This window comes from Streptomyces typhae, assembly GCF_009755605.1.
Lineage (GTDB): Bacteria > Actinomycetota > Actinomycetes > Streptomycetales > Streptomycetaceae > Streptomyces > Streptomyces typhae.
This window is the reverse complement of the sequence record NZ_WPNZ01000016.1, coordinates 63,703-119,705: the sequence shown is the minus strand read 5'-3', so window position 1 is coordinate 119,705 and position 56,003 is coordinate 63,703. Positions and strand designations below refer to the sequence as shown.

Here is a 56,003-nt window from a genome sequence, read left to right as displayed (position 1 = left end):
ACGTGGAAGCCCGGCCCGCCGTAGCCGAGCTCCGACCTGCCGGGCTCCTCGGGGAAGCCGCGGGCACGCAGCAGGTCGATGGCGGCGATGTGGTCTGCGCTGCTCATGTGTCCAGTAAAGCGGCCCCCACTGACAATTGGCTTCCCGTCAGGCGGGGCCCGGCCCTCTGGCGCCTTCCGCGCGGGCGGGCCTCGGGGCCCTCCGGCGTCCCGCCCGGACAGGCAGGCCTCCGGCCCCTCACGCGTCCCGCCGCCGCACCGCCCACCACCCGGCGGCGACCGCCGCCGCGGCCCACAGCGCCATCACGCCGAGGCCCGTCCAGCCGCCGAGCACTCCGTTCGGGTCCTCGTGCAGGATCTGCTGCCCGGCCCGGTCGGGCAGGAACTGGGCCGCGCCGCCCGCCACGTCCCCGATCACGAACGGGACGATCAGCGTGAACGGGACGAGCACGCTGAGCACGGCGACCCCGCTGCGCAGCAGGGCGGTGAGGCCCGCCGCGAGCAGTGCCATCAGCGCGAGATAGATCCCGGCGCCCACGCACGCGCCCACGGCACCGGTGTGGCCGAGACCGATGCCGTCCTCGCCCAGGAAGGCCTGGCCGCCGAGGAACGCGGTGAAGCTCGTGAGCAGACCGACCCCGAGCGCCGCCGCGCCCACGACGGCGATCTTCGAGCGGTAGAACAAGGCCCGGCGGGGCACCGCCGACAAGGAGATCCGCAGGGCGCCGTTCACGTACTCGGAGCTGACGGCGGTGGCACCGAAGGCGATGGCGGCGAGCTGGCCGAAGTTGAGCGCGTAGAAGGCACCGAAGAGAGGTTCGGCGTCGGCGTTGTCGGACTCCGCGCGGCCGACGGTGGCGAAGACGAGGACCGTGATGGCGACGGTGGTCAGGAACACGGCGGTGAGCGAGCCGACGGTACCCCGCAGCGACTTGATCTTGATCCACTCGGAGTGGAGCACGGCGGTGGGGGACATGGTCAGGCCTCCTGGCGGGGTGTGCGGGGTGTGCGGGATGTGCGGGATGTGCGGGATGTACGGGGCGCGGGTGTCTCCGGGGTGGCGGGGTTCTTCGTGGGAGTGGTCGGGGGCTGCGGGACCGTCGGGGCCGCCTCAGCTGCCCCTGCCGCCTCAGCTGACCCAGCTGACCCAGCTGACCCAGCTGACCCAGCTGACCCAGCCTCAGGATTCGCAGGGGCCGCAGGAGCCGCAGGAGCCGTAGAAACCGCAGGAACCGCAGGAACCGCAGGAACCGCCGAATACTCGGCACTGGCAGCCGTGAGGGCCAGATACGCGTCCTCCAGCGAGGCCTCCTCGTCGGCGAGTTCAAGGATCGGCACGCCCTCGCGCGCTGCGAGACCGCCGATCTCCTCGGCCCTGGCGCCGTCGACCGCCCACCGGCCTTCGTCGCCGTCGACCGCCGTCAGCTCGTACCCGGCGCGGGCGAGCACGGCGCGCAGCCGGGCCGGGTCCGTGGTGCGGGCGCGGACGCGCGGCTCGCTGTGGGACGCGATGAACTCCCGCATCGGGGTGTCCGCGAGCAGCCTGCCGCGGCCGAGGACCACCAGGTGGTCGGCGAACGTCGCGGTCTCGTTCATGAGGTGGCTCGACACCAGGACGGTGCGCCCCTCGCGGGCGAGGCGGCGCAGCAACTCGCGGATCCAGATGATGCCTTCGGGGTCGAGCCCGTTGGACGGCTCGTCCAGGATCACCACGGCAGGGTCGCCGAGCAGCGCCGCCGCGATGCCGAGGCGCTGCCGCATGCCCAGCGAGTACGTCTTGACGCGCCGCCCGGCGACCGCCGCGAGGCCAGTCTCCTCCAAAACCTCGTCCACGCGCGCGGGGCTGATGCGATTGCTGACGGCGAGCGCGAGCAGGTGGTTGCGGGCGGTGCGCGAGCCGTGGGCGGCCTGCGCGTCGAGGAGGGCGCCGACCTGCCGCAGCGGCTCCTCGTACGCGGCGTAGGGCCGCCCGCCGACGGTGGCGGTGCCGGAGGTGGGCCGGTCCAGGCCGAGGACGAGGCGCAGGGTGGTGGACTTCCCGGCACCGTTGGGTCCGAGGAAGCCGGTGACCTGGCCGGGGCGGACACCGAAGGTGAGGTCGTGCACCGCGCGGGTGGTGCCGTACTCCTTGGTGAGCTGCTGGACGTCGATGCTGGTCATGGCTTCAGCGTCCCGGCCGGGCCGGTGTGCGCGCCTCCCCCGCCCGGGGAGGTCCTCTCCCCCGTGCGGGGGAGCCGTGCGGCGCGGGCTCCCTGGCACGATGAGGGCATGTCCCTGCCCTTCTCCCGGTGGCGCGAGCGGTGGTGCGGCCCGCTCACGCGGGCCGTCACCTACACCCGCTGGCTGCACCTGGTCGTGAGCGGTGTGCTCGGGCTGACGTTCGCGTCCATCTTGGGCATCGACGACGCGTCGGTCGCCAACTGGTCTCTGATGTTCTTCGTCTTCCCGGTGCCGCTGGTGGTCGCTGCGGCTCTGGTTCCGGCGATGCGCCGGGCGGAGGGGCTCCAGGCACGCGTGATGCTGTTTCCGGGTGCTCACGCGCGCGTGCACGACGGTCAGCACGAGGACGATGCCGGAAGCGGTGTCTCCGTGTCGCCGTCGGCGTCCTGGGACGACCGTGTGCGCACGGCGCTGTGGCTGGTGCTGCGCCTGGAGGTGGGCGGCGCGATCGCTTTCGCGACCGTCCACCTCATCGGCCAGACGCTGGCCCTGATCGGCACGGCGGCGGGGGCCCCGGACGCGGACAGCCCGGTCTTCGCCCTGAACGGCCCGCGGTGGCTCGCGGCGCTGCTCGTCCCCGTGACGCTTCTCGCGCTGTACGCCACCGTGGTCCTTGCCGGACTGCTGATGGCCGCGGCCGCACGCCGCTTCCTCGGGCCCTCCCCCGCGCAGCGTCTCAGCGCCCTGGAGGAGCGCACCGAACAGCTCCTGGAGCGCAATCGCATCGCTCGCGAGCTGCACGACTCCATCGGGCACGCGCTGACCGTCGCGGTCGTACAGGCGGGCGCCGCGCGGGCCACCACCGACCCGGCGTTCACCGCACGCGCCCTGGAGGCCATCGAGGACACGGGCCGGCACGCCCTGGAGGACCTGGAACGGGTGCTGCGGGTGCTCCGCGAGGACGGCACGCCCGCCCGGGAGCGGCCCACGCTCGCTGAAGCCGCCCGGCTGCTGGCCTCCGCCCGCACGGCGGGTGCGAAGGTCGACGCCGACCTGAGCGGGCCCGTGGACCGGCTGCCGGGCCCGGTGTCGCGGGAGGGCTACCGCATGCTCCAGGAGGCCCTGACGAACGTCCTGCGGCACGCGGGGCCCGTACCGGTGCGCGTCCAAGTCGCCGCGCATGCGGACCTCCTGACGCTCGACGTGCGCAACGCCCTGCCCGCCCCCGCGGCGGTGACGGGCCGCGGCGGCAGCGGGCTGCGCGGGATACGGGAGCGGGCCGTGCTCCTCGGCGGACGCGCCGACACGGGGCCGCACGAGGGCGACTGGCGGGTCCGCGTGGAGCTGCCGCTGGCGTGAGCGCGGCGCGGACCCGAGTCCGCGTACCGGACGTGCGCGTACCGGACGTGCGCGATCCCTGCCCGCGCGCACCGGGCGCGGGCTAGCCCGGGTGGGCGCACCGGGTGCGGGCGAGCCCGGGTAGGCGTACCGGACGCGGGCGAGCCCGGGTGGACGCACCGGACGCGGACGAGCCCTGGCTGTGCCTATCGGGCCTGCGCGCCCCCTGCCCGCGCGCACCGGGCCCGATCGAGCCCTGAGTGCGCGTACCGGGCCCGCGCAAGGCGCCCCCGGGTGCACGCACCGAGCCTGCGCGGGGCGGCCCCTCGCGCCCGAGTGCGTGATCTACGCTGACCCGATGCCGGTCACCGTCCTGCTCGTCGACGACGAGCCCCTCGTCCGCGCGGGCCTGCGCGCCGTACTCGAAGCACAGCCCGACATCGAGGTCGTGGGCGAGGCGGCGGACGGTGCCGCCGTGATCCCGCTGGTGCGGGAGCTGCGCCCCGACGTCGTCGCCATGGACGTCCGGATGCCGCTCCTCGACGGCATCGAGGCCACCCGGGCCGTGCTGCGCATGTTCGACGCCCCGCCCAAGATCGTCGTGATCACGACCTTCGAGAACGACGACTACGTGTACGAGGCGCTGCGCGCGGGCGCCGACGGGTTCCTCCTGAAGCGGGCCAGGCCGGCCGAGATCGTGCACGCGGTACGCCTCGTGGCCGAGGGCGAGTCGCTGCTGTTCCCCGCGGCCGTGCGGGAGCTCGCGAGCGCTCACGGCGCCCGGCGCGGCAATCCGGCCGCGGTGGCGGCGCTCGAGCGGGCGGCGCTGACCGGTCGTGAGGAGGAGGTGCTGCGCCTGATGGCGCGCGGCCTGTCCAACGCGGAGATCGCGGCCCGTCTCGTCGTCGGCACCGAGACCGTGAAGTCGCACGTGAGCTCGCTCCTCGCCAAGCTCGGCGCGCGCGACCGCACTCAGGCCGTGATCACGGCGTACGAGTCCGGTTTCGTCGCACCGGGCTGATCCGGCCGCCCTCGCACGCGCCGCTCCCCCCACGGGCCCGGGGCCACCGGCCCCGTCCATCGGGCCGCGGCGAGCGGCGCACCAGGGCCCGAGCCGGGCTGGTCCGCACCTGCGGGCGGCGCCGTGCCCGCCCGGCTGACGGCGCCGTGCCCGCCCGGCTGATCCGCTTTCGTCTGTTCCGGCCGAGTCCGGACGGCCCCGCGGCCTGATCGGCACTCGCACCGGTCGGCGCGTTCCGAGTACCCTTCGCCCATCATGCGCATGGAACGGAAGGACGGACGTTGGGGCGGCTGACCGGCGGGGATCCTTCTCTGCTACGGCGGATCAACTCCGCGGTGGTGCTGCACGCACTGCGCGCCGCGGACTTCGCGACTCTCACGGAGATCACCCGGGTGACGGGGCTCTCGCGGCCCACCGTCGAGGGCGTGGTCGAAGGGCTGAGCGAGGCCGGGCTCGTCGTGGAGACGGACGCGGACGAGGGCGGCGCGCGGCGCCAGGGACGGCCTGCGCGGAAGTTCCGCTTCCGTGCGGAGGCTGGCCATCTGCTCGGCCTGGAGATCGGCGCGCACCGGGTCGCCGCGGTCCTGTCCGATCTCGACGGCAAGATCCTCGGCACCGCCGCGAAGGACGTGTCGGAGACGGCGCCCGCGGACGAGCGCCTGGAGCGGCTGCGCGGCGCCGTGGCCGATCTGCTGCGCCGCGCCGAGGTGTCCCGCGGCTCGCTGCGCGCGGTCGGCGTGGGCAGTCCCGGGATCGTGGAGGCGGACGGTTCGGTGCGGTTGAGCACGGCGCTGCCCGGCTGGACGGGGCTGCCCCTGGGCGAGCGTCTGCGCCGTTCCTTCAAGTGCCCGGTCCTGGTGGAGAACGACGCCAACGCGGCGGCGGTCGCCGAGCACTGGAAGGGCGCGGCCACCGAGTCCGACGACGTGGTGTTCGTCCTGGCGGGCCTGAGCCCCGGCGCCGGATCGCTGATCGGCGGGCGGCTGCACCGCGGCTACGGCGGGGCTGCGGGCGAGATCGGCGCCCTGCACCTGCTGGGCCGCGAGGTGACGCCGGAGACGCTCCTGTCGACGACGGACGAACCGCTGCACCCGCTGGACGAGCAGGCGGTGGCCAAGGTCTTCGCGCACGCGCGCGAGGGCGACGAGCGGGCCCGCGCGGCGGTCGACCGGTTCATACGGCGCCTGGTGCACGACGTGGGCGCCCTGGTGCTCGCGCTCGATCCGGAACTCGTCGTGGTGGGCGGCTGGGCCGCGGGCCTCGACGACGTCCTGGAGCCGCTGCACCGCGAGCTGACCCGCTACTGCCTCCGCCCGCCGCGAGTGACGCTGTCGCTGCTCGGCGAGGCGGCCGTGGCCACGGGGGCGCTGCGGCTCGCGCTCGACCACGTGGACGAGGAACTGTTCGCCGTCGAGGGCACGGTGACGCAGCGCCACCAGTAGGCCAGGGAGCGACCCGCCCCTGGCCCGGCCGGGCCGCTGTCCGGTGCTCGTGCGTGTGCGTGCGGGCTCCGGTCAGGAAGCGCGCTGCTCCGGCCCGTGGTGGATCTCGACGCCCCCCTGGTCACCGAAGGTGAGGCGGCAGGTGTCCGCGCGGTACGTCGCCACGGAGAGCGCTGCCGTGCCGCCGTCGGCGAGGAAACGGGTGGTGACGAGCAGGACGGGCGCGCCGGGCAGCCGGTCGAGGGCCTTGGCGTCGTCCGCGCGGGCGGAGCCGAGCTCCACGGCACGGTCCTGGCCCTCCAGGACGAGCCGGCCGAGCTCCCGCAGCACCGCACGCGCGCGTGCGGGTCCCGCCGGGGCGTCGATCGCCGAGAGGTCGGGGACCGAAACCGCGGGGACGTACAGCAGTTCGGCGGCGACGGGCTGGCCGTGCGACACACGGGTGCGCCGCACCACGTGCACCGGCTCGTCGGGCTCGATGCCGAGGGCACGGGCCACGTCGGCGGGCGGAGCGGCGAACTCGCTGTCGGCGGGCTGCCAGGCGTCGCCGACCGCGCCGGGCCAGCTCCCCTGGGCGGAGCCGACGGCCACGCCCATGCGGGGCGGCGCCACGGTCGTGCCGACGCCCCGGCGGCGCTGCAGCCGCCCTTCCAGTTCGAGCTGTTCCAGTGCCTGGCGCAGCGTCGCGCGGGCGACGCCGAACCGGGCGGCGAGGTCGCGTTCGTTGGGCAGGATCTCGCCCACGGCGAACTCGGAGTCCAGTGCTTCGCTGAGCACGGTCTTGAGGTGCCAGTACTTCGGCTCCGGCACCGATTCCAGCTGCGTGGTCCCCACCCTGTCCTCCGCAATCGCCGTGCGCAGGCGGCTTTTCAGCGCCTTGTTTATTAAAGGTTCCTGCACTATCTCAGCGACGATAGAGCCGCGCCCACCCTTGGTCAAGACCAATCCTGAGTCCGTTACAGCCCGCAGTGAAGTGATGCCACAGAGCATTCACGCGCTGTTCGCGCCTGGTCGACACCTGTTGGGCCGATGTGACGCAATCCGATACGTCGGACATGGAGCGCGCACGACAGTGGCCCCGCCCGGTTACCGGGCGGGGCCACTGTCGCCGGGGTCGGCGGCCTAGTACGTCACACCGGCGAGCTTGTCCGGATTCCGCATGATGTAGACGCGCTGGATCCGTCCGTCGGCGACGTCGAGCTGGAGGACGCTGTCGGGCTTGCCGTCGGCCACGACGAGGACGGACGCGGCGCCGTTGACCTCCACGGCGCGGAACTCGTACGACTCGACGCCCGCCACCCCCTGCCGCGCGGCGCCGATGAGGAAGCGGCCCACCTTGTCCGCGGACCGCAGGACGCGCAGCGGCGCCTTCGCCTTGCCGCCGCTGTCGCCGACGAGGTGGACGTCCGGGGCGAGCAGGGACATCAGGCCCGTCAGGTCGCCTTCGGTGGCGGCGGCGAGGAAGCGCTCGGTGAGGTCGCGGCGCTGGGCGGGGTCGACCTCGTAGCGCGGCCTGCCGTCCTCCACGTGCTTGCGGGCCCGCCCGGCGAGCTGGCGGACGGCGGCCTCGCTGCGGTCGAGCGTGACCGCGATCTCCGCGTACGGGTAACCGAAGGCCTCCCGCAGCACGAACACCGCGCGTTCCAGCGGCGACAGGGATTCGAGGACGACGAGCACGGCGAGGGACACGGAGTCGGCGAGCACGGCCCGTTCGGCGGTGTCGGGCACGGTCGGCCCGAAGTCGGTGACCACCGGCTCGGGCAGCCAGGGGCCCACGTACGACTCGCGCCGCACCTGGGCCTGGCGCAGCCGGTCGATGGCGAGCCGGGTGGTGACGCGCACCAAGTAGGCACGTGGTTCGCGCACTTGCCCGCGTTCGCCCGCCGACCAGCGCAGCCAGGCGTCCTGGACGACGTCCTCCGCGTCGGCCACCCGTCCGAGCATGCGGTAGGCGACGCCCATCAGGACGGACCGGTGTTCTTCGAAGACGTCGGTCACGGTGTCGGCAGTCACGTCTCCATCCCAGCTCACGGATCCGCCGGTGTCCACCCGCACCGGAGCGGCCGGACAAGGATCACAGTGCGCGGCGCGGCGCGAGCCCCGCCTTCGGGAGCAGCGGTCGCGCGCACCCGCGGCGCCCCGGCCGAACTCGTCCGCGACGCACCCTTGAACTCGCCGCTACCGGGCGGTAATCCTTCCTGACACGATGTCTAAGTCAGGAGCAGTCATGGCCGCACGGGTGGCAGAGGTCGCAGAGGTGTCGTACAGCGTCGAGTCGCCCCACGGCCCGCGCACGGTGACGGTCTCCTACCAGCGCACGGGCTCCGGGGAGCCGCTGCTCCTGCTGCACGGCATAGGCCACCACCGCCAGGCCTGGGACCCGGTCGTCGGCATCCTCGCCGCCGAGCGCGACGTGATCGCCGTGGACCTGCCGGGTTTCGGCGCGTCCCCGGCACTGCCGGACGGACTCGCGTACGACCTGGAGACCGTGGTGCCCGCGCTGCGGGGCCTGTGCGACGCTCTCGGCCTCGAACGGCCGCATGTGGCGGGCAACTCGCTGGGCGGCCTGCTGGCCCTGGAGATGGCCCGTGAGGGCCTCGTACGGTCCGTCACCGCCCTGTCGCCCGCCGGATTCTGGTCCGAGGCGGAGCGGCAGTACGCGTTCACGACGCTGCGCGCGATGCGCGGGATCGCGCGGGCGATGCCCCTGCCGATGGTCGAGCGGCTCGCGCGGAGCGCGGTCGGCAGGACCGCGCTCACCAGCACCATCTACGCCCGGCCCGGCCACCGTGCGCCGGAGGCGGTGGTCGCGGAGACGCTCACCCTGCGCGGCGCCACCGGCTTCGACGAGACGCTGGCCGCCGGGCGGGAGGTGCGGTTCCGCGACGACGTGCCGCAAGTGCCTGTCACCGTCGCCTGGGGCAGCCGCGACCGGCTGCTCCTGCGTCGCCAGGGCATCCGCGCCAGGCACGCGATCCCCGGGGCCCGCCTCGTGCGGCTGCCGGGCTGCGGGCACGTGCCCATGCACGACGACCCGGCGCTCGTGGCGCGCGTCGTCCTGGACACCAGCAGCTGACCCTGCCGCGGCCGTCGCAGTCACCGCGGCCGTCACCGTCGCCGTCGTCGCTCAGGAGTTGGACCACGCGCGCGTGCTGAGCACCAGACGGTAGCCGTCGGGGTCCCGTACGGTGACGCCCCACTCGTTCCAGTACGGGTTGGGCGACTGCACGCGGGTGCCCCCGTGCTCCTCCAGGCGCGCGACGAGGGTGTCGGGGATCTCGCTCGCCACATAGACCACGAGGAGGTCCTCCTCGGTGGGGCGGGGCTCCACGGGGGCTGCCGCCTCGTGGACGAGTTCCAGGTGCCAGGACGCGTCCGGCCAGCCGACCATGAGGAGCGCGTGCTCGCCGGGTACGCCGCTCTCGTCGTGGCGGTACAGGACGTCGAGCCCCAGTCCGCCGACCCAGAACCGCTCGGCGGCTGCGAGGTCCCGGGAGGGACGGGCGATACGGATGTGACTGCGGCCGTCGACGGGCACGGGTTTCTCCTTGTCCGCGGCCGCACCCCCGTGGGCCGCGCCGGTCAGCCTACGGCCGGGCGATCTTGCCGCCATCGGCCCCGGGTCGCGGTTCGCGCGAGCCCCGGCCTGCGTCCCCGGCCCTAGGCCTGCATCCCCGGCCCTAGGGCGGTCGTCGAACGCCCTCCTGCCACATCACGGCAGGCCCTAGGTCTGCCGACCGGGTCCACCGGCCGCGCCCGGCGGGGCTCCGCCCCCTTGCGGCTGGTTTCCGCGTGTCCGGGGTCAGTTGTTCACTTGTGGTTCTTGTGGGCGCCGCGACGCCGCAGTACACGTGGCACTGCACATTCGATCGACTCGCCGTTCCTGGAGGCGTCTTCATGTCAGACCGTTCGCCGAGCCCCTCCCCCCGCCGCCGCAGTCTGCTCCGCGGTTCGCTTGTCGCGCCCGCGGCCCTGGCCGTTCCGGCGCTCTCCGGTGCGGCTCCGGCGCTCGCCCTGCGGGGGCGTCCGAGCGCCGACTGGGGCGTGCAGGCCGGTGACGTGGGCGCGCACTCGGGGCTCGTGTGGGTCAGGGCCGACCGGCCCGCCCGCATGATCGTGGAGACCTCCGCCACGGAGTCGTTCCGCAGAGCGACCCGCCGGCACGGCCCGCTCCTCGGCCCCGGCACCGACTTCACCGGCACGACCCGGCTGCGCGGCCTTCCGAGTGGCGAGCAGATCCACTACCGGGTCCTGCTGGCCGACCCCGACGACCCGCGCCGCACGGGCCGGCCCGTCACGGGCACGTTCCGTACGACGTCAGCGAAGCGCCGTGACGGGGTGCGCTTCCTGTGGTCGGGGGACATCGCGGGCCAGGGCTGGGGCATCAACCCCGAACTCGGCGGCTGGCGGGTGTACGAGGAGATGCGCGGCCGCAACCCCGACTTCTTCCTGTGCAGCGGCGACAACATCTACGCCGACGGCGTCATCCAGCCGAGCGTCACGCTGCCCGACGGCCGGGTGTGGAAGAACCTCACCACTCCGGAGAAGTCGAAGGTCGCCGAGACGCTCGGGGAGTTCCGCGGCAACTTCCGCTACAACCTGCTCGACGAGAACGTACGCCGCTTCAACGCCCAGGTGCCGTCGATCGTGCAGTGGGACGACCACGAGGTGCGCAACAACTGGTACCCGGGGCAGATCCTGGACGACGCGCGCTACACGGAGAAGGACGTCGACGTCCTCGCGGAACGCTCGCTGCGGGCGTTCAGCGAGTACTACCCGATCTCCACGCAGCGTCCCGGCGGCCGGGACGGCCGGGTGTACCGGGTGCTGCGGCAGGGGCCGCTCCTGGACGTCTTCGTGCTCGACATGCGGACCTACCGCAACGCCAACTCGCCCAACCGGCAGCCCGACGACGCCACCGGCATCCTGGGCGCCGAGCAGCTCGCCTGGCTCAAGCGCGAGCTGTCGCGGTCCCGCGCGGTGTGGAAGGTGATCGCCTCCGACATGCCGCTCGGCCTGGTGGTGGCGGACGGCAGCCAGAACTTCGAGGCCGTCGCGCAAGGCGACCCGGGCGCGCCGCTCGGCCGCGAACTGCAGATCGCGGAACTCCTGCGGCACATCAAGCACCACCGGATCACCGGCACGGTCTGGCTGACCGCCGACGTCCACTACACCTCGGCGCAGCACTACGACCCGGCGCGCGCCGCCTTCAAGGACTTCGCGCCCTTCTGGGAGTTCGTGTCCGGGCCGCTGGCGGCCGGCGGTTTCCCGGCCGTGAAACTCGACGGAACCTTCGGCCCGGACCAGACGTTCGTCAAGGCGCCGGACCGCGCCAACACATCGCCGGCGGAGACACCGCCCTACTACGGAGAGGTGGACATCGACGGCGACAGCGGCGAGTTGACGGTACGGCTGCGGCAGCAGGGCGGAGGCGTGCTCTTCGCCAAGGTGCTGCAGCCGGGACGCGTGGGCCAGTGACGGAACGGCTCGTGGGCCAGTGAAGGAACGGCTCGTGGGCCAGTGAAGGAACGGCGCGGGTGCGCGGCGGGTGGATCGGTCGCGAGGCCGTGCCACCGCCCGGGGCTCCCGCACCACCGGACCGCTCGGCACTCGCGTGGACCGATGCGCGCATACGGGGGACAGCGATGGACAACCAGGGTGATCAAAGAGTAATGAAACGGACAGAACCGCTCTTAACCCATCAGTCACAAAGCGTTCGTGATCACGAAACAGCCTTCGGTCAGAGTGGCTGCATGAGTGCAGACATGTCTGATGTGACACGCAGGAGGAAAGACGGCCGGCCTGTGCACCACTGGCGCAGGGACGTCGTCGAACTGGCCGCCCTCTTCACGGCCGTGGCCGTGGCGGACGCGGTGGCCAATCTCGTGGGGCACGGCCCGGAGGGACCCGAGCTGCTCCTGGTGTCGGCGGTGATCCTGCTGGCGACGGCCGGGTTCCACACCTGGTGGGCCAGGCGCCACACGCATGCCCCACCGGGCACGGACGACGCCGATATCGGCACCCGGCCCGCCCCCGCCGAGGGGGGCGCGGCCGGGCCCGGCGCAGCGGCGGACGGGCCCCGCTCCGGAGCGGGGCCCGGGACGTCGTCGGCGCCCGAGCCGACGGCGTCCGGCGACGGCCCGGAGGAGCGGGCCGAGTCCACGACGCTGTGGCGGCTCCGCACGACCGTGCGCGACGCCCCCGGCTCGCTCGCGGCGCTGTGCACGGCACTGGCGCACGACCGGGTGGACATCCTCAGCCTGCAGACGCACCCGCTGGCCGAGGGCACGGTCGACGAGTTCCTGCTGCGGGCGCCCACGGCGCTCGCCGCGTCCGACCTCACCCGCACGGTCGTGCGGGCGGGCGGCTCCGGCACCTGGGTCGAGCGGGCCGACGCCCACGATCTGGTGGACGCGCCCACGCGCATCCTGGGCCTGGCCACGCGCACGGCCCTGGACGCGGCGGAACTGCCGCTCGCCCTGCGCCAGCTCCTCGGCCGCTGCACCATCCGCTCACTGCCCGCCGCCTCGGTGGGCGAGCGCACCGGCGAGGAGCCGGCGCCCGTCGAGGGCGTTCTGGAAGGGACCGTGCTGCGGCTGCGGGCCCCCGAAGGCGGAGTGATCACGGTCGAACGCCCCTATCTCCCGTTCACCCCCACCGAGTTCGCCCGCGCGCGGGCGCTGGTGGAGCTCGACACCCGCCTCGGTCCGCGCGTCCCGCGCGGACAGGACGTGCTCACGCTCCCCGAGGGCCCCGACATCACGGTGAGCCGCGCCGACGCGGGTGACCTCCAGGCGGCCAAGGACATGCACGAACGCTGCTCGAAGCGCACCCTCGGCATGCGGTACCACGGCCCGGTGAACGACGCCGACCGCTATCTGAACCACCTCCTGAGCCCGCGGTTCGGCCGCACCCTCGCGGCCCGCACGGCCTCCGGGCGCATCGTCGGCCTCGGCCATCTGCTGTGGGACGGCGACGAGACGGAGATCGCGCTGCTCGTCGAGGACGAGTGGCAGCGCCGCGGCATCGGCGGCGAGCTGCTCGGCCGCCTCGTCACGATGGCGATCGAGGCGGGCTGCGACAGCGCCTACGCGGTCACACAGTCGTCCAACACCGGCATGGTCGCCGCGATGCGCGGCCTCGGCCTGCCGCTGGACTTCCAGATCGAGGAGGGCACGCTGGTCATCACCGCCCGCCTCGACGCCACACCGGTCAGCTCCCAACTGCCGTACGACAGCCGCCACTGAGGCACCGCCGCGCCGGAGCACCGGGGCACCGGGGCTCCGCCGCGCCCAGGCACCGCGGCACCGAGGCACCGGGGCTCCGCCGCGCGGAGGCCCGGCTGCGCGGAGGCACCGCTGTGACGCCCGTACCCACCGCTCCCTGTGGGCAGTGAGCACGGGCGCCCGCCGCAGGGACCGCTCAAGCGCCGCCCCCGGCACCTCCGCGACCCACGAGGTACGACGCGGCCACGCCCTTGCCGCCGTGCCCCGCCTCGGCCGCCCGGCGGAACCTGCGCAGTCCGACCGCGCCGAGACCGCACGGCGGGCCCGTCCTTGAGGACGGTGGCCACGACGTCGGCGCCGGTGACGGCCTCGGCCGGGGTGGCGTGGCGCACACGTCGACGCCCTCGAACGCGGCGAGCGCGTCGACCCTGGCGCGGGTCCGGTTCCACACGCGGACCGCGAAGTGCGCCCGCAGGTGGCGTGCCACGGGAACGCCGATGACGCCGGTGCCGAGAACCCGAGGACGGCGACCTTCTTCTCCGCCATGTGCGTTCTCCTTGACAAGCCTGTCATTATTGACTGTTCGTTCTGTTATTGAGGCATGGGTACGGAGATCAAGAGGGCGGCGGCGCCGCACGGTCCGGCGGAGCGGTCAGGCGAGCAGCGCCAGCGCCTGGTCCGCCGCGTCACGGACGCGCGTCCCGCCGCCGGAGACCTTCCCGACCACCCGCATGCCCTGAAGCAGGACGAGCAGCATCCGGGCGAGGGCACGCGGATCGCGGTCCCCGGGGATCTCCCCCTGGGCCCGCGCCCGGGTCAGCGCGGCGTGCAGCAGGGTCTCGATCCGCTCCCAGTTCCGCTCGACCGTGCGGTCGGCCGCGGGGTCGTGCGGGGCGAGCTCCGCGGCCGTGTTGGTCACGAAGCAGCCGGCGAGCCGCGAGTCCGGCGCCGTCGACTCGGCGGCGAACCGCACCAGCAGCGCGCGGATTCCGGGCAGGGCGGGCCCCGGCCTGGACAGCTCGTCGACGAGCGGTGGCTCGGTCAGTTCCGTATAGCGGTCCATCGCCTTGAGGTACAGCTCGCGCTTGTTGCCGAAGGTCGCATAGATGCTGGCGCGGCCGATGCCCAGGTGCTCCACGAGGTCCGCCATGGACGTCGCCTCGTACCCACGGCTCCAGAAGAGGTCGAGGGCGGCCACGAGCGCGGCGTCCGGGTCGAATTCCTTGGTCCTGGCCACGACACGGACGCTAGCCCCAAATGGAACGATCAGTCAATTAAGGAGTCGGTGACAGCCGCGGCGCGCCGTGCGGCGGTGACGCGGCAGTGACGCGCGCCCCTGTCTCGTACCAGGATGTCCCGCATGTCAGACACGAAGATCACTCCCACCGCCCCCGGCGGCCCGCTGCCCCGCGAGGTCGCCGACACCTACGTCGACGAGCTCATCGCCCTGGACCCCGTCACCGGCACCTACCTCGGCGTCAAGGAGAGCCACGCCAAGCTGCCCGACCTGTCCCCCGCGGGCCTGGACGCCCTGGCGGACCTCGCGCGGACGACGCTCGCGCGGCTCGACAAGGCGGAGGGGCGGCCGGGCGCCGACGCGGAGGTGGAGCGGCGCTGCGCCCGGCTGCTGCGGGAGCGGCTGCTCGCGGAGCTGGCCGTGCACGAGGCCGACGAGGGGCTGCGTGCCGTCGGCAATCTGCACACGCCGCCGCACGCGGTCCGCGAGATCTTCACGGTGACGCCCGCGGACACGGACGAGGACTGGGCGACGATCGCCGAGCGCCTGCGCGCGGTGCCCGCCGCGTACGACGGCTACCGCGCCTCGCTGGAACTGGGCCTGGAACGCAAGCTGCTCGGCGCGCCGCGGCCGACGGCCACGTTCGTCGAGCAGTTGACGCAGTGGGCGGGCCCCGAGGGCGGGCCCGGCTGGTTCGAGGAGTTCGCGGCGGACGGACCGCGGGCACTGCGGATCGAGCTGGACGCGGCGGCGAAGGCGGCGACCAACGCGGTGGTGGCGCTGCGCGACTGGATGCGGGACGTGTACGCGCCGGCCGTCGAGGGCGCCCCCGAGGTGGTCGGCCGTGAACGCTACGCCCGGCTCTCGCGCCACTTCAACGGCACGGACCTGGATCTGGACGAGGCGTACGCCTACGGCTGGGCCGAGTACCACCGGCTGCTCGGCGAGATGCGGACCGAGGCCGAGAAGATCCTGCCGGGCGCGGCGACGCCGTGGGAGGCGCTCGCCCACCTCGACGGCCACGGCACGCACATCGAGGGCGTCGACGAGGTCAGGCATTGGTTGCAGGACCTCATGGACGAGGCCATCGAGGCGCTCGACGGCACGCACTTCGAGCTGGCCGAGCGGGTGCGCAAGGTGGAGTCGCGGATCGCTCCGCCCGGCGGCGCGGCGGCCCCGTACTACACCGGCCCGTCCGAGGACTTCTCGCGGCCCGGCAGGACCTGGCTGCCGACCATGGGCCAGACCCGCTTTCCCGTCTACGACCTCGTCTCCACCTGGTACCACGAGGGCGTGCCGGGCCACCACCTCCAGCTCGCGCAGTGGGCGCACGTCGCGGAGAACCTGTCGCGCTACCAGGCGACCGTGGGCATCGTCAGCGCCAACGCCGAGGGCTGGGCGCTGTACGCGGAGCGCCTCATGGACGAGCTGGGCTTCCTCACCGACCCGGAGCGGCGGCTCGGCTACCTCGACGCCCAGATGATGCGCGCGCTGCGGGTCATCGTCGACATCGGCATGCACCTCGGTCTCGAGATCCCCGCGGACTCCCCGTTCCACCCGGGCGAGCGCTGGACGCCGGACCTGGCCCAGGAGTTCTACGGGGCGCACTGCAGCCGTCCCGCCGACTTCGTCGAGAGCGAGATGACCCGCTATCTGACGATTCCCGGCCAGGCCATCGGCTACAAGCTCGGCGAGCGCGCCTGGCTCCTCGGCCGCGAGAACGCCCGCCGCCGCCACGGCGACGCGTTCGACGCCAAGGCGTGGCACATGGCGGCACTGTCCCAGGGGTCCCTCGGACTCGACGACCTGGTGGACGAGTTGTCGGCGCTGTGACGTCATGGGAACGATCGTCCGCGCGATGACGTCGTCGGACCGGTCGTCCGCGCCGTGACGCGGGCGGACCGGTCGTCCGCACGGTGACGCGGGCGGTGTGCCGTGCGGCGCCCCGGTGGCACCGCACGGCACACCGCGGCCCCGGCCGCACCCTGTGGCTCACTTCAGCAGCCGCAGTCGGCACCCTCGGCGGGCGCCGTGAGCGGGTCCGCCGCGCGCCGCTCCTCGCCCTCCCAGGTCTCGTACGCGAAGCCCTCGCGGACCCAGTACTCGAACCCCCCGAGCATCTCCTTGACCTGGAAACCCGACCGGGCGAGGGCGAGGGCCGCGCGGGTCGCGCCGTTGCAGCCGGGGCCCCAGCAGTAGGTGACGACCGGGACGGTCCGGTCGAGGAGCCGGTCGGCCTGTTGGGGGATCAGAGCCGTGGGCAGGTGCAGGGCGCCGGGGACGTGGCCCTGGTCCCAGGACTCGGTGGAGCGGGAGTCGAGGACGACGAAGCCGGGGTCGCCGTCGGCGGCGAGGGCGGCGGCGACGTCGGACACGTCGGCGTGAAAGGCGAGGCTCGCGGCGAAGTGGGCTGCGGCAGCGGCGGGGTCGGCCGGCGGGACACGGAGGACGGGATTGGCGGCGTTGGCGCTGACCACAGCGTTGGCACTGTTCGCGTCGTTCGCGACGTTGGCACGGTTCACGTCGTTCGCGATGTTCGTACTGACAGCCGTGCCCATGGTGTTCGCCGTGTTCGTACCGGTCTCGGAAGCCATTTGAGCCATGTGGGTCGTATGGGTCATGTAGGTCATGGCTGAAAATCTATGAGCGCGGCCCGCGGTCCTGAAGGGACGATTCCCGGTCCACCTCTTGATCGGCCGGGGTTTTCCCTGTTTCCTCTCGGGCATGACCGGTTATTCCACGGACGCCACCGACTGGCGCATCCTCGACGTCCTCCAGCGGCAGGGCCGCGCCAGCTACGCCGAGCTCGCACGCGCCGTCTCCATGTCCGCGAGCGCCGTCACGGAGCGGGTTCGGCGTCTGGAAGAGGCCGGTGTCATCCAGGGGTACGCGGCGGTGGTGGACCCGGAACGGCTCGGTCTGCCGGTTCTCGCGTTCGTGCGGCTCCGCTATCCGAACGGCAACTACAAGCCGTTCCACGATCTGGTCGAGGCGACGCCGGAGATCCTGGAGGCGCACCACGTCACCGGGGACGACTGTTTCGTCATCAAGGTCGCCGCGCGGTCCATGCGGCACCTGGAAGAGGTGTCCGGCAAGATAGGCGCGCTCGGCTCGGTGACGACGAGCGTCGTCTACTCCTCTCCTCTCACAGGCCGACCGCTGGGGCGGTGAGCGACGGGCGACGGCCGCGTCGGTGAACGGCCGGGCGACGGCCGCGGCTGTGAGGGGGGCCGGGCGACGGCCGCGGCCGTGAGGGGCCGCGCAGCCGCCAGTACGGCGAGCGCCCCTCAGGCCCCGCCCCGCTGCCGCACCACCGACCCCGCCCTGCCCTTCACGACCTCCAGCCGCGCGTGCACCCGGCGGCGCAGGTCGGCGACGTGGCTGACGATGCCGACGCTGCGGTCCCGCTCGCGCAGCGAGTCCAGGACGTCGAGGACCTCGTCGAGGGTCTGGTCGTCGAGGCTGCCGAAGCCCTCGTCGATGAAGAGGGTGTCGAGGCGCACGCCGCCCGCCTCGTCCGTGACGACGTCCGCGAGGCCGAGCGCGAGCGCCAGCGAGGCGAAGAACGTCTCCCCGCCGGAGAGGGTCGCCGTGTCGCGCTCACGTCCCGTCCAGGCGTCGACCACGTGCAGACCGAGGCCGGACCGGCCGCGTCCCGACCGGTCGTCGGAGTGGACGAGGGTGTAGCGCCCCGACGACATCCGGCGCAGCCGCGTCGTCGCGGCGGCGGCGACCTGTTCCAGGCGGGCCGCGAGGACGTACGACTCCAGGCGCATCCTGCGTTCGTTGTCGGCGGACGTCCCCGCGGCGAGCCCGGCGAGGCGGGCCACGCGGTCGTGGGCGTCGCGCAGCGGGGCGAGCCTGCGGGCGGCGGCGGCCGAGCGGGCCGAGAGCCGGTCGAGTTCGGCGCAGCGCCCCGCGGCGGCGTCGCACGCGGACGCGGCGGCACGCACTCGCCTGCCCGCGGCCTCCGCGGCGTTTTCGGCGGCGGCCAGCGGCGCGGGCGGTCGCCGGTCGGCGGCGGCCGCGTCGGGCTCGGCGAGCAGGGCGTGCACGGCGGCCTGCTCGTTCCGCCAGGTGTCGATGCGGTGCTGGAGTTCGCGGTGGCTCGCGTCGTCGAGGACCGCGGCGGACGCGGCGGCCGGGGTGTCGAAGCCGGCGCGGAAGGCGGCGTCGGCGAGGCGGGCGTCGGCGTCCTTCAGGCGCTGGGCGGCCTCGTCGGCGGCCCGCGCGGCGTCGGCGGCCGCACTGAGGAGCGCGGCCTGCCGCTCCAGTTGCGCGGCGCGGCGGGCGACGCTCTCGGATGTGCCGCGCGCCCGCGTCAACTCCTCTTCCAGGCCCTGCTGTTCGCGTACGAGGGCGTCCCGCAGGGCGGCGCGGGACTCCACGCGGCGGGCGGCTTCCTGCTGGGCGGCGACACGGCGCTGCTGCTCGCGCTCGGCGTGGGCCAGTGCCTCCCGCGCGGCGTGCAGTCCGGCGGCCAGGTCCCGCGCCTCGGCGTGGTCGTGCCGCAACTCCGCCACGGCCGCGGCGAGTTCGTCGGCGGGCGTGTCCGACGCGGCGGCGGTGGCGGCGGCGAGCGACTCCCGTACGGCGGCGAGGTCGTGCTCGGCCGTGGCGCGCGCCTCGTCCGCCTTCCGGTGGTCGGCGAGGGCGGCCTCCTCGGCGGCGCGGTCGACGTGGGTCGCGGACTTGCGGGCCGGGGCGGGGTGTTCGGTGGCGCCGCAGACCGCGCAGGGGGTGCCGTCGTCGAGGTGCGCGGCGAGTTCGGCGGCGATGTCCGCGAGCCGCTGCTCCTTGAGGCCGAGCCAGCGCTCCCGGGCCGCGGTGGCGTGCTCGCGGGCGGCGAGGGCCGCATCCTGGGCGCGCCCGGCCTCCTGGGTGAGACGGTCGCGGCGGCGGGCGGCGTCCAGTCTCTCCTGGGCGGGCAGGAGGCGGCCCGCGAGGTGCTCGGTGCGGGTGGCCGCTTCCTGCGCGGCCTCGATGCCGTCGCGCAGTCGCGTGCGGGTGGCGTCCCAGTCGGCGAGCCAGTCCGTGGCCTCGGCGAGGATCTCGTCGTCGGCGCGGTCCCGCCGGTCCAGGTCGGCGCGCTGGGTGCGCAGTTCGGTCAGGCGCTGTTCGGCGCGCCGGGCCGCCGCGAGGCCGCCCAGTTCCTCGCTGGCCCGGCGTGCGGCGCCCGCGAGCCCGGCGGCGCCCTCGTCGGCGTACGAGGCGGGCAGCTCGGCACGCGCACGCGCCTCCGCGGCGGTGGCGCGGTGGTGCTCCTCCTCGGTGTCGGCGCGCAGCGCGAGCGCCGGGGCGACGGCCTCCGCCTTGCGGGCCTGCTCCATGCGGGCGGCGAGCCGCCGGTGGTCGCCGGCGCGCTCCTCCAGGGCGTCGGCGCGCTGCCGGGCGTCGGCGTAGCGCCGCTGGAGGCGGGCCAGTTCGCGTACGTCGTCCAGCTCGGCGGCGGCTGCCGCGTGGGCGGACTCGGCCTGGTCGAGGGCGCCGCGGGCGACGGTGAGGCGCTCACGGGCGCCCGAGCGGGCCACGGCCGCCCAGGCCAGCACGGACTCGGCGAGGCCCGGGTCGCCGGGGGCCGCGTCGGGCAGCGGCAGCTCGGCGCCCCCGTTCCCGGCGTCCGCCGCCTGCTGCATGCGGTGCGCGTCCGCGAGCAGCTCCGCGTCGCCCTCGCGCACCCGGGCCTCCGCGGTGCGGCGCTGATCGGCGAGGCGCTGCTCGACGGCGGCGAACCGGCCGGTGTCGAAGAGCCTGCCGAGGAGCTTGCCGCGGGCCTCGGCGTCGGCCCGCAGGAAACGCGCGAAGTCGCCCTGCGGCAACAGCACGACCTGGCAGAACTGCTCCTTGCTCATGCCGAGGAGCTGGCTGATCTCCTCACCGATCTCCTGATGGGAGCGGCTGAGGTCCTTCCAGCCGCCCGCTCCGGCACCGGCACTGGCATCGGCACTGGCACCCGCTCCGGCACTGGCACCGGTGGCGTCGGGGCCGGCCCCGGAGGTACGCCCGCCCGTGCCGACCTGCTCGCGCAGCCAGCTCTGCGCCTTGTCCGTCGTCAAGCCCGTGCCGCGCTTCTTCGGGCGCTCCCAGGGCGGCTGCCGCGTGATCTCCAGGCGGCGTCCGGCGACGGTCAGTTCGAGGCGGACCTCCGTGCGCGTGTCCGGCGGGGCGTGGTCGCTGCGCAGTGTCAGGCCCTGGCCGCTGCCCTGGCGCGGCCCCGGCACAGAGCCGTAGAGCGCGTAGCACACGGCGTCCAGGACGGAGGTCTTGCCCGCGCCGGTGGGGCCGTGCAGGAGGAAGAGCCCGGCCGCGGACAGCTCGTCGAAGTCGATGTCCTGGCTGGTGCCGAAGGGGCCGAACGCGGTGATCCGCAGGCGGTGCAGCCTCACCGGGCCACCTCGCGCGCCATGCCCTCGGCGGCGCCGGCGGTGCGTACGGCGTCGAACGCGTCCCGCAGCACCTCCCGTTCGCCGGCGTCCGGGCCCACGCCGCGCACATGGGTCACGAAGTCCTCCGCGATCTGCTGGTCGTCGCGGCCCGCGAGGCGCCGGGCGTACGACACGTCCGGGTCCTCGGGGGCGCGGTCGGGGTCGAAGACGAGGCTGAGGGTGTGCGGGAAGCGCTCGGTGAGGCGGCCCATCGGCTCGTCCGGGCGGAGCGCGTCGGTGAGGGTCGCCTCGATCCACGACTGTTCGTGCCGGGCGAGTTCCGGGGCGTCGAGGAGTTCGTCGAGCGTCCCCCTGACGCGGGCGAGGGGCCGGGGCACCGGGCAGTCGATCCGCTCGGCCGTCGTCAGCTCACCGGCCGGGCCGAGTTCGATCAGCCACATGCTCTTGCGGTGGTCGGCCTCCGAGAACGAGTACGCGAGCGGGGAGCCGCTGTAGCGCACCCGCTCGGAGATGACCTGGCTGCCGTGCAGATGGCCGAGCGCCACATAGTCCACCCCGTCGAAGACGCCCGCGGGCACCGAGGCCACCCCGCCGACCGTGATGTCGCGCTCGCTGTCGCTCACCGCGCCGCCGGTCACGAAGGCGTGCGCGAGGACGACGGAGCGGGTGCCGTCGGGGCGCCCGGCGAGGTCGGCCCTGACCCGGTCCATGGCGGCGCCGAGCACGTCCTCGTGCCCGCCGCGCTCGACCTCGAACTCGTCCCTGACCAGGGCGGGTTCGAGGTAGGGCAGGCCGTAGAAGGCGACGTCGCCGTGCGCGTCGGGGAGCAGTACGGGCGTGGAGCAGCCGGCCGGGTCGGTCCGCAGGTGGATGCCCGCGCGGTCGATGAGGCCCGCGCCGACGCCGAGACGGCGCGCCGAGTCGTGGTTCCCGGAGATCATCACCGTCGGTACGCCGAGGTCCGCGAGACGGTGCAGGGCGTCGTCGAAGAGCTCGACCGCGGCCAGCGGCGGGACCGCCCGGTCGTACACGTCCCCCGACACGACGACGGCGTCCACGGCGCGCTCGCGGACGACGGCCACGAGACGAGCGACGAACGCGGCCTGCGCGTCGAGCATGCTCACGCGGTGCAGCGACCGGCCGAGATGCCAGTCGGATGTGTGCAGCACTCTCAAGGACCCGCTCCGACCTGCACGTCTTCCGCCCCTTACGCCTCAGAGCCCGGCACGGGCCCGCACCGGCCCGTCGTTGGCACGCACCACGCTAACGCGTCGGGGCCCCTGGCCCACCATCGACCACGGCACACGCGCGGGGGGCGTCCGGTCACACCTCCCCGTACGCCTCTCCCCCGAGTGCGAACCGGGCGGTGCCCGCCGTGGCGTCGGCCAGCCAGGACGCGAACTGTTCGACGTCGGCGTCGGGCAGGCCGATCTCGATGGTGACCTCGGTGCCGTAGGACACGTCTCGCACGGTGCGCCCGGCGGACCGCAGATCGTTCTGGATCTTTCCGGCGCGCTGGTGGTCGACGGTGACGGTGGCGATCCTGAAGCGGCGGCGGGTACGGGTGCCGAGGGCGTCGAGGGCCTCGCCGACGGCTCCGCCGTAGGCGCGGATGAGTCCGCCGGCGCCGAGCTTGACGCCTCCGTAGTAGCGGGTCACGACGGCGACGGCGTACCGCATGTCGCGCCGGAGCAGCATCTGGAGCATGGGGACGCCCGCGGTGCCGCCCGGCTCGCCGTCGTCGCTCGCCTTCTGTACGGAGGCGTCGGCCCCGATGACGTACGCGAAGCAGTTGTGCGAAGCCGTCGGGTGCTCCTTGCGGACGCGCGCGACGAAGTCCTGGGCCTCCTGCTCGGTGGCGGCCGGGGCGAGCGCGCACAGGAAGCGCGAGCGGTTGACCTCGGTCTCGTGCACGCCCTCGCGGGCGACAGTGCGGTACTCGTCCTGCATCGGGCCACCCTATGCTCCGGCCGCCCGCGGCACCTCTCCGGTTCCCTCGGGGGACCTCTCCGGTCACTCTGGGGACCTCTCCGGTCACTCTGGGAACCTCTCCGGTCACTCTGGGGACCTCGCGGGCCGTCCGCTCGGGGCGCCTCTCGGATCCGGGTCCGTCAGGCGCGGGCCGACGGTAGAGTGATCGACTGTGACGTCACCATCGAAGTCCACGGGCGAAGTATCCGACGGAACAGGCATATTGAGCTTCCTGCTCGCGGCGGAGCCGGTGTTCGTCGTCGAGACCGACGAGGATCCGGCCGAGGCCGTTCTGTTCCCCGAAGAGGCCGCGTACGTCGCCAAGGCGGTGCCGAAGCGGAAGAACGAGTTCGCCACCGCCCGGCACTGCGCCCGCACGGCGCTTGGCCGGATCGGGCTGCCGCCCGCGCCCATCCTGCGCGGCGACAACGGCGAGCCGGTGTGGCCGGCGGGCGTCGTCGGCAGCATGACGCACTGCCTGGGCTATCGCGCCGCGGTCGTCGCGCGCTCCGGCGAGGTCCTCTCGCTCGGTGTCGACGCCGAGCCCGCCGAGGTCCTGAAGGACGCGGGCGTCCTCGAGCTGGTGAGCGACGAGGTGGAGCGCGCGATGCTGTCCCGGCTCGCCGCCGCCGACACCTCCGTGCCCTGGGACCGGCTGCTGTTCAGCGCGAAGGAGACCGTCTACAAGACGTGGTTCCCGCTGACCAAGCGCTGGCTCGGCTTCGAGGAGGCGCGCCTGGACATCCGGGCGGACGGCACGTTCAGCGCCGAGGTCCTGGTGGACGCCCCCGTGGTCGCGGGAGTCGCGCTCTCCCGGTTCTCCGGCACGTGGCTGGTGCGCGACGGGATCGTGGTGACGGCGATCGTGATGCGGGCCTGACGGCGGCCCGTCGCCGGGGGTTCAGGCCCGCGCCGCCAGGCTCGTCCAGAACATCGCCTCGTAGTCCTGGAGCAGCCGCCCCTGCCGCAGCGCCGCGGCGGGGGTGAGGCGCTCCAGGTCCAGGCCCTCCTGGAGGGCGGCGAGCACCGCACGGTCGAGGTCCGGCGCGGGGCCCGCGAAGAAGTCGAAGAACCCGCAGGCCTCGTCGGAGAAGCCGTACCGCCCGCGCAGCGCGGTCGCGAGGTCCGCGCAGTAGCCGCCCCACGCCGCGAAGTTGGCGGTCAGGGCGAGGACCGCGTCGGCCGGTTCGGCGTTCAGGGCGAGCCATGCCACGTACGCGGGATACGCCTGGCAGCCCGCCGTCGGCACATACGCGGCCACCGCGTCCTCGTCCGCCCCACACGCGGCGAGCAGCGGCCCGAGCCGGTCGAGCGCCACCGACTCGCCCTCGGCGAGCACGCCGAAGAAGTCCGCGCAGGCGGGCAGCTCCGCGTCGGCCGCGCGGGCCGCGAGGTGCAGGAAGGAGCGGCGGTCGGCGGGGATGATCCGGCACTGCTCCAGGGCGAGCGCGGCAAGCGCGGCCCGGTCGGCGCGGCCCTCCGCGACCAGGGGGACCAGTGGGTTGGCGTGCGGCTCGGGGACGAGTTCCGCGGTCGCGCCCGCCAGGAGTTCGTGGGACGTCGAAGTCATGGGGTGCCCTTTCCGTTTCCGTTCGGTCCGGGAAGCTTCGGATGTTAACTTCTACAATGCTGTAGAACGCAGTTCGCCATGTCCGTGCTGCCTTGTACTGCCCGTACTGCCCGTACTGCCCGTACTGCCCTTAGTGCTCGTACCGCTCGTAGTGAGCGACAACAGATGGAGTTTTCCCATGGCCCTGTGGGACCGCTTGAAGGACACCGCGTCGACGATGCAGGCGCAGCTGACGGCGAAGAAGAACGACCTCACGAGCGGGGCCTTCCGCGACTCCAGCATGGCCATGTGCGCGCTGGTCGCGGCCGCCGACGGCACCGTGGACGCGGCGGAGCGCCAGCGCGTGGCGCAGCTCATCGCGACGAACGAGGTGCTGCAGAACTTCGCCGCCGACGACCTGCGCCGCCGCTTCGACGAGAACGTGGACAAGCTGACGGCCGACTTCTCGTTCGGCAAGGTGAGCGTGTTGCAGGAGGTCGCGAAGGCCAAGAAGAAGCCGGCCGAGGCACGTGCGGTGATCCAGATCGGCATCGTCATCGGCGGCGCCGACGGCGACTTCGACAAGGACGAGCAGGCCGTGGTGCGCGAGGCGTGCTACGCCCTGGATCTGCCCCCGCACGAGTTCGACCTCTGATCACGCCTGCGGCTCCGCGGCCCTCTCGGCCCTCGCGGCCCTCACAGCGGTGTGGCCGCGCGCAGGACGAGGACCGTCGTCACCGCCGCGTTCGCCGAGGACATCGCGGACACGGCGGTGCCGCACGCGGCGCCCCAGAGCGCCAGGCCCACCGCCGTGAACAAGGGGGGCCGGGTGCGGGCGGCGGGGGCCGGGGCGAGGAGTGCGGCGACGCGCCGCGGCACCGGGCCCGCCGCGGCGAGCCCCGCGAGCCCCGCGAGCCCCGTGCGCGCCGTCATCGGCGCGCCCCCCGGCGCGAGCGCGGCCTTGCCGATGGCTCGCGCGACCGCACGCCGGTCCCGCACCACTCCGGCGGCCGCCTCGTCGGCCCACCGCTCGGCGGTGTACGCGGTGGCCGTGCGCAGCGGCAGCAGGAAAGGGTTGGCGCGCGCCGCCAACTGCGTCACCAGCAGGAAGCGGTGGTGGCGCGCCGCGAGATGAGCACGCTCATGGGCGAACAGGGCCCGCCGCTCGCCGGGTTCGAGCCGGTCGACGAGAGCACGGCTGACGACGACGCGACCACGCGGCGGCTCGTGCCGTCGCGGCACGCGGCCGGACGACGCCCCGCCGTCCCGTGGCGGCACGCGGCCGGACGACGCCCCGCCGTCCCGTGGCGGCACGGGGGCGGACCATGCCCCATCGTCCCGGCGCGACACGTACGCGACCCACGCCCGACCGCCCCATCGCGTCACACGGGCAGACCACGCCCCACCACCCCGGCGCGACACGCACGCGAACCACGCCCGACCGCCCCATCGCGTCACACGGGCAGACCACGCCCCACCACCCCGGCGCGACACATGCCCGAGCCCCACCCGCGACGGCTCCCTCGGCGCCCGTCCACGGACCCGGACCGGCGCCGCCCCCCGCACCCTCCCGGGCAGCGCGTACGCATACGCCTGCTCGGTGTCCGGCAGTACGACCACCGTCGTGCCGGGCAGCCCTGCGAGCGCCCGGCGGCCCCGGCGGCGTACCGTCGCGTGCCGCCACAGGGTGCGGGTCAGGGCCGCGCACACCACGGCCAGCGCCGGAATCGCCACCACGCCGGTGATCTCGTCGTACGGCAGGGCGGCACGGACCTCCGGGTCGGACCAGGCGTCGGGCAGGGGGTTGCCCGGGAGCCGGGCGGTGCCGACGACCATGAGCAGGGCCAGGCAGAGCGTGCTGCACAGCGCCATCACGGCGGCGAGCGCGGTCAGCAGGCGCGTCGCGATGCGCGGATGCAGATGCTGCGCGGCGAGCCGGGCGACCGGCCAGGCGCTCAGCGGCAGGACGAGCGGCAGATGGACGAAGAACCCCATGCCCGCGCTCAGCCCTGCCCGCCGTCGCCGCCCGCCGCACCGAGCAGGTCGCGCAGCAGCCGCTCGTCGTCGGCGGACAGGGTGGTGACGAAACTCGTGAGCACCGCCTCGCGGTCGCTCTCGCCGTCGAGGACCTTGCGCATGCGCAGCGCGGCGAGCCCGGCCTCGCCGGTCGTGGGCCGCCACACGAAGGAGCGCCCCGCGCGTTCCCGGGTGACGACGTCCTTGGCGAGCAGCCGGGTGAGAATCGTCATGACCGTGGTGTACGCGAGGTCGCCGCCGACGCGCTCCTGCACCCAGGCCGCGCCGACCGGGCCGCGCGCGTCGTGCAGGGCCGCGAGGACCTGGGCCTCCAGCTCGCCCTGGCCGCGCCTGCGCAGCCGCGGCTCCCGCGGTCCGCCTTCGCCGTGCGTCATGTCCTGCGCCATCCCGTGCCTCGTCTGCCACCGCGTCGCGCACGTCGCGCGCGGGGAGTGCCACATCGTAACGGGCAGGTCTTCGAACCCGGTCGAACCCGGCTCCGCATATTTCTACATTCATGTAGATTCTAAGCTCCGGCCCGCAACCGGGGCCGGGACGATTTCCCTACCGAGACTCTTGAAACAGAGACTCCCCGTGCGGAGGCTCTCCGTGCAGAGGCGCTCCACACAGGGCTCTCGGTACAGGGCTCTCGGTACATAGATTTTCCGTACAGACCACAGCAGGAGGACACCGTGGGAGTTTCCCTGGCCAAGGGCGGCAACGTTTCGCTGAGCAAGGAGGCGCCGGGTCTGACGGCCGTACTGGTCGGACTGGGCTGGGACGTCCGGACGACGACCGGGACGGACTACGACCTCGACGCCAGCGCGCTGCTCTGCGACGACTCCGGCAAGGTCGTCTCCGACCAGCACTTCGTCTTCTACAACAACCTCACGAGCCCCGACGGCTCCGTCGAGCACACCGGTGACAACCTCACCGGTGAGGGCGAGGGCGACGACGAAGCCGTCAAGGTCAACCTCGCCGGCGTGCCCGCCGACATCACCAAGATCGTCTTTCCGGTCTCCATCCACGACGCGGAGAACCGCGGGCAGAGCTTCGGCCAGGTCCGCAACGCGTTCATCCGCGTGGTCAACCAGGCCGACAACCAGGAGATCGCCCGCTACGACCTCTCCGAGGACGCCTCCACCGAGACCGCGATGGTCTTCGGCGAGCTCTACCGGCACGGCGCCGAGTGGAAGTTCCGCGCCGTCGGCCAGGGCTACGCCAGCGGCCTGCGCGGCATCGCCTCGGACTTCGGCGTCAACGTCTGACACCGCCCGCGCACCGCACGGGCACGGCGGCGGCACCGGCCGGGAATCCCCCGGCCGGTGCCGCCGTTGGCACTTTCGGAACGACCGATACGCCTGGAGGCCCGACATGTACGGCGACCCCGCCACCGTTCGCAGGATTCTCACCGGACTCGGTGACACGTGGGCCGTCGTCGGCCTCTCCGGCAACGAACGGCGGGCCGCGTACGGCGTCGCCGAGGTGTTGCAGCGGTACGGCAAGCGCATCGTGCCGGTGCATCCGAAGGCGGAGACGGTGCACGGCGAGAAGGGGTACGCCTCGCTGGCGGAGATCCCCTTCGACATCGACGTCGTCGACGTCTTCGTGAACAGCGACCTCGCGGGCGCCGTCGCGGACGAGGCGGTGGCCGTCGGCGCCGAGGCCGTGTGGTTCCAGCTCGGCGTCGTCGACGAGGCGGCGTACGAACGCACCCGGGCCGCCGGCCTGGAGATGGTCATGGACCGCTGCCCCGCCATCGAGATCCCCCGGCTCGGCCCCGCGTAACGGCGGCCCCGGCCCGGACGACGGCGGCGCGCCGAAAGACGACAGCGGCACGTCGAAAGACGACGGCGGGGCGCCGGAAGACGACCGGGCCCCTCAGAAGGGGCGTTCGGGCCAGTCGAGGAGGCGTGCGCCGATCACCGCCGTCTGCAAGGTGTAGCGGTGCATCGGCAGCGCGGGGTTGGTGCCGGTGAGCCGGTGGATGCGGTCCAGGCGGTAGGTGAGGGCGCGCACGCTCAGGTTCAGACGGCGGGCCGCCTGAGCCGCCACGCAGCCCGTGTCGAAGTAGGCCGACAGGGTCTCGATGAGGGGTTCGGCGCCGCCCCTTGCCTGCCGCAGCGGGCCGAGGGTGTTCACGACGAGATCGGCCATCGCCTGCCGGTCGCGGCCGAGGACGGGATAGACGAGCAGGTCGGCGGCGCGCAGCACCGCCGGGGTCAGCTCCAGGCGCTCGGCGATGTCGAGGGCGTTCAGCGCTTCCTCGTACGACTGGACGACGCCGCCCGCGCCGGGCCGGGGGCGGCCGATGGCGACGCGGCCGCCGTCGGTGGCGGTGTGGGCCTGCCCGGCGAAGAAGTCGAGGACGTCGTCCTGGTCGCCGGGTGCCACGCACACCAGGCGGCCGTCCTTCGTGGTGACCAGGACGCCGCGGTCGGCGAAGCGGCTGGTGAGGGCCTGTTCCACGGCGCGCGGCGCCTTGTCGCCCTCTTCGTAGGCGCTCTCTCCCTGGGCGACGGCGACGGCGTGCGAGGAGGACAGGCGCAGACCGAAGCGTTCGGCGCGCTCGGCGAGCAGGCCGAGGTCACTGCGGCCGTGCAGCAGGTCGTCGATGAACTCCCGCCGTGCCGCCTCCTCCTGACGGACCGCGAGGAGCTGGGCGCGTTCGTACCCTTCGGCGAAGGCGTCGACGGCCTGCTCGACGGCGGCGAGCAGAGCCGCGGCGGACACCTGCACGGCGACGGGATCCGCGCCGTACGCGCGGGCCGCCTCCAGATGCACGCCCACCAGGGCGCGCAGCCCGAACCCGGCGTCCGCCGCGCGTTCGCCGAGCGCGCGCCGCGACTCCAGCTCGGCACGCGTCAGGCCGCGGCCGGTGGCGGAGGCGTCGGCGAGTATGCCGGTGTAGCCGTCCAGATAGTCAGCCGGTATGTCACGACCCGCCACGTATGCCCCCGAATACCTGCTCGACCCCGTGCGTCCACTCAGCGTACGAGCCGGGGAGGTGGGCGGTGGGGGCGGGACGGCGGTACGCCCGAGGCCGCCCACGGGACGCGGGCCGGTGCTCGCGGCGGTCACGGTGTCAGGGCGAGCGGGGCGGTCACGCGCAGTCGGCCTGGGGCCAGGTCCCGCCCGCGGGTCCCGCGGACGGCCCGCCGGGACGCCGATGCCGGGCCCCGCCGCAGCGATCCCGGCGCCGACCGGGCGCGAGCGCCACGGAGCAGGGCGCGGCCCAGAAGAAGGCACCGCTGTCCTCGTAGGCGTACAGAAGGGCGGTGGCGCCCGCGGTCATCGGGCCGGCGGGCCTGCCGGAACCCGCCGATTCCACCTCTTGCGCCCCTCCCACGCCTCCCGCCCCTGACACCGGGCGCACCGACCCCACCACCGAGCCGTCCGGACCCACAGGACCTGCCACGCCCACCGAGCCCGCCCCACCCCGGCGGATCTCGACCGACACCACGGCCCCCGCCGGTGTCGCCACGTCCGCCCGCCCCGACACCGTGTCCACCCGCTCCGAGCGGATCGTGCACACGGAACCGACGAGGTCGCGCGGCGACGGGGCGGATCCGCGGGAGCGGGCGGTGCGGGTCGTGCGGGCGTGGGCGGTACGGGCGTGAGCGGTGCGCGTCGTGCGCGCGTGGGCGTGCAGGCGTACGAGGGCGTAGGTCGCCCCCCAGGCGACCGCCCCGGAGGTGGCGAGCAGGGCCACGTCCGCCGCCGCGTGGGCGAGGCCCGCCCAGTGGGCGCGGGTAACGGCGACGGTGCCCGCGAGGCTCACGGTCCAGCCGATGACCGTCATGAGCGACGCCGCCACGGCCACCGGCACTCCCCCGAGGCCCACGGCTCCCAGATCGGCGTCCTCGTCGAAACTGCCGGCCCGCCCGGCGCCCAGCGCCACGAGCAGCCAGAAGCACACCACCACAGCCATCGCGGAGCTGAAGGCCACCCCTGGCCATCCCACCGCCGCGTCGACCAACTCCCCCATGTCCCCCGCCCCCTTGACCGGTCGAGCCCGGGGGCCGTGCCCACCCGGGCGCCGGCTCTCGTTTCCGTGATCCGGCACCCGGGCCCTCGCCCCCCGTCTCTGCCTCCCCATACTGACGTGGCCCGCCCGCACGGCGCACTGCCTTTTTCCGGCAATCTTCACGGTTTCTTGATGCCGCACCGTCACGGTGCGCGGACATGCCGGCCCGGCGGCAAGCACGGTGCGCGGACATACCGGCCCGGCGGGGAGTGAGGGTGGCGCGGGATGCCCCGGGTGGGGGGTCAGCGCCCCTGGCATGGAGGCGAGAACCGGGGCATCCCGTGCCGGTCTGGGGGTCGCGCTCCGTCCGCGGGCCCGGTAAGGACCGCGAACCACCGGCGGTGCGAGCACCGTGGACGCGGTCGGCGTTGTCCGGCAGACTGCCGCTTCCGGCAAGCGACTTCAGCGTTCATGACAACGAGCGTCCGCGACATGCACGACCGTACCGGGGTCCGGGCAGATGGGGACGTCGGAGTTCCGCCACTGTCGGCTTTCCGACGCCCACGAAGGGAAAGCGGTGGCATGGACCCCACGCCCCCCTCCGGCCCCACCCCGCCGCGGCCTCCCGTGCTCACCGGGCTCGGCATCAGCCCCGCCGACGAGCGGGTGTACCGCGCGTTCCTCGCGGCACCCGGCTCGACGCCCGAGCAGCTCGCCACGGCGACCGGCCTCACCGAGCAGCGCGTGCGCAGACACGTGCGCTCCCTCGCCCGGCTCGGGCTGCTCACCGAAGCCGCGGACGGCCCTGAGCGGTACACCCCGGCACCGCCCGACGTCGCCCTGGAAGTCCTCGCGCTGCGCCGCCAGGAGGAGATCGCGCACGCCCGGCTCGCCGCGGCCGGGCTCGCCGAGGAGTTCCGGGCCGGGCGGTTGCGCGGCGGCGGCTCCCCGGTCCAAGTCCTTCGCGGCCGGGAGGCGATCGCCCAGCAGTTCTTCCAGACGCAGCAGACCGCCAAGAACGAGATCCTGATCCTAGACAAGCCGCCCTACGTCGTGGAACCGCTGCGGCGCCAGGACACCGTGCAGCTCGAACGCCTCGACAAGGGCGTGCGCTACCGCGCGGTCTACGACCAGGCGGGCCTCGACGGCCCCGGGCGCGCGGAGGCCACCCGCGACCTCGCGGCACGCGGCGAGGAGAGCCGGGTCCTCGCCGACGTGCCGCTGAAACTGGTGATCGCCGACCACAGGGTCGCGCTCGTACCCTTCGTCGTCGCCAGTCAGGAGGAGATCCTCGTCGTCCAGCAGTCCGCGCTCCTGGACGGCCTGATCGCCCTCTTCGAACTCCTCTGGCAGCGCGCCACGCCCCTGTGGCCCGCCGCCCCCGGCGCCCATGAACTGCTCTCGCCCGAGGACGAGTTGCTGCTCGGCCATCTGCGCGCCGGGCTCACCGACAGCGCCATCGCCCGCCGCCTCGGCGTGGCCCAGCGCACGGTCGAGCGCCGGATGAGCCGCATCATGGCGGTGCTCGGGGTGCGGACCCGCTTCCAGGCGGGGGTGCGCACGACCACGCTGTACGGTCCGGGCGACGGCGAGCCGCCGGGGGTCACACGCGGTCGGTGATCCGCTCCAGGGGCACGTACTTGAAGTTCTGGTTGCCGCTGCTGCCGGGGGCGCCGTTGGAGCCGTCCTGGCAGACGAAGACGCCCTTGGGGAAGGCGGCGCCGAGTCCCGCGGCGGTCGCGTCGATGCCGTCGGTGTCCTCGCAGTCGTCGGCCGCGCTGCCGGAGGCCACCCCGAAGCGGCCGAGGTAGGCGCCGCTGCGCCGGTCGTACACGGTGAAGTCGTCGCTGCCCTGCGAGGAGACGAAGAGGCGGTTGCCCGCGGCCGCTATGCCCTCGGTGTCGGCGGTGAGGTGGCCGCCGGAGCCGGTGGAGTCGAGCTTGGTGCGGGCGGTCCCCGCGTTCGGTTCGGCGCCGTAGACCCAGACGCCGACGTCCTCCTCGCCGAGGTACAGCTTCCCGGTGCTCTCGTCGGCGTAGCAGCCCTCGACGGCGGAGCCCGCGTCGAAGAGCCGCACCGACCTCGCGGTCACCGCGTCGCCGTTGACGGCGAGTTCCCACTGCTCGACGCGGCCCGAGGTGGAGTTGGGGTAGGCGTAGAGCTTCCCGGACGCCGGCGATGTGTAGAGGCAGACGCCGTGCGCGGTGACCTCGGTCGGCACGTCCTTGAGGTGCTTGAGGCGCCGTGTCGCCGGGTCGATGCGGTAGATGTGCAGGGCGCCGTCGCCGCCCGCCGCCTCGTCGTCCGCGGACACGACGACGTCACCGCGTACGTCGACGTTGTTGCCGTGGTCCCCGTCGATCCGCTGGATCCGCGCGCCCTTGAGGTCGTACACCTCCAGGGCGCCCTTCTTGTCCGTGGCCACCACGGCGGACCGGGCCGGGTCGCTCGGGTGCACCCAGATCGCCGGGTCGTCCGCGGCGTCCCCGCTGTGCGACACCGGGACGGTCTCCACCGTCGCGGTCACGTCGAAGTCCACGGCGGCGTGCGCGGGCAGCGCGGTCTGGAGCACGAGCGCGGCGGCGCCGGCGAGGGCGCTCGCGGACAGCAGGGAGGTACGGAGCTTTCGGGTGACGGGCACCGGGTTCCTCTTCCGTAGGGAGGTGGGGAGACGCGTCCGGTCGGGGGACAGGGGACGCGGGGGAACGGGGAGGAGCGTGTCAGCGGTGCGCGAGCACGCCGTGAACACGAGTTGAACGTGTGCAGTCACACACGGTGGCGAACCCGCTCCCGTCTCAGCCCTGCACGTCGACCTCCCCCGGCGCTCCCATCTCAGCCATGTACGTCGGCCTCCCCCGCGCTCACCGCCGCCCACGCCCCCGCCGCCAGCGTCCTGCGGTCCTCCCCGTACAGCGGCGCGTGCGCGGTGACCCGCACGGTCAGGCCGCGGGTGGCGACCACCCGCCGCAGCGACCCCCCGAAGCCCTCGTCCCCGAGGAACGCCGCCGAGGTGCTGGTCCTCCCGCCGACGCGGTACGCCACGGTCACCGGCCGCACCGCCGCGCCCGCGTCCACCGCCGCCTGGAACGCGGCCCGGCGGAACCGCCCCGCCGAGACCGAGCACCAGGTGGTGGCCTGCGGGAAGACCAGGACGGACCGCCCGGACGCCAGCGTCTTGGCCAGCTCGCCCACCATCAGGGGCAGCGCGTGCCGCCCGCCCTCGCGGTCGATGAACTGCGTGCCCATGCGCCGGGCGAGCGTGCCGACGACCGGCCACCGCCCCACTTCCTTCTTGGCGACGAACGACACCGGCTCGACGGCGAGCAGCGCCACGACGTCCAGCCACGAGATGTGGTTGGCGACGATCAGCGTGCCGCGGTCGGAGCCCGGCACGCTCAAGGGACCCGGCCGCGCCGAGGGCGTTTCGAGGCGTACGCCGAGCGCGTCCAGGACCCGGCGCGCCTGGGTCCGGGGCGCCGCGTCCCCGGCGAGACGCTCACCGAGGACCAGGCACCGGGTGAGCTCACGGGCGAGGGCCGCGTACCGCGGCAGGGCGCCGAGGGGCCCGACCCGGGCGGCCGGACGCACCGCGCAGGTCCGCGGACAGCCCGCGTCGACGGCCCAGGGGTTCACGCGCTCGTCCCGGACACGGCACCGGTGCGCGCCGCGGCACCGCCCGCGCTGTCACCGCGCCCGGCGTCACCGAGGAAGAACCTGCGGTGCCGTTCGCTCAGCCGCTCGGTGTCGAGGAGCACGTAGAAGTCGGCGGAGTCGAAATCGGGGTCGTGCGCGGGTGCCCCGCACATCCAGGCGCCCAGGCGCAGATAGCCGCGCAGCAGGGGCGGCAGGTCCGCGTAGCTCGGGCGGTGCTCGGCGAGGTCGCCGGGCGTCCACGGGCGGTGCGGGTGCACGCGGAGTTCGGGCGGCGACGCGTGCTTGGCGGTGCCGAGCAGCCAGGCGCCGGCGGCGCCCGTACCGCCGTCGGACAGCGGCACGGAGGCGCAGCCCGCCAGATAGCGGTGGCCGGAGAGCAGGACGTAGCGGGCGAGGGCCGACCACATCAGGTTGATCACGGCGCCGGAGCGGTGGTCGGGGTGCACGCAGGAGCGCCCGGCCTCGACGGTGGCGGGACGCAGCGGACGCAGGGCGCTGAGGTCGAACTCCCCGTCGGAGTAGGAGCGTTCCGAGCGGCCGGGCGGGATCAGGCGGTAGGTGCCGACGACGTCGCCGCTGGTGGTGTCGGTGATGATCAGGTGGTCCGCGAGGTCGTCGAAGGCGTCGATGTCGTGCCCGGCCAGCGGCGTGTCGAGCGCTGCGCCCATCTCCTCGCCGAAGACCTGGAAGCGCAGCCGCTGGGCGGCGCGGATCTGCTCCTCGGAGTGGGCGATGGACGGGACGTACGCCGGGGCGGCGGAGGTGGCCGCGGCGGCTTCCGGGACGGGAGTGACGGGTGTCGCGGGCATGACATTTTCTCCGTTCGATGGGACGGACGGGGAGTCCGCTGAAAGCGCCGTACTGGAGGGCGTGCGGGAGCAGCGCCGTACGAAGGTGCGGAAGCGGGAGGAGTCGCTGGTGCGGGAGAAGTCGCGGAAGCGGGAGAAGTCGCGGGAGCGGGGAGAGTCGCGGAAGCGGGAGGCGTGCGGCCTGCTGACTGCGGGAAAGCGGAAAAGGCGCCTGTTCAGCACGGTGACCCCCTCGGCTGAACTGCGCTCAAGGTGCGCGAGACCGATCGTGCCGACCCTCGTGAGCATCAGGTGAACGGCGGGGGCCGGCACCGGACGCGCGCCCCCGGGTGCGCCCCGGTACCGTCGGTCCACACCGGCCGCGGCCCGGCGGCCGGCGCCACGGGAGGGGAGCACACCGGATGAGGGGCAGCGAGCAGTTCCACGAGGCGTACCGGAGCGGGCGGCCCTGACGATGCCGCACGAGAGCACCGCACCGCACGCGCTGCCACTGGCCGGGATCACCGTGGTCAGCCTGGAGCAGGCCGTCGCCGCCCCGTTCGCCACCCGGCAGCTCGCGGACCTGGGTGCGAGGGTCATCAAGGTGGAGCGCCCCGGCGGGGGTGACTTCGCGCGCCGCTACGACACCACCGTGCACGGCGAGGCCAGCTATTTCGTCTGGCTGAACCGCTCCAAGGAGTCGATCGTCCTGGACGTGAAGTCCCCCGCGGGCCTGGAGATCCTGCGGGAACTCGTCGCCGGGGCGGACGTGTTCGTGCAGAACCTCGCCCCGGGCGCGGCCGAGCGGCTCGGTCTCTCCCCGCCCGTTCTGCGGGCCCGCCATCCTTCCCTGATCACCTGCACGGTCAGCGGCTACGGCACCGACGGGCCCTGGGCGGACCGCAAGGCGTACGACATGCTCGTGCAGTGCCAGACGGGCCTGCTCTCCCTCACCGGCACCCCCGACGAGGCCGTGCGCGTCGGGATCTCGGTCGCCGACATAGCGGCGGGGATGTACGCCTACAGCGGCGTCCTGTCGGCGCTGTTCACGCGCGCGACGACCGGTCGGGCGCCCGCCGTGGAGATCTCCCTCTTCGACGCGCTCGCCGAGTGGATGAGCCAGCCCGCGTACTACACCCGCCACGGCGGTGCGCAGCCGCCACGCGTCGGCGCCCGGCACGCGACGGTCGCGCCCTACGGCGTGTTCGTGGCCGCCGACGGCAAGGAGGTGCTGATCTCGGTGCAGAACGAGCCCGAGTGGGCAGCCCTGTGCGAGCGGTTCCTGGAGCGGCCGGACATGGTGGCCGACCCGCGCTTCGCCACCGGTTCCGCGCGGGTCGCGCACCGCGACGAGCTGGACGCGGCGATCGCCGCGCGGTTCGCGGAGCTGCCCGGGGACGAGGCGGTGGCGCTGCTCGACACGGCGCGCATCGCCAACGCGGGCGTCAACACGGTCTCCGACTTCCTGGACCATCCCGTGCTCGCCGCCCGGGACCGCTGGCGCGACGTGGGGCTGCCGGGGGCGGCGCCCGGCATCCGGGCGCTCCTGCCGCCCGTCGCGCTCTCCGGCGTGAGCCCGCGCATGGACCCCGTGCCGGGCGTGGGCGAGCACACGGAGAAGATCCTGGCCGAACTCGGCCGGGAGGCGGCCGACATCGAGCGGCTGCGGGCCGAGGGCGTCACAGCTCCGCGGCAGCAGGGACGTTAGCCGGACCACCGGGCCCTCGCCCGGCCACCTGCCCCCGTCCCTGCTCCGGCCGGGGCGGTCGCCCGCGCGAACCCGGTCAGGCCAAGCGCCCGAACCTGGTCAGGCCGCCTGCCCGAGCCCCTCGACCACCGTCGCGTTCGGCAGGCCCGCGAACACCTTGCCCGGCACGATCAGCTTGCCCCTGCGGCTGCCGCTGCCGACGAGGACGTGCGGCAGATCGGCCACCGCGGCGTCCACCAGGAGCGGCCAGGCGGCGGGCAGACCGATGGGCGTGATGCCGCCGTACTCCATGCCGGTCTCGCCGACGGCGGTGTCCATGGGCGCGAACGACGCCTTGCGGACGCCGAGCCTGCGCCGTACGACTCCGTTGACGTCGACGCGCGCCGCGGACGGCACCAGACAGGCCGCGAGGGTCGTCTCGCCCGCCCGCTTGCCGGCGACGACCACGCAGTTCGCGGACCTGGCGAGCAGTTCGGGGCCGTAGTGCTCCACGAACGTGGCCGTGTCCGCCCAGGCCGGGTCGGTGTCGACGTGGATCAGCTCGTCGGCGGGCACCGGCCCGTTCCAGCCGCGCACGGCGTCGGCCACGGGGGCGACGAGCAGGTCGAGGGCTTCCGGGGCGGGCCGGACGACGTCGAAATCACCGAAGGGAGCACGCATGGCGGCACGGTAGCCCAGTGGGCGGGCGCGTGGTGAACCGAGTCCCGGGCCTCAGTACGTTCCCGCGTGGGCGGGCGGGACCGACACCGCCATGGTCATCTCGACCGGCTCGGCGCCCTTGTTGTGGTAGCCGTGCGCCGCGTTCGCCTCGAACGACGCCGCGCAACCGGCCGCGACGAGGTGCTCGTCGCCGTCCACGACCAGCGTCAACTCCCCCGTCCTGACGTGCAGCAGCTCCAGCGTGCCCGGCGGGTGGCCGTCGGAGTCGCTGCCCTCGCCCGGCATCAGATGCCAGGTCCACAGCTCGAACGGGCCCCGGGACTCCGTACCGACGAGCAAGGTCGTGCTGCTGCCCGCGTCCGTGGACCACATCCGCACCGCGCGCTCGGGCGGCACGAGCCGGACCTGCGGGCCCTGTTCGTGGTCGAGCAGCGTGGTGATGCTGACGCCGAGCGCGTCCGCGAGCTTGACCGTGATGCCCACGCTGGGGTTCGTGCGCGCCTGCTCGATCTGGATGATCATGCCCCGGCTGACGCCCGCGCGGGCCGCGAGCGCGTCGAGCGTGAAGTTCCGTTCGGTCCGCCAGCGCTTGAGGTTGCGCGCGAGGGACTGAGTCAGCTGGTCGAGGTCCGACACATTCCGTCCAATATTTTGGATGACAGAGTTCACTGTACTGAACTACGGTGTGGTGCAAACGAGGGTTCCCGAAGGTCCACCACACTGTACTGCGAGGTTTTCGTGTCCGGCCTGACAGCGCTGTTCGCCCTGGCCACAAGCCTCATGTGGGGGCTCGCCGACTTCGGCGGCGGACTGCTGACCCGGCGCATCCCCGCTCTCACCGTGGTCGTCGTCTCGCAGTGCATCGCCGTGGTCGTCCTCGGTGCCGTCGTGCTCGCCACGGGCGCCTGGGGCGAGTGGGGGCCGCGGCTGTGGTTCGCGGTCGGCGCGGGACTCGTGGGGCCCGTCGCGATGCTCGCCTTCTACAAGGCCCTGGCGCTCGGCCCGATGGGCGTGGTCTCGCCGCTCGGTTCGCTGGGGGTCGCCGTGCCGGTGGGCGTGGGCCTCTTCCTCGGCGAGCGGCCGGGGTTCGCGCAGTTCGCGGGCATCGCCGTGGCCGTCGCGGGCATCGTGCTCGCGGGCGGCCCGGAGCTGCGGGGCGCCCCGGTGCGACGGCAGGCGGTCCTGCTGACGCTCCTCGCGGCGTTCGGCTTCGGCGCCGTCATGGCGCTGATCGCGGAGGCGTCGAGCACCGTCACGGGGCTGTTCCTCGCCCTGTTCGTCCAGCGCGTCACGAACGTCCTCGCGGGCGGTGCGGCGCTGTACGTCTCCGTGCGGCGCGGGGCGGTCGCGCTCCCCGAGGACACCGGCATGCGCGCGCTCCGCTCCGCGCTGCCCGCGCTCGCCTTCGTGGGCCTCGCGGACGTCGCCGCCAACGGCACCTACGCGATGGCGGCCAGGAGCGGACCCGTCACCGTCGCCGCCGTGCTCGCCTCGCTCTATCCGGTGGTCACGGCCCTCGCGGCCCGCGGCGTGCTCAAGGAGCGGCTGCGCGGGGTGCAGGCGGCGGGCGCCGGGCTCGCCCTCATCGGCACGGTCCTGCTGGCGACGGGCTGACCCGCCCCCGCCGCGGGTTCACGGACCGTCGAGCTCTGTCAGCTCCGCGAGCGCGAGCAGTTGCTCGGGGGTGATGCCCTCCGGTATCGGCACCGGAGCCGGTGTGCGCAGCGGCGGCTCCCAGCCGCGCTCCGCGCACCACGTCCGCACCACCCGCGCGGGCGCCCCCGCCACCACCGCGTGGTCGGGCACCGCGCCGCGCACCACGGCCCCCGCGGCCACGACCACGTTGCGGCCGATGCGGGCGCCCGGCAGGATCACGGCACCCGTGCCGATCCAGCAGCCGGATCCGATCTCGACCGGCTCCATCCGCGGCCACTGCTTGCCGATGGGCGTGTGCGGGTCGTCGTACGAGTGGTTCGTCGACGTCACGTACACATACGGCCCGAAGTAGCAGTCGTCGCCCACGGTCACCGTGGTGTCCGCGATGATGTGGCTGCCGCGGCCGAGGACCACGCCGTCCCCGACGCGCAGGATCGGGTCCGGGCCGAGGTCGAGGTCCGGCATCAGACCGGCGGTGAGGGTGACCTGTTCGCCCACGATGCAGTGCGCGCCGAGCCGGATCCAGGGCGCGCCGAAGACGGTGCCCTGCGGGAACGCCAGCTTCGTGCCCTCGCCGATCGCGCCGAACCGGAGCCGCCCGGGGCGGTCCGCCGTCACCGCGCCCGTGCGCCGCACCCAGTCCCATCCGGCGTGGACGGCGCGCTGCGCCACGCCGCGCCGCCAGGCGGCCAGTGATGAGAACACGTTCTTGTTTCCGGGCACCCGCTCACGTTACTCGCGGGGTCCGCGCCGGGCACCGCCACCGCCTGTGATCTTCGCCCCATGCGGCGGCGGCCGGACGGCCGTCCCGTACCGTTCGCTCAGGCACGACGACGCGACGGACACCCGACGGCACGGAGAGAAAGAGGAAGCCGATGAGCCAGCAGGCACTCGTCATGGGCTTCGGCGGCAAGGAGCCGAAAGTCGACCAGGACGCCTTCATCGCGCCGACGGCCGCAGTGATCGGCGAGGTGACCCTCGGCCCGCGGGCGAGCGCCTGGTACGGCGCCGTCCTGCGCGCCGACTTCGGGCCCATCGAGATCGGCGCCGACAGCAACATCCAGGACAACTGCAGCCTGCACGTCGACCCGGACTTCCCCCTCTCCGTCGGTGAGCGCGTCTCGGTCGGCCACAACGCGGTCCTGCACGGCTGCACCGTCGGGGACGACTCCCTCATCGGTATGGGCGCCACCGTGCTCAACGGCGCCCGGATCGGCGCGGGTTCCCTCGTCGCCGCGGGAGCCCTCGTGCCGCAGCGGATGCGGGTGCCCGCCGGTTCGCTGGTCGCCGGTGTGCCCGCGAAGGTCGTGCGGGAGCTCGCCGAGGAGGAGCGCGAGGAGCTCACCCTCAACGCCACCGCGTACGTGGATCTTGCGCAGGCCCACCGCGAGGCCCTCAGCCGTCCCGCTTGACGCAGGTCAGGTCCCGGGCGGGCAACTTCCCGGTGGCCAGGTAGGAGTTGACCGCCCCGTCCACGCAGGCGTTGCTGTACTCGGCGTACACGCCGTGCCGGTCGGCGCCCCTCAAGGTGATCATCTTCGAGCTGGGCAGCGTGCGGTGCAGGGCGAGGGCCCCCTCGTGGTCGGTGCGCGGGTCGCCGGTCGCGCTCACGAGCAGGGCGGGGACGTCGTGCCGCACCTCGGTGGGGCGCTCGCGCGGGCGGTCCCAGAACGCGCAGGGGCCGATGTTGTTGGTCAGCGGCCCGATGAGCGGGTGGGCGGCGCGGCTGCGCTCGATGTCGCGCCAGTACCGCTCGGGATCGCGCGGGGCGGCCACGTCGCCGCACAGGATCGCGGACTGCACGCTCCCGTAGTGCGAATCGGCGCCGGTCAGCAGGAAGCGCAGGGTCTCGGCCAAGCCGGGCGACAGGGGCACGGGCCGTCCTCGCGCGGCGCGGGCGAGGGCCGACACCTGCTCCCCGAGATCCGCCCTCGCCTCGTCGGTGTCGTCGGCCAGGCCGTCCAGGAGCAGCGTGGGCACCTGGGTGTCGTCGAGCCGGAAGGTCTCGGGCCCGGTGCCGAGGGTCAGCCCGCGCACGGACGCCCGCACGATCCGGTCGACCGTGGCGAGCACCTCGGCGCGGGTGCGCCCCAGGTCGTAGGCGGCGTGCCGGCGCGCGGCCCAGGCGGCCCAGGCGGACAGCGCCCGCTCGTTCTCCTCCTCGACGCCCAGGGTGAGCCGGGGGGTGTAGCGGCGGGGGTCGATGACACCGTCGAAGACCATGCGGTCGTGGCGGCCGGGGAACATCTGCGCGTAGACGGTCCCCAGATAGGAGCCGTACGAGTAGCCGATGTAGGAGATCTTGCGGTCGCCGAGCGCGCCCCTGATGACGTCCATGTCGCGGGCGGTGTTGCGCGTGGTGGCGTGCGGCAGGACCGGCCCTTCGGTGGCGCGGCACTTGGCGGCCAGGTCCTTGTGCAGGGCGACCTGCCGGTCGAAGCCCGCGCGCCCGAGCCCGGCCGAAAGGATCGCGGTGCCGACGGGCCATCCGCAGTCCAGGGGCGTGCTGCGGCCGACGAAGCGGGGGTCGACTCCGATGAGGTCGTAGCGCGCGGCGACGTCCTTCATCGTCCTGCGGATGTTCGGCCCGTCGCCGAGGGAGGGTCCGCCGGGGCCGCCGCCGTTCAGGAGCAGCGGGCCGACGCGGTGCCGGGTGTCGGTCGCCTTCAGCCGGGAGATCGCGACCGTGATGGTCCTGCCGCCCGGGTCGGCGTAGTCGAGCGGCACGGTCACGTCCGCGCAGCGCGCCTCTGCCTTCTCCAGGTCCTCGCCCGTCTCGTCGCCGGGACCCCGGACGCAGCTGCGCCAGTCGAGGCGCTGGTCGTAGTAGCGGCCGAGCCCGGTCCCCGCCGCTCGGTCGCGGGCGTTGCCGTCGGCCGGGGCGGGGCTCGCCAGGGCCGCGGCGGGCAGGGCGGCGGCGAGGCAGGCGGTGACGGCTGTCCCGGCGATCATCCTGGCTGGGGGGCGGGCGGCGCGGCTGGGGTGGTGCTCGGTGCCGCGACTGGCGTGGCTGTCGCGGTGCTCGGCGGCGCGAGGCGGGGTCACGGGGTCTCCTTGAGGTGGTCGGTGCGGGTGGGCGCGCAGAACGCTGTGTTCACGACGGCGCGGACGTCCCGCTCGGCCCGCTCGACGCCGGGCACCTGGGTCAGGGCGACGGCGCGGGCGCGGGAGCCCACCGCGCCGAGCGCCCGGTGCCCGCCGGGCACGGTGCCGCCGGGGCCCCACGACGTACCGCCGCACGGCAGCGGGGTGGAGACCAGGCCGAGTCCGTAGCGGGCGCCCGGCCGCACCCGGTCCGGGGCGGCCGGGACGGTACGCCGCATCTCGGCGATCCTGCGTCCGGGCAGCAGCCTGCCGCCCAGGAGCGCGCCGAAGAACCGGTTGCCGTCGGCGGGCGTGGACACGAGCGCGCCGTCGTCCAGGAAGTAGCTGCGCGAGAGCGGGCCCCGGCGCCCAGCCGACGCGAGTCCCTGTCCGGCGTGCCGTACACAGCTCATGCCCTCCGACGCTAGGCACGTGCGCCCCCGAACTCACTGGAGCCTGCCCCCGGTTGCGTACGGGGGCAGGCTCCAGACTCCACGGGTGGCAAACCCCAGCACGGGTGGGGGAACGGGCCCCTCCTCGGACCCGGGGCACAGCACGAGCTGCGTGCTGCGTTCGGGGGCGCGTGCTACGTGCGGGAACGCGTGTCACGTGCGGGAACGCGTGACACGTGCGGGAACGCGTGACACGTGCGGGAACGCGTGACACGTGCGGGAACGCGTGACACGTGCGGGAACGCGTGACACGTGCGGGAACGCGTGACACGTGCGGGAACGTGAGAGGCGCGCAGGGAGACCAGCGGTGAGCGCGGCGCGAAAGCTCAGCCGGCGGCCGGAGTACGCGTACCGGCGAGGTCCCCCTCGACCTGCTCGGCCCTCTCGACCGGCTCGGCCCCGGCCCCGGGCACACTCTCCAAGGCGCCCCCGCCAGACCCCGCCGCCATCTTCGCGCGCCGCTTGACCAGCAGCATCGAGCCGATGCCGATGAGGACGGCGATGCCGAGGCCCACGTACGAGAAGCGCTTGAGCCAGTCCTCGGCGACCACGCCGATGTAGTAGATGACCGCGGTGGTGCCGCCCGCCCAGACGATGCCGCCGAAGACGTTGGCGATGGCGAACTTCCAGTAAGGCATCCGCAGGACGCCCGCGAGCGGCCCGGCGAAGATGCGCAGGAGCGCCACGAAGCGGCCGAAGAAGACGGCCCACATGCCCCACTTCTGGAAGGACCGCTCGGCGCTGCCGACGTTCGCCTCACTGAAGTGCTTGGGGAACTTCCGCCCCAGCCAGTCGAGCAGCGGCCGTCCGCCCCTGCGTCCGATCGCATAGCCGATGGAGTCACCGATCACCGCGCCCGCGGTGGCGCAGGCGCCGAGGACCACCGGGTTCACGTCGCCGTGCTGCGACGACAGCAGCGCGGCGGAGACCAGGACGATCTCGCCGGGCAGCGGGATGCCCAGCGACTCCAGGCCGATGACCAGTCCGACGAGGGCGTAGACGCTGACGGCGGGTACGTTCTCCAGCCACTCCTGGACGTGCAACCCCGGTTCCTTCCGCTGTGCAGGTGACTCTGTGCAGACGACTCAGTGCAGGTGACTCCCCCGACGCGCGCGTGCCTCTTTCGATCACGCGCGCCGGGGAAGCCTACCTGCTCGGCCACCGGCACCGGGCCGCCGCGGCGGCGGCGAACAGCCCTACTTGTCCTGGGAGTCGTTCGGCCTGAGGGTCCACACGACGGTCATCTCACCGGTGACGGCGCCGTCCTCGCGCGTGATGGCGATGGCGACCGGGAACTCCGGGCGCTGCCCCGCGTCGAGTTCGGCGACGACATCGGCGGCGGGACGGCCGAGCGTGGCGGTGGCCTCGACCGTTCCCTTCGCGAGCTTCTTGTACGCGATGTCGGCGCGCACCGCGAGCGGCACGGCGCGGGAGAGCTGCGCCCCGAAGGCGGCGAGCACGATGGCGCCGCTCGCGGACTCCCCCAGCGTGAACATGGCGCCGGCGTGCGGCCCGCCCACGTGGTTGTGGAACTCGCCCTGGTCGGGCAGGACGACCACGGCCCGCTCCGGAGTGGTCTCGGTGAACTGGAGGTTGAGGGTCCTGGCCATCGGCACGGTGGCGGCGAGCATCTCGCCGATCGACATCTGGTCTGCGCTCATGCCCGAACGTTACCCACGAGTAGCCTCTCTTGACCAGGCCCGCCCCCGCGTCTGCGGCCAGGCCGGACGGGAACCGACGCTTCCCCGAGGGGGGTTGCGATCGCGCACACACGGCACCCGTATGGTTACCCGCCATGTGGTCAGGACAGCAGCCGCCCGGTGGCGGGCAGAACCCGCAGGACCCCGGCGCCAACCCGTACCAGCAGCCCGGGTACCAGCAGCCGAATCCGTACCAGCAGCCCGGCTATCAGCAGCAACCCGGACACCAGCAACCCGGCGGCTACTCGCAGCCCGGCTACGCACAGCCCGGTCCCCCGCAGCCCGGACCCCCGCACCAGCAGCCCGCCGGGCAGGGCGGCGGGGGCGGGAACCGCACCAAGGTCATCGCCATCGCCGCTGCCGCCGCCGTGGTCGTGGCCGCGGGCGTCACCGGCTTCCTCATACTCGGCAACGACAGCAAGAACACCGGCGACAAGGCCGACAAGGCGGGCAAGGGCGGTGCCTCCGCGCCCGCGTCCGGCGAGTCGGCGGGCGGCGACGGTGACGGTGACGGTGACGAGCGCGGTACGGGCGGCGACCCCAAGGCGACCGTCCCGGGCTGGCAGGTGGTGGTGAACCCCAAGTGGGGCGTCGCCTTCGACGTCCCGGCCGACTGGCGGGTCGCGGGGCCGCGCCGGGCCGTGAACATCGAGGACAACAAGACGGGCGAGCCGCTCACGACGATGGGCTCGCCCGCGACCCTCAAGCCCAAGTGGTGCACCACGGACGACGACAAGAACGGCCGCTTCGAGGACACTCCCCTGGTCGTCGCGGGCACCAAGGGCGGGCGCGGCGGCAAGAGCACCGAGCAGGTCGCGGTGAACACCGTCGGCTGGTGGATCTACGGCGCCTACACCCAGCCGGACAAGAAGAGCATGACGTACGACGAGAAGGCGAAGCCGTACACCACGAAGTCCGGCATCGAGGGCAGCATCGCGTGGGGCCGTTCGCAGAACACGCCGCAGCGGGGCAAGTGCGCCTCCGACGGCAAGGCGATCAGCTTCGGCTTCAAGAACTCCGCGGGCGAGTTCGTGTCCTGGAACCTGTACGGCGCCAAGGACGTGAAGGAAGAGATCCCGGACACGACGGTCATGAAGATCCTCGACACGGTCCGGCTGTACGGCGAGCCGACGGCGTGACACGAAGGGGGCCGTCACCCCCTTCTCACGCACCGCTTCTTCACCACTTCGTCACCGCCTCGTCCGCCCCCTGCTCCGGTGGCCGTCCGGCAGGCGGCCGGGCGTGGCACCCGGGGGTCCGCCCATCTATGGTTACTGGCCATGTGGCCAGAACAGCAGCCGCCCGGGGGCGAGCAGAACCCGCAGGACCCGGGTGCGAACCCGTACCAGCAGCCCGGGTACCAGCAGCCGAATCCGTACCAGCAGCCCGGCTATCAGCAGCAGCCGGGCTATCCGCAGCAGCAGCCCGCCGCGCAGCCCAACCCGTACCAGCAGCCTCCCGCCGCGCAGCCCCCGGCGGCCCCGCCCGGACAGCCGGCCGCCGCCCAGCCGCAGTGGGGGGCGCCGACCTTCCCGATGGGCGCGCCGCAGGCCGGCGGCCCCGACGGGAGCGGTGGCGGCGGCAACGGTGACGGCAGGAAGACGAAGATCACGGCCATCGTCGCGGCGGCGGCCGTGGTCGTGGCCGCGGGCGTCACCGGCTTCCTGGTCCTCGGCGACGGCGACGACAAGGACGGCAAGTCCGACAAGGCCGACAGCAAGCCCTCCAAGTCGGTCTCGAAGAAGCCGACCAGCGAGCCGTCGTCGGACGACGACAACCCGCGCGGTACCGGCGGCGACCCCAAGCCGACGATTCCGGGCTGGCAGGTCGTGGTGAACCCCAAGTGGGGCACCGCCTTCGACGTGCCGCCGGACTGGACGGTCAAGTCCCCCGACACCTTCATCGGCTTCGAGGAGAAGAAGGGCGACGGCACCAAGCCACTGATCATCATGTCCGCGCCCGCCATCTACAAAGAGAAGTGGTGCTCGTCCGACGGCAACAAGGACGGCAAGAACAGCGACACCTCCCTCGCCGCGGTCGGCACCAAGGGGCAGAACGGCGCGAAGAACACCAAGGACGTCGCGCGCAACGACTCGGCGTGGTGGGTCTTCGGCGGCTACACCGGCCAGAAGAAGGCCGACAAGAAGAAGATCAAGATCGGCAAGACGGAGCCGTACACCACCGAGTCCGGCATCGAGGGCAGCGTCACGACGTCCACGACGTCCGGTGTCCCGAAGACGGACAAGTGCGACTCCGACGGCAAGGCCACGACGTTCGCGTTCAAGAACGGCTCGGGCGACTACGTGGCCTGGACGCTGTACGGCGCCAAGGGCGTGAAGGAAGAGGTCCCCGACGCCCAGGTGAAGAAGATCCTCGCGACGGTGCGGCTGCACGGGCAGCCCGAGGAGTCCTGATCCGTTCCCCGGCCGACGGGCGGCCGGGGAATCGGTTTGGCAAGGAGGTGCCCCTGCGGGGATAGTCCCGTGGTGACCTCTCCCGCCGCCCGCCGCCCCTCCTGGGCCGGCCGCAACTACACCCTGCTCACCGCCGCCGCGATCATCACGAATCTGGGTGGCCACGGCGCGCTGATCGCGGCGGCGTTCGCGGTGCTCGACGCGGGCGGGGACAGCGGCGACGTGGGCCTGGTGGCGGCGGCCCGCACGCTGCCCCTCGTGCTGTTCCTGCTCATCGGCGGCGCGGTGGCCGACCGGCTGCCGCGGCACCGCGTCATGGTCGCCGCCAACGCTCTGAACTGCGTCTCGCAGGCCGCCTTCGCGGTCGTCGTGCTCGCCGGTGACCCGCGGCTGTGGCAGATGATGCTGCTCACCGCCCTCGGCGGCACCGGGCAGGCGTTCTTCGGCCCCGCCTCCGAGGGCATGCTGCTGTCCTCGGTCAGCGGTGAGCAGGCGAGCCGCGCGTTCGCCCTCTACCGGATGGCGATGCAGGGCGCGGGCCTCGGGGGCGCCGCGCTCGGCGGCTTGCTCGTGGCGGTCATCGGGCCCGGCTGGGTGCTCGCCGTGGACGCGGTGGCGTTCGCGCTCGCGGGCGCGCTGCGGGCGTTCCTCGACGTCGGTCACATACCGCCGCGCGAGCCCGGCGGCGGGCTGCTCGCCGATCTGCGCGACGGCTGGCGGGAGTTCACCGGACGTACCTGGCTGTGGTCGATCGTGGCGCAGTTCTCGGTCGTGGTGGCGGTCGTCGGCGCCGCCGAGTCGGTGTTCGGACCGCTGGTCGCCGAGGACGAACTGGGCGGCGCGGGGCCCTGGGGTCTCGCGCTCGGGGCGTTCGGCGCGGGCACCGTGGGCGGCGCGATCCTGATGATGCGCTGGAAGCCGCGGCGGCTCCTCCTCGCCGGTACGCTGTGCGTCTTTCCGCTGGCCGCGCCGTCCGCGGCGCTCGCGGTGCCGCTGCCGGTGGCGGGGCTCGCCGCGGTGATGTTCGTGAGCGGCGTCGCGATCGAGGTTTTCGGCGTCTCCTGGATGACGGCCATGCACCAGGAGATCCCCGAGGAGAAACTGTCGCGTGTCGCGGCGTACGACTGGTTCGGCTCGATCGCGATGGTGCCCCTCGCCACGGCCCTCGCGGGCCCGGCCGAGCATGCCTTCGGGCGGTCGGCCTCGCTCTGGGGCTGCGCCGTGCTCGTGGTCGTGGTGACGGCGGCGGTGCTGTGCGTGCCCGACGTACGGAACCTCAGGCGCCGGACCCAGGACGTGGTGGCCGCGAACACGCAGACGGGCGCGGGGGCCCAGGCCGGTATGGGCGCGCAGGCGGGCACGGGGGCGGAGGTCTCCGGGACGGGGCCGCTGGCCAAGCCGCCCACCGGCTGACCGGCTGATCGGCTGACCGACTCCCCGGACACCGGCTGAGCGGAGCCCCCCGGGGGCGCGCGCGGTGACCCGCGCAGGTCAGCCGACGCTGAAAGCGCCGTCCGGTGGCTCCGGGGACGGGACGGCCTCCGCGTCCCGTACGGCACGTGCGTCACCGATGAACTTCCGGAGGGCGTCGCCGTGCACCACCCGCGCGGGGAACACGTCCGCGGCGGTGCGCCGGACCAGGGACCCCAGGTCGAAGGGCGCGTGCCCGGCGAGCAGCACCGCGTTGCCGAAGCGGCGGCCGCGCAGCAGGCCGGGCTCGGCGATGAGGGCCAGCTCCTCGAAGGCGCCCGCGAACGTCGCCAGTTGGGAGCGGAGGAAGGCGAAGGGGCTGCCGTCGGCCAGGTTCGCGATGTAGCAGCCGTCCGCCCGCAGCACCCGCCGCACGGCGGCAGCGTAGGCGTCCGACGTGAGGTGCGCGGGCACCCGGCAGCCGCCGAAGACGTCCCCCACGACGACGTCCGCGCTGCTCTCGGGGGCCGCCTCGACCCAGGCACGGGCGTCGGTCCCGTGCACCGTGATCCCGGAGTCCGCGGGCAGCGGCAGCTTCTCGACGACGAACCGCAGCAGTCCGCGGTCCGCCTCGACCACGTCCTGCCGGGACCCGGGCCTGGTCGCCGCCACGTAGCGGGGCAGCGTGAGCGCGCCGCCGCCGAGGTGGACGACGTCGAGCGGCCGCCCGGGGGCGGCGGCGGTGTCCAGGGCGTGCGCGAGCCTGCGGGCGTACTCGAACTCCAGGTACGTGGGCTCGTCCAGGTCGACGTACGACTGGGGGGAGCCGTCCACGGTGAGGAGCCAGGCCCGGTCCCGGTCCACGTCGGGCAGCAGCTTGGCGGTGCCGTGGTCGACGACGCGGGTGACGGGGATCGGCTCCGCATCGGGTGTCGGCTCCGACTCGGGTATCGGCTCCGATTCGGGTATCGACGCCGCCCCGGGGATCGGCTCCGACTCGGGCATCGGCTCCGATTCGGGTACCGGCTCGGGTCCGGTCGTATCGGCGGGCTCGTTCACGGCCCCATTGTGCCCGCAGCGGCGCACCGCCTGAACGGCGCGCGCCCCCCTTCCCTTCACGTTGTCCGCATCCGGCCGGTCGGACGGGGCCGGTCGATCAGGACCGGTCGATCAGGACCGGTCGGACGGGGCCGTTCGGAGACGGTCGGAGCCGGTCGGAGCCGGTCGGAGCCGGTCGGACGGGGCCGGGCAGAGCGACGGAAAGGTGGACCGGGCAGCGGAGCGGGGGACCGGCCCCGACGTGGTCGGGACCGGTCCCCCGGCCGGGTCCTGAGCGGCGACGGCGTTCGGCGTCAGCCGACTTCCGTCACGGTCCCCGCCCCCACCGTCCTGCCGCCCTCCCGGATCGCGAAGCCGAGCCCCGGCTCCAGCGGGATGTCACGCCCGAGTTCGACGGTCACGGAGACCGTGTCGCCGGGACGGGCGACGGCGGCCTCGCCCAGGTCGATGTCGCCGACCACGTCCGCCGTGCGGATGTAGAACTGGGGCCGGTAGCCGGTCGACACCGGGGTGCTGCGGCCGCCCTCGCGGGCCGAGAGGACGTACACCTGGGCAGTGAAGCGGCGACTCGGACGGACGCTGCCGGGCGCCGCGACCACATGGCCGCGGCGCACCGCGTCGCGCGCCACCCCGCGCAGCAGCAGCGCGACGTTGTCGCCCGCCTGCGCGGAGTCCATCGGCTTGCCGAAGGTCTCCAGGCCGGTGACGACCGTCTCAGTGTCGCCGTCGGCGCCGCCGAGGAGTTGCACCCGGTCGCCGACGCGGACGGTGCCTCGCTCGACGGCGCCGGTGACGACCGTGCCCCGGCCCGTGATGGTCAGGACGTTCTCCACGGGAAGGAGGAAGGGCGCGTCCACATAGCGCTCCGGCATCGGCACATAGGTGTCGACGGCGTCGAGCAGCGCCTCGATCGCCGTCGTCCAGCGTGGCTCGCCCGCGAGGGCCTTGAGCCCGGAGACCCGGACGACGGGCACGGTCTCCCCGCCGTACCCGTGGGCGGAGAGCAACTCCCGGACCTCGAGCTCCACGAGGTCGGTCAGCTCCGGGTCGCCCGCGTCGGCCTTGTTCAGGGCGACGACGATGTGATCGACGCCGACCTGCCGGGCCAGCAGGACGTGCTCGGCGGTCTGCGGCATGATGCCGTCCACCGCGGACACCACGAGGATCGCACCGTCGAGCTGCGCCGCGCCGGTGACCATGTTCTTCACGTAGTCGGCGTGGCCCGGCATGTCGACGTGGGCGTAGTGGCGGGTGTCGGTCTCGTACTCGACGTGGGCGATGTTGATGGTGATGCCCCGCTGGGCCTCCTCCGGGGCGCGGTCGATGCGGTCGAAGGGCACGAAGGTGCCGGTGCCGCGCTCGCTGAGGACCTTGGTGATGGCGGCGGTCAAGGTGGTCTTGCCGTGGTCGACATGGCCCATGGTGCCGATGTTCAGGTGCGGCTTGGTGCGTACGTAAGCGGTCTTGGACATGGCGGTTCCTGCCTCGGAACTCGAAAGGTGTGGCCCGCGGCACGGACGGCGGCGGACGGGGACCCCTGGGGCCTGGCCGACCCTCCCCCTGCGGGGTCCGCCGGAATGTCCGGAGAGGGTCAGCTTCGGGTGCCGTCGGCAGGAAGGACGGCGGGTGCGATCGCGGCGGTCGTGGCCGTGGCCAGTGCGCCGGGCGGCGTTGTGACGGCAGCCTCGACCGCGTCCGCGACTGCGGACGGCGGGGTGAGGGAGGCGTACCGGAACATGTCGACGATCATTGCCGACGCGGTGCCGCGCGTCGAATCATTTTCCCCGGCCCAGCGGCCACAGCGGTCACCGAGGTCACAGAGGGACGTTGGGCACCACGGGCCACCGGAGACGCATCAGGCCCGCGTCGGGCCAGGATCAGACACGGATTCAGGCCTTGATGTTCTTCAGGGCCTCCCGCACCGACAGCGGGGCGAGCACGTCCCGGTGCCGGGCGACGAAGTCCCGTACCGCGTCCGGATCCGTCTTCGCGTACTCGCGCAGACACCATCCGATCGCCTTGCGCACGAAGAAGTCCGGGTGCGCCGCCTGCCGGGCGCAGTACGCGAAGAGGCGGCCGGTGTCCGTGGCGTCCTTGTACCGGAGCTGGTGGAGCAGTGCCGTCCGTACCGCCCACAGGTCGTCGTCCTCGATCCAGGCGTCCATCTCCGCCGTGAGCGCGGGGTCCGCGGCGACGAGGGAGCCGACGACGTGCGCCGCGAGGGCGTCGACGGTGTCCCACCAGGGCCGGGTCGTCACCAGGTGCCGCGCCACCGGCAGGAATCCGGACGAGCAGCGGCCGACGTACCGGCGCAGATAGTCCACGGCGAAGTACTGGTACTCGCGCTCGGGCAGCCGCCAGCAGCGCAGCGCGAGGGCGGCGCAGTCCGCCTCGTCGGGGCGCGGCGACCCGGCGAGCACGACCCGTGACACCTCGCGCCGCGCGGGCGAGGTGATGCCGAGGAACGGCGCGACGTCCTTCATGTACGCGCGCATGTCCGCGGCCCGCACCGGATCCGCGGCTTGCGCCGCTCGCGCGGCTTCCGCGAAGCGCGCGGTGAGGCGTTCCAGGAGGGTGTCGGCCAGGGGGCTCCGCGGGACTGTGACGCGCATGAGACGCACCATACGGCGATCAGTCACACAGGTCGGTTAGTCTCCCCGGATGCTCCACACCGCTGCCGCCCCGACGCCGGGCCTCGCCGTGCGCTGCACCCGGGTGCTGCTCTCACCGTGGTCGCGCCTCTCCCTGCTCGTGCTCGTGCTGGCCGCGGCCGGCGCGGGCGTGCTGCTCTTCGAGCCGCAGCGACTCCTCGCGGACGGCTGGCCACCGCAGTGGGGCGGTGCGGCGGCGGTGTGCGTCTTCGCCCTCGCCTACGGCATGTGCACGGTCGCGTTCGTACCGCGGCCGCTGCTCAACCTCGCGGCGGGCGCGCTGTTCGGTTCGCAGGCGGGGCTGCCCGCGGCGATCGCCGGGACGGTCCTCGGGGCCGGGGTGTCGTTCGGCCTCGGCCGGGTGCTCGGGCAGGACGCGCTGCGCCCGCTGCTGCGCGGGCGCTGGCTGAAGGCGGCGGACGGGCAGCTGAGCAGGCACGGGTTCCGCTCGATGCTCGCGGTCCGGCTCTTCCCCGGGGTGCCGTTCGCGGCGGCCAACTACTGCGCCGCGGTGTCCCGCATGGGCTGGCTGCCCTTTCTGCTCGCCACGGGCATCGGCTCGATCCCGAACACGGCGGCGTACGTCATAGCCGGGGCGCGGGCCTCGACGCCCACGTCGCCCGCCTTCCTCGTCGCGATGGGGTTCATCGCGGCGACCGGCCTCGCGGGCGCCGCGGTGGCCTGGCGCAAACGCCACCGCCTGCGCTGACAGCGCCCCGTAGGGGGCGCGGGGAACCGCGCGAGCAACCCGTGAAAAGCCGCAGACGCGTCTGCTCAGTGCCCCGGCAGACGCGTCTGCGGCTTATCGTGCGCTGAGCGCGCAGTTCCCCGCGCACCTCTGGGGCAGCCCTCGCGCCGGAAACTTCACCTTGTGCCGCTACGCTGCCCCCCGGCGGGACGCACCTGATCGTCCCGCCGCCCTCTTGGGTCCTCGATCAGTTACTGGACGGCGCGGTTTTCATGTCTTGGCTCGAATCGTTCATCCTCGGACTCGTCCAAGGCTTGACCGAGTTCCTCCCGATCTCCTCCAGCGCGCATCTGCGGCTGACCGCGGCGTTCGCCGGGTGGCACGATCCGGGTGCGGCGTTCACCGCGATCACTCAGATCGGTACCGAGGCAGCCGTCCTCATCTACTTCCGCAAGGACATCGGCAGGATCATCTCGGCGTGGACCGGGTCGCTCGTCGGCAAGGTGCCGCGGTCCGACCACGACGCGCAGATGGGCTGGCTCGTCATCGTCGGCTCGATCCCGATCGGTGTCCTCGGCGTCACGTTCAAGGACCAGATCGAGGGCCCGTTCCGTGATCTGCGGCTCATCGCCACCACGCTGATCGTCATGGGCATCGTCCTCGGCGTCGCCGACCGCCTGGCCGCCCGCGACGAGACCGGCGGCAAGCACCGTGCCGTGCGCCACCGCAAGGACCTCAAGGAACTGGGCGTCAGGGACGGCCTGATCTACGGCATCTGCCAGGCCATGGCCCTCGTACCCGGTGTCTCGCGCTCCGGCGCGACCATCAGCGGCGGCCTGCTCATGGGCTACACCCGGGAGGCCGCGGCCCGCTACTCCTTCCTCCTCGCCATCCCGGCCGTGCTGGCCTCCGGCGTCTTCGAGCTCAAGGACGCGGGCGAGGGGCACGTCTCGTGGGGCCCCACGATCTTCGCCACGATCGTGGCGTTCGTCGTCGGCTACGCCGTGATCGCGTGGTTCATGAAGTTCATCACGACCAAGAGCTTCATGCCGTTCGTCTACTACCGCATCCTGCTCGGCATCGTGCTGTTCGTGCTCGTGGGTGTGGGGGAACTGAGCCCGCACGCGGGTGAGTCCGGCGACTGAAGCAAGGCCACTCAGGTAGCGCTATCCAGCGTTTCCTAGCGCCTGATTGCAGCACCACGCCATGATCATCTCCCACTTGTCTCCCACTCATCTCCCACCGGGGAGGCGGGGTACGCCCCCCTAGGGCGCGTGCGTCCGCAGAGCAGGGATGACACGTAAGGGCCCGCACGGCAAGTCGTGCGGGCTCTTCCGTTCGTTGCGAGACGGGCTTCGCGCAACGGGGAAAGTCCGACGCATCAGGCGATTGGGCGACCGAGCATCGCGGGCATGGCAACACCCCTTCCGCTGATGGTCTATCTCGACCTGAACCCGCACGACGGTGCGGAAACTTGACGAGGGTCGGCGTACGCCTGGCCGTGGTTCCGGGGACGAGGTAACGGGCGCTCTGCCGCCTCACAGCTGGTCGAGAGACGCGACCCCGGCTGCCGTGGCTCATCGATCTTGACGCCCTCCACGGGACCGAAGGTGCCGTCGGCGCAAGTTGTCGAAGAACGTGCTGCGGCCCGCCCCCAGGGTTTCATGTGCTGGCACGGAGCTGACGTGTCGGCCCCGAACTGCCGTGATTCCTGGCTGCCGAGCCCCTCGGACTCCCGCACCGAACCCGTGCTGCTCCGGGAACACGGCCAAAGAACCTGGGGGCGATTCTCGCTGCGGTCTCCCGGCCGTCAGGCGCGTAGCAGGGTGACGGTGCGCCCGGAGGGCGTGGTCTGCTGCGAGAAGGCGGTGCGCTCGTGGACCGGGGCTGCCTGCGGGCGGGTGTCGAAGACGACGAGGGTGCCCGTGGGCAGCTCCATGCGGTCCAGGTAGTCGTCCAGCTGTGCCAGCCCCTCGGCGAGGGGGTCGGCGCGGCCATGGCGCCACACCTTCAGCTCCAGCGCCTCGCGCTGCACCGCCCGCGAACCGTCGGCAGCGGTGTACGGCTGGCGAATCAGCAGGTCCACGCGTCGCCGGCCGACCCCGTACTCCCGGTCGATGAAACCCGCCCCGTTCACGATCCGGTGCAGGTAGGCCATCATCACCAGCTGTGCTGCGGCCTCCGGGTAGGTCGAGGCGGTGGCCAGGATCTCGCCGTTCTCCCGCCAGAACTCGGCGAAGGAGCACAGCAGCTTGTCCATGTCGATCCGGCCGTCCGGCAGCCGGAAGCTGCTCGGGGCGGCGACGACCTGGCCCTCCGTGTTGTTTCCCAGGACCCGGACAATGACCTCCTGGTAGATCGGATTGGCCACCCGCACCGGCGCGTCCGGAGCGACCAGCCCCAGGTCGCGCACGTACGCCAGATCGTCGTCGTACGTGTCCGTCGGCAGGAGCAGCTCGCCCGCGATCACCGGCTGGATCACCCGCCGTACCCGGTCCTCGCCCAACCTGGCGGCCAGCGAGTCCAGATGCGTCGCACGCGCCAGGATCAGCCGCTCCTTCGCCTCCTCCATGTGCTCGGCCGTGATCGGCGTGTCCGACGGCACCCCCATCTCCTCGACGACCTCCCGAGCCAGCGCGTTGACCAGCCACGGCTGTCCCTGGGTAAAGCTGAAGGCACGCTCCAGCGCATCCACCGTGAAATCCTGGCCCGTCTGCGTGGTGTGCTGCCCGTACAGCTCGGCGACCTCGGCCTCGGTGAAGTCGCCCAACCGCAGCGACGCCACCTTGATGTTGAACGGACTGGACGTACCAAGGCGCCCCGGATCCCCGCCCGAGGCCGCCTTGTAGTCACGCACGTCCCGCAGCCCGCACAGCACCACCGCATGCGGGAAGCCGCCACGGCTGACCGTGAAGCCATCGCGCAACTGGCGCAGCACACTGCGCAGGCTCTCCCCCCGCAGCGCGTCGATCTCGTCGAAGAACAGCACCAGCGGACGCGGACAGCTCCGCACCCACTCAGTCAGCCCCCGCGTGAGCCGGGACCCGGGCACCGCGTCGGGCCAGGAGGCGGGGGGCGCGGTCTCATCAGGAAGTCCAGCGGACTCCGCGGACCGTCGAATCGCCTCCAGCACCAGCAGCTCGGCCTGGCCGTAGTCCTCCCCGGCCACCTCCGCGCTCTCGCACGAGAAGTGCAGCGCCGCGTACCGGCCCGAGGCCGTCTGTTCCCGGGCCATCGCCGCCAGCACCGTCGTCTTCCCGGTCTGCCGTGGCGCGTGCACCACGAAGTACTGGCCCTGCTCGATGTACCCGCGGGCCCTGGGCAGCCGCTCCTGGGCCGGCACCATGTAGTGACGCGTGGGGACGCACGGCCCGGCCGTATTGAAGTAGCGCATACCGCGCACGCTAGCCGACGGCACCGACAGCCTGAGGCGACCGTGCAACCGACCACCGGCTACACCGCCCCGTACAGACACGAGTGCCAGAGCAGCGGTGACCCGGTGCGGAGATCACCCGGCGGGCGGACGCAGAGACGCGGCCAGCGCCCTGGCTGGACGAAGATCGGCACAGTCGCATCGTCGTGGAGACCCGCATGGGCCACGAGGTCGTCGGCAGGGAAAGCCTCCACTCGCACGTTGCCCTGAGCCCGCACGCGGGTGAGTCCGCGGAGTGACCCGAGGGCGGGCAGCGTGAGTCGGCTCCCTCCGCACGGGCGGAGGGAGCCCACACACGCACACCCGCGGGGGTGCCGGGCACCGGGGAGGGGGG

General features: G+C 73.5%; 52 protein-coding genes and 2 pseudogenes (1 of these 54 running past the window's edge). 21 read left to right on the top strand and 33 right to left on the bottom strand.

Annotated features, from left to right (window positions below; translation table 11 throughout):
* The 3 genes from GPA10_RS27140 to GPA10_RS27130 all read right to left on the bottom strand — a co-directional run.
* A protein-coding gene (locus GPA10_RS27140; RefSeq protein WP_157167782.1) for a hypothetical protein crosses the window boundary here: on the bottom strand, positions 1-107 show its 5' portion. 406 nt of this gene lie to the left of the window's left edge; 107 of the gene's 513 nt are visible here — the first part of the coding sequence; the start codon lies at positions 105-107; its stop codon lies beyond the left edge, outside the window.
* A gap of 130 nt (positions 108-237) precedes the next feature.
* Positions 238-975 (bottom strand): ABC transporter permease, encoded by a 738-nt coding sequence (locus GPA10_RS27135; protein ID WP_198351718.1) that lies wholly within the window; start codon positions 973-975, stop codon positions 238-240.
* 2 nt (positions 976-977) lie between these two features.
* Positions 978-2,159, bottom strand: a complete 1,182-nt coding sequence (locus GPA10_RS27130) for an ABC transporter ATP-binding protein (RefSeq protein ID WP_157167781.1) — start codon at positions 2,157-2,159, stop codon at positions 978-980.
* Positions 2,160-2,267: 108 nt separating this feature from the next.
* On the opposite strand from GPA10_RS27130, the gene GPA10_RS27125 reads away from it, so the two are divergent.
* The 3 genes from GPA10_RS27125 to GPA10_RS27115 all read left to right on the top strand — a co-directional run bounded on the left by GPA10_RS27125 (position 2,268) and on the right by GPA10_RS27115 (position 5,960).
* The gene (locus tag GPA10_RS27125) at positions 2,268-3,518 is read left to right on the top strand and encodes a sensor histidine kinase (RefSeq protein ID WP_157167780.1); all 1,251 of its coding nucleotides are present in this window, start codon (positions 2,268-2,270) and stop codon (positions 3,516-3,518) included.
* A gap of 337 nt (positions 3,519-3,855) precedes the next feature.
* Positions 3,856-4,518, top strand: coding sequence for a response regulator transcription factor (locus GPA10_RS27120; protein WP_058848929.1), 663 nt, complete (start codon positions 3,856-3,858; stop codon positions 4,516-4,518).
* A 281-nt stretch (positions 4,519-4,799) separates the two neighbouring features.
* The gene (locus GPA10_RS27115) at positions 4,800-5,960 is read left to right on the top strand and encodes an ROK family transcriptional regulator (RefSeq protein ID WP_157167779.1); all 1,161 of its coding nucleotides are present in this window, start codon (positions 4,800-4,802) and stop codon (positions 5,958-5,960) included.
* 72 nt (positions 5,961-6,032) lie between these two features.
* Here the strand turns inward: GPA10_RS27115 and GPA10_RS27110 are convergent, their stop codons facing one another.
* Together GPA10_RS27110 and sigJ are read right to left on the bottom strand one after the other, a co-directional pair.
* Positions 6,033-6,794, bottom strand: a complete 762-nt coding sequence (locus GPA10_RS27110; protein ID WP_343041374.1) for a GntR family transcriptional regulator — start codon at positions 6,792-6,794, stop codon at positions 6,033-6,035.
* 288 nt (positions 6,795-7,082) lie between these two features.
* The gene (sigJ, locus tag GPA10_RS27105; RefSeq protein WP_343041373.1) at positions 7,083-7,973 is read right to left on the bottom strand and encodes an RNA polymerase sigma factor SigJ; all 891 of its coding nucleotides are present in this window, start codon (positions 7,971-7,973) and stop codon (positions 7,083-7,085) included.
* 214 nt (positions 7,974-8,187) lie between these two features.
* On the opposite strand from sigJ, the gene GPA10_RS27100 reads away from it, so the two are divergent.
* Entirely contained in the window at positions 8,188-9,036 is an 849-nt protein-coding gene (locus GPA10_RS27100) for an alpha/beta fold hydrolase (RefSeq protein WP_157167778.1), read from the top strand.
* 51 nt (positions 9,037-9,087) lie between these two features.
* Here the strand turns inward: GPA10_RS27100 and GPA10_RS27095 are convergent, their stop codons facing one another.
* The gene (locus GPA10_RS27095) at positions 9,088-9,498 is read right to left on the bottom strand and encodes a VOC family protein (RefSeq protein ID WP_343041372.1); all 411 of its coding nucleotides are present in this window, start codon (positions 9,496-9,498) and stop codon (positions 9,088-9,090) included.
* A gap of 359 nt (positions 9,499-9,857) precedes the next feature.
* On the opposite strand from GPA10_RS27095, the gene GPA10_RS27090 reads away from it, so the two are divergent.
* Together GPA10_RS27090 and GPA10_RS27085 are read left to right on the top strand one after the other, a co-directional pair.
* Positions 9,858-11,438, top strand: coding sequence for an alkaline phosphatase D family protein (locus GPA10_RS27090; protein WP_157167776.1), 1,581 nt, complete (start codon positions 9,858-9,860; stop codon positions 11,436-11,438).
* A gap of 287 nt (positions 11,439-11,725) precedes the next feature.
* Positions 11,726-13,207: a GNAT family N-acetyltransferase gene (locus tag GPA10_RS27085; protein ID WP_246259830.1), complete on the top strand. Its 1,482-nt coding sequence runs from the start codon at positions 11,726-11,728 to the stop codon at positions 13,205-13,207.
* 175 nt (positions 13,208-13,382) lie between these two features.
* Here GPA10_RS27085 and GPA10_RS44125 read toward each other — a convergent pair whose 3' ends face one another.
* Entirely contained in the window at positions 13,383-13,673 is a 291-nt protein-coding gene (locus GPA10_RS44125) for a hypothetical protein (RefSeq protein ID WP_157167774.1), read from the bottom strand.
* 165 nt (positions 13,674-13,838) lie between these two features.
* Positions 13,839-14,423 (bottom strand): TetR/AcrR family transcriptional regulator, encoded by a 585-nt coding sequence (locus GPA10_RS27075; RefSeq protein ID WP_343041371.1) that lies wholly within the window; start codon positions 14,421-14,423, stop codon positions 13,839-13,841.
* Between the two features lie 123 nt (positions 14,424-14,546).
* Here GPA10_RS27075 and GPA10_RS27070 point away from each other — a divergent pair, with 123 nt between their 5' ends.
* A complete protein-coding gene (locus GPA10_RS27070) occupies positions 14,547-16,256 on the top strand; it encodes a DUF885 domain-containing protein (RefSeq protein ID WP_157167773.1) in 1,710 nt (569 codons plus the stop codon).
* 164 nt (positions 16,257-16,420) lie between these two features.
* Here GPA10_RS27070 and GPA10_RS27065 read toward each other — a convergent pair whose 3' ends face one another.
* Positions 16,421-16,900 (bottom strand): rhodanese-like domain-containing protein, encoded by a 480-nt coding sequence (locus GPA10_RS27065; RefSeq protein WP_058848930.1) that lies wholly within the window; start codon positions 16,898-16,900, stop codon positions 16,421-16,423.
* Positions 16,901-17,147: 247 nt separating this feature from the next.
* Here GPA10_RS27065 and GPA10_RS27060 point away from each other — a divergent pair, with 247 nt between their 5' ends.
* Complete coding sequence (locus GPA10_RS27060; protein ID WP_058848838.1) at positions 17,148-17,594, top strand: Lrp/AsnC family transcriptional regulator; 447 nt, start codon at positions 17,148-17,150, stop codon at positions 17,592-17,594.
* Between the two features lie 116 nt (positions 17,595-17,710).
* Here the strand turns inward: GPA10_RS27060 and GPA10_RS27055 are convergent, their stop codons facing one another.
* From GPA10_RS27055 to GPA10_RS27045, 3 genes are all read right to left on the bottom strand, one after another.
* Complete coding sequence (locus GPA10_RS27055; protein WP_343041370.1) at positions 17,711-20,809, bottom strand: AAA family ATPase; 3,099 nt, start codon at positions 20,807-20,809, stop codon at positions 17,711-17,713.
* Positions 20,806-21,984, bottom strand: coding sequence for an exonuclease SbcCD subunit D (locus GPA10_RS27050; RefSeq protein WP_157167772.1), 1,179 nt, complete (start codon positions 21,982-21,984; stop codon positions 20,806-20,808). The genes GPA10_RS27055 and GPA10_RS27050 overlap by 4 nt, the downstream gene beginning before the upstream one ends.
* Before the next feature lie 148 nt (positions 21,985-22,132).
* Entirely contained in the window at positions 22,133-22,759 is a 627-nt protein-coding gene (locus GPA10_RS27045; protein ID WP_157167771.1) for a YigZ family protein, read from the bottom strand.
* 193 nt (positions 22,760-22,952) lie between these two features.
* Here GPA10_RS27045 and GPA10_RS27040 point away from each other — a divergent pair, with 193 nt between their 5' ends.
* Complete coding sequence (locus GPA10_RS27040; protein ID WP_343041369.1) at positions 22,953-23,660, top strand: 4'-phosphopantetheinyl transferase family protein; 708 nt, start codon at positions 22,953-22,955, stop codon at positions 23,658-23,660.
* 21 nt (positions 23,661-23,681) lie between these two features.
* On the opposite strand, the gene GPA10_RS27035 is transcribed toward GPA10_RS27040, so the two are convergent.
* On the bottom strand, positions 23,682-24,350 hold the full coding sequence (locus GPA10_RS27035) for a TenA family protein (protein WP_157167770.1): 669 nt from the start codon (positions 24,348-24,350) through the stop codon (positions 23,682-23,684).
* Positions 24,351-24,528: 178 nt separating this feature from the next.
* On the opposite strand from GPA10_RS27035, the gene GPA10_RS27030 reads away from it, so the two are divergent.
* Positions 24,529-24,984 carry a tellurite resistance TerB family protein gene (locus tag GPA10_RS27030; RefSeq protein ID WP_058848843.1) on the top strand — a complete coding sequence of 152 codons (456 nt, stop codon included), beginning with the start codon at positions 24,529-24,531 and terminating at the stop codon, positions 24,982-24,984.
* A 41-nt stretch (positions 24,985-25,025) separates the two neighbouring features.
* On the opposite strand, the pseudogene GPA10_RS44120 reads toward GPA10_RS27030, so the two are convergent.
* The 3 genes and pseudogenes from GPA10_RS44120 to GPA10_RS27020 all read right to left on the bottom strand — a co-directional run.
* Positions 25,026-25,547 (bottom strand): annotated as a pseudogene (locus tag GPA10_RS44120) (M48 family metalloprotease); the annotation flags it as partial.
* Between the two features lie 351 nt (positions 25,548-25,898).
* A pseudogene (locus tag GPA10_RS44115) lies at positions 25,899-26,324 on the bottom strand (M56 family peptidase); the annotation flags it as partial.
* Positions 26,325-26,332: 8 nt separating this feature from the next.
* Entirely contained in the window at positions 26,333-26,740 is a 408-nt protein-coding gene (locus tag GPA10_RS27020; protein WP_058848932.1) for a BlaI/MecI/CopY family transcriptional regulator, read from the bottom strand.
* A gap of 297 nt (positions 26,741-27,037) precedes the next feature.
* Between GPA10_RS27020 and GPA10_RS27015 the strand changes: the two genes are divergently transcribed.
* Together GPA10_RS27015 and GPA10_RS27010 are read left to right on the top strand one after the other, a co-directional pair.
* The gene (locus GPA10_RS27015) at positions 27,038-27,613 is read left to right on the top strand and encodes a TerD family protein (protein WP_343041368.1); all 576 of its coding nucleotides are present in this window, start codon (positions 27,038-27,040) and stop codon (positions 27,611-27,613) included.
* Between the two features lie 106 nt (positions 27,614-27,719).
* Positions 27,720-28,133, top strand: coding sequence for a CoA-binding protein (locus tag GPA10_RS27010; protein ID WP_157167769.1), 414 nt, complete (start codon positions 27,720-27,722; stop codon positions 28,131-28,133).
* 93 nt (positions 28,134-28,226) lie between these two features.
* Here GPA10_RS27010 and GPA10_RS27005 read toward each other — a convergent pair whose 3' ends face one another.
* Together GPA10_RS27005 and GPA10_RS27000 are read right to left on the bottom strand one after the other, a co-directional pair.
* Complete coding sequence (locus GPA10_RS27005; RefSeq protein WP_058848846.1) at positions 28,227-29,294, bottom strand: PucR family transcriptional regulator; 1,068 nt, start codon at positions 29,292-29,294, stop codon at positions 28,227-28,229.
* A gap of 154 nt (positions 29,295-29,448) precedes the next feature.
* Positions 29,449-30,333: a hypothetical protein gene (locus GPA10_RS27000; protein WP_157167768.1), complete on the bottom strand. Its 885-nt coding sequence runs from the start codon at positions 30,331-30,333 to the stop codon at positions 29,449-29,451.
* A gap of 561 nt (positions 30,334-30,894) precedes the next feature.
* Here GPA10_RS27000 and GPA10_RS26995 point away from each other — a divergent pair.
* Complete coding sequence (locus tag GPA10_RS26995; RefSeq protein ID WP_157167767.1) at positions 30,895-31,932, top strand: helix-turn-helix transcriptional regulator; 1,038 nt, start codon at positions 30,895-30,897, stop codon at positions 31,930-31,932.
* On the opposite strand, the gene GPA10_RS26990 is transcribed toward GPA10_RS26995, so the two are convergent.
* The 3 genes from GPA10_RS26990 to GPA10_RS26980 form a co-directional block, all read right to left on the bottom strand.
* On the bottom strand, positions 31,916-32,953 hold the full coding sequence (locus GPA10_RS26990; protein WP_058848849.1) for a phytase: 1,038 nt from the start codon (positions 32,951-32,953) through the stop codon (positions 31,916-31,918). The genes GPA10_RS26995 and GPA10_RS26990 overlap by 17 nt on opposite strands.
* Before the next feature lie 191 nt (positions 32,954-33,144).
* Complete coding sequence (locus GPA10_RS26985) at positions 33,145-33,945, bottom strand: lysophospholipid acyltransferase family protein (protein WP_343041367.1); 801 nt, start codon at positions 33,943-33,945, stop codon at positions 33,145-33,147.
* Complete coding sequence (locus GPA10_RS26980; protein WP_157167766.1) at positions 33,942-34,775, bottom strand: GNAT family N-acetyltransferase; 834 nt, start codon at positions 34,773-34,775, stop codon at positions 33,942-33,944. Before GPA10_RS26980 ends, GPA10_RS26985 begins: the two co-directional genes overlap by 4 nt.
* Before the next feature lie 454 nt (positions 34,776-35,229).
* Between GPA10_RS26980 and GPA10_RS26975 the strand changes: the two genes are divergently transcribed.
* Complete coding sequence (locus tag GPA10_RS26975) at positions 35,230-36,462, top strand: CaiB/BaiF CoA transferase family protein (protein WP_157167765.1); 1,233 nt, start codon at positions 35,230-35,232, stop codon at positions 36,460-36,462.
* Between the two features lie 99 nt (positions 36,463-36,561).
* Here the strand turns inward: GPA10_RS26975 and GPA10_RS26970 are convergent, their stop codons facing one another.
* Together GPA10_RS26970 and GPA10_RS26965 are read right to left on the bottom strand one after the other, a co-directional pair.
* Positions 36,562-37,122 (bottom strand): YbaK/EbsC family protein, encoded by a 561-nt coding sequence (locus GPA10_RS26970; protein WP_157167764.1) that lies wholly within the window; start codon positions 37,120-37,122, stop codon positions 36,562-36,564.
* A 51-nt stretch (positions 37,123-37,173) separates the two neighbouring features.
* Positions 37,174-37,758, bottom strand: coding sequence for an XRE family transcriptional regulator (locus tag GPA10_RS26965; protein ID WP_058848854.1), 585 nt, complete (start codon positions 37,756-37,758; stop codon positions 37,174-37,176).
* 111 nt (positions 37,759-37,869) lie between these two features.
* On the opposite strand from GPA10_RS26965, the gene GPA10_RS26960 reads away from it, so the two are divergent.
* The gene (locus GPA10_RS26960; RefSeq protein ID WP_058848934.1) at positions 37,870-38,736 is read left to right on the top strand and encodes a DMT family transporter; all 867 of its coding nucleotides are present in this window, start codon (positions 37,870-37,872) and stop codon (positions 38,734-38,736) included.
* Between the two features lie 18 nt (positions 38,737-38,754).
* On the opposite strand, the gene GPA10_RS26955 is transcribed toward GPA10_RS26960, so the two are convergent.
* Positions 38,755-39,501 (bottom strand): acyltransferase, encoded by a 747-nt coding sequence (locus GPA10_RS26955; protein WP_058848855.1) that lies wholly within the window; start codon positions 39,499-39,501, stop codon positions 38,755-38,757.
* Between the two features lie 152 nt (positions 39,502-39,653).
* On the opposite strand from GPA10_RS26955, the gene GPA10_RS26950 reads away from it, so the two are divergent.
* Positions 39,654-40,190, top strand: a complete 537-nt coding sequence (locus tag GPA10_RS26950; protein ID WP_157167763.1) for a gamma carbonic anhydrase family protein — start codon at positions 39,654-39,656, stop codon at positions 40,188-40,190.
* Here the strand turns inward: GPA10_RS26950 and GPA10_RS26945 are convergent.
* The 4 genes from GPA10_RS26945 to GPA10_RS26930 form a co-directional block, all read right to left on the bottom strand.
* A complete protein-coding gene (locus tag GPA10_RS26945; RefSeq protein WP_157167839.1) occupies positions 40,174-41,730 on the bottom strand; it encodes an alpha/beta hydrolase in 1,557 nt (518 codons plus the stop codon). The genes GPA10_RS26950 and GPA10_RS26945 overlap by 17 nt on opposite strands.
* An 89-nt stretch (positions 41,731-41,819) precedes the next feature.
* Positions 41,820-42,275 carry a serine hydrolase domain-containing protein gene (locus tag GPA10_RS26940; protein WP_157167762.1) on the bottom strand — a complete coding sequence of 152 codons (456 nt, stop codon included), beginning with the start codon at positions 42,273-42,275 and terminating at the stop codon, positions 41,820-41,822.
* Positions 42,276-42,640: 365 nt separating this feature from the next.
* Positions 42,641-43,357, bottom strand: coding sequence for a DedA family protein (locus GPA10_RS26935; protein ID WP_157167761.1), 717 nt, complete (start codon positions 43,355-43,357; stop codon positions 42,641-42,643).
* Between the two features lie 153 nt (positions 43,358-43,510).
* Positions 43,511-43,975 carry a DUF4442 domain-containing protein gene (locus GPA10_RS26930; RefSeq protein ID WP_198351716.1) on the bottom strand — a complete coding sequence of 155 codons (465 nt, stop codon included), beginning with the start codon at positions 43,973-43,975 and terminating at the stop codon, positions 43,511-43,513.
* A gap of 134 nt (positions 43,976-44,109) precedes the next feature.
* Here GPA10_RS26930 and GPA10_RS26925 point away from each other — a divergent pair, with 134 nt between their 5' ends.
* The 3 genes from GPA10_RS26925 (at position 44,110) to GPA10_RS26915 (ending at position 47,841) form a co-directional block, all read left to right on the top strand.
* Positions 44,110-45,153: a DUF8017 domain-containing protein gene (locus tag GPA10_RS26925; protein WP_157167760.1), complete on the top strand. Its 1,044-nt coding sequence runs from the start codon at positions 44,110-44,112 to the stop codon at positions 45,151-45,153.
* Positions 45,154-45,294: 141 nt separating this feature from the next.
* Entirely contained in the window at positions 45,295-46,428 is a 1,134-nt protein-coding gene (locus GPA10_RS26920; protein ID WP_157167759.1) for a DUF8017 domain-containing protein, read from the top strand.
* 69 nt (positions 46,429-46,497) lie between these two features.
* Positions 46,498-47,841, top strand: a complete 1,344-nt coding sequence (locus GPA10_RS26915) for an MFS transporter (protein ID WP_343041366.1) — start codon at positions 46,498-46,500, stop codon at positions 47,839-47,841.
* A 78-nt stretch (positions 47,842-47,919) separates the two neighbouring features.
* Here the strand turns inward: GPA10_RS26915 and GPA10_RS26910 are convergent, their stop codons facing one another.
* The 4 genes from GPA10_RS26910 to GPA10_RS26895 all read right to left on the bottom strand — a co-directional run bounded on the left by GPA10_RS26910 (position 47,920) and on the right by GPA10_RS26895 (position 51,509).
* On the bottom strand, positions 47,920-48,897 hold the full coding sequence (locus GPA10_RS26910) for a fused MFS/spermidine synthase (RefSeq protein ID WP_343041365.1): 978 nt from the start codon (positions 48,895-48,897) through the stop codon (positions 47,920-47,922).
* Positions 48,898-49,190: 293 nt separating this feature from the next.
* On the bottom strand, positions 49,191-50,369 hold the full coding sequence (tuf, locus tag GPA10_RS26905) for an elongation factor Tu (RefSeq protein WP_058848862.1): 1,179 nt from the start codon (positions 50,367-50,369) through the stop codon (positions 49,191-49,193).
* Between the two features lie 119 nt (positions 50,370-50,488).
* Positions 50,489-50,647 carry a hypothetical protein gene (locus GPA10_RS26900; protein ID WP_157167758.1) on the bottom strand — a complete coding sequence of 53 codons (159 nt, stop codon included), beginning with the start codon at positions 50,645-50,647 and terminating at the stop codon, positions 50,489-50,491.
* A 139-nt stretch (positions 50,648-50,786) separates the two neighbouring features.
* Complete coding sequence (locus GPA10_RS26895; protein ID WP_246259823.1) at positions 50,787-51,509, bottom strand: DNA alkylation repair protein; 723 nt, start codon at positions 51,507-51,509, stop codon at positions 50,787-50,789.
* A 49-nt stretch (positions 51,510-51,558) separates the two neighbouring features.
* On the opposite strand from GPA10_RS26895, the gene GPA10_RS26890 reads away from it, so the two are divergent.
* Positions 51,559-52,257 (top strand): TVP38/TMEM64 family protein, encoded by a 699-nt coding sequence (locus GPA10_RS26890; protein WP_157167757.1) that lies wholly within the window; start codon positions 51,559-51,561, stop codon positions 52,255-52,257.
* A gap of 251 nt (positions 52,258-52,508) precedes the next feature.
* Positions 52,509-53,381, top strand: a complete 873-nt coding sequence (locus tag GPA10_RS26885) for an undecaprenyl-diphosphate phosphatase (protein WP_058848864.1) — start codon at positions 52,509-52,511, stop codon at positions 53,379-53,381.
* Positions 53,382-54,046: 665 nt separating this feature from the next.
* Here the strand turns inward: GPA10_RS26885 and GPA10_RS26880 are convergent.
* Positions 54,047-55,630: an ATP-binding protein gene (locus GPA10_RS26880; RefSeq protein WP_246259821.1), complete on the bottom strand. Its 1,584-nt coding sequence runs from the start codon at positions 55,628-55,630 to the stop codon at positions 54,047-54,049.
* Positions 55,631-56,003: the final 373 nt, after the last annotated feature.

What these genes read in the sequence shown, in the direction of transcription:
- GPA10_RS27020 (WP_058848932.1), bottom strand. Translation starts at nt 26,740, where the DNA reads ATGACGCACGGCGAAGGCGGACCGCGGGAGCCGCGGCTGCGCAGGCGC.
- GPA10_RS27000 (WP_157167768.1), bottom strand. Translation starts at nt 30,333, where the DNA reads ATGGGGGAGTTGGTCGACGCGGCGGTGGGATGGCCAGGGGTGGCCTTC.
- GPA10_RS26940 (WP_157167762.1), bottom strand. Translation starts at nt 42,275, where the DNA reads ATGAGCTGTGTACGGCACGCCGGACAGGGACTCGCGTCGGCTGGGCGC.
- GPA10_RS27130 (WP_157167781.1), bottom strand. Translation starts at nt 2,159, where the DNA reads ATGACCAGCATCGACGTCCAGCAGCTCACCAAGGAGTACGGCACCACC.
- GPA10_RS27070 (WP_157167773.1), top strand. Translation starts at nt 14,547, where the DNA reads ATGTCAGACACGAAGATCACTCCCACCGCCCCCGGCGGCCCGCTGCCC.
- GPA10_RS27030 (WP_058848843.1), top strand. Translation starts at nt 24,529, where the DNA reads ATGGCCCTGTGGGACCGCTTGAAGGACACCGCGTCGACGATGCAGGCG.
- GPA10_RS27035 (WP_157167770.1), bottom strand. Translation starts at nt 24,350, where the DNA reads ATGACTTCGACGTCCCACGAACTCCTGGCGGGCGCGACCGCGGAACTC.
- GPA10_RS26980 (WP_157167766.1), bottom strand. Translation starts at nt 34,775, where the DNA reads ATGCCCGCGACACCCGTCACTCCCGTCCCGGAAGCCGCCGCGGCCACC.
- GPA10_RS27045 (WP_157167771.1), bottom strand. Translation starts at nt 22,759, where the DNA reads ATGCAGGACGAGTACCGCACTGTCGCCCGCGAGGGCGTGCACGAGACC.
- GPA10_RS26945 (WP_157167839.1), bottom strand. Translation starts at nt 41,730, where the DNA reads ATGATCGCCGGGACAGCCGTCACCGCCTGCCTCGCCGCCGCCCTGCCC.
- GPA10_RS27100 (WP_157167778.1), top strand. Translation starts at nt 8,188, where the DNA reads ATGGCCGCACGGGTGGCAGAGGTCGCAGAGGTGTCGTACAGCGTCGAG.
- GPA10_RS26970 (WP_157167764.1), bottom strand. Translation starts at nt 37,122, where the DNA reads ATGCGTGCTCCCTTCGGTGATTTCGACGTCGTCCGGCCCGCCCCGGAA.
- GPA10_RS26925 (WP_157167760.1), top strand. Translation starts at nt 44,110, where the DNA reads ATGTGGTCAGGACAGCAGCCGCCCGGTGGCGGGCAGAACCCGCAGGAC.
- GPA10_RS27135 (WP_198351718.1), bottom strand. Translation starts at nt 975, where the DNA reads ATGTCCCCCACCGCCGTGCTCCACTCCGAGTGGATCAAGATCAAGTCG.
- GPA10_RS27120 (WP_058848929.1), top strand. Translation starts at nt 3,856, where the DNA reads ATGCCGGTCACCGTCCTGCTCGTCGACGACGAGCCCCTCGTCCGCGCG.
- GPA10_RS26890 (WP_157167757.1), top strand. Translation starts at nt 51,559, where the DNA reads ATGCTCCACACCGCTGCCGCCCCGACGCCGGGCCTCGCCGTGCGCTGC.
- GPA10_RS26975 (WP_157167765.1), top strand. Translation starts at nt 35,230, where the DNA reads ATGCCGCACGAGAGCACCGCACCGCACGCGCTGCCACTGGCCGGGATC.
- GPA10_RS26895 (WP_246259823.1), bottom strand. Translation starts at nt 51,509, where the DNA reads ATGCGCGTCACAGTCCCGCGGAGCCCCCTGGCCGACACCCTCCTGGAA.
- GPA10_RS26930 (WP_198351716.1), bottom strand. Translation starts at nt 43,975, where the DNA reads ATGAGCGCAGACCAGATGTCGATCGGCGAGATGCTCGCCGCCACCGTG.
- tuf (WP_058848862.1), bottom strand. Translation starts at nt 50,369, where the DNA reads ATGTCCAAGACCGCTTACGTACGCACCAAGCCGCACCTGAACATCGGC.
- GPA10_RS26950 (WP_157167763.1), top strand. Translation starts at nt 39,654, where the DNA reads ATGAGCCAGCAGGCACTCGTCATGGGCTTCGGCGGCAAGGAGCCGAAA.
- GPA10_RS26900 (WP_157167758.1), bottom strand. Translation starts at nt 50,647, where the DNA reads ATGATCGTCGACATGTTCCGGTACGCCTCCCTCACCCCGCCGTCCGCA.
- GPA10_RS27090 (WP_157167776.1), top strand. Translation starts at nt 9,858, where the DNA reads ATGTCAGACCGTTCGCCGAGCCCCTCCCCCCGCCGCCGCAGTCTGCTC.
- GPA10_RS26920 (WP_157167759.1), top strand. Translation starts at nt 45,295, where the DNA reads ATGTGGCCAGAACAGCAGCCGCCCGGGGGCGAGCAGAACCCGCAGGAC.
- GPA10_RS26995 (WP_157167767.1), top strand. Translation starts at nt 30,895, where the DNA reads ATGGACCCCACGCCCCCCTCCGGCCCCACCCCGCCGCGGCCTCCCGTG.
- GPA10_RS27010 (WP_157167769.1), top strand. Translation starts at nt 27,720, where the DNA reads ATGTACGGCGACCCCGCCACCGTTCGCAGGATTCTCACCGGACTCGGT.
- GPA10_RS27060 (WP_058848838.1), top strand. Translation starts at nt 17,148, where the DNA reads ATGACCGGTTATTCCACGGACGCCACCGACTGGCGCATCCTCGACGTC.
- GPA10_RS26885 (WP_058848864.1), top strand. Translation starts at nt 52,509, where the DNA reads ATGTCTTGGCTCGAATCGTTCATCCTCGGACTCGTCCAAGGCTTGACC.
- GPA10_RS26880 (WP_246259821.1), bottom strand. Translation starts at nt 55,630, where the DNA reads ATGCGCTACTTCAATACGGCCGGGCCGTGCGTCCCCACGCGTCACTAC.
- GPA10_RS27085 (WP_246259830.1), top strand. Translation starts at nt 11,726, where the DNA reads ATGTCTGATGTGACACGCAGGAGGAAAGACGGCCGGCCTGTGCACCAC.
- GPA10_RS27125 (WP_157167780.1), top strand. Translation starts at nt 2,268, where the DNA reads ATGTCCCTGCCCTTCTCCCGGTGGCGCGAGCGGTGGTGCGGCCCGCTC.